48 protein-coding genes and 1 tRNA gene are annotated in these 49,365 nt (G+C 61.4%); 25 read left to right on the top strand and 24 right to left on the bottom strand.

Features of this window, described 5'->3' with window-relative positions; genetic code table 11:
- A partial coding sequence (locus CCD76_RS15220) for a 16S rRNA (uracil(1498)-N(3))-methyltransferase (protein ID WP_087720307.1) occupies positions 1-689 on the top strand: 689 nt, incomplete at its 5' end.
- 107 nt (positions 690-796) lie between these two features.
- Here the strand turns inward: CCD76_RS15220 and CCD76_RS15215 are convergent.
- Positions 797-1,567, bottom strand: a complete 771-nt coding sequence (locus tag CCD76_RS15215; RefSeq protein ID WP_087720306.1) for an exodeoxyribonuclease III — start codon at positions 1,565-1,567, stop codon at positions 797-799.
- A gap of 124 nt (positions 1,568-1,691) precedes the next feature.
- Between CCD76_RS15215 and pyrE the strand changes: the two genes are divergently transcribed.
- The 3 genes from pyrE to trmL all read left to right on the top strand — a co-directional run bounded on the left by pyrE (position 1,692) and on the right by trmL (position 3,830).
- Entirely contained in the window at positions 1,692-2,396 is a 705-nt protein-coding gene (gene pyrE, locus CCD76_RS15210; protein WP_087720305.1) for an orotate phosphoribosyltransferase, read from the top strand.
- Between the two features lie 180 nt (positions 2,397-2,576).
- A complete protein-coding gene (locus CCD76_RS15205) occupies positions 2,577-3,146 on the top strand; it encodes a YfaZ family outer membrane protein (protein WP_071232403.1) in 570 nt (189 codons plus the stop codon).
- A 213-nt stretch (positions 3,147-3,359) separates the two neighbouring features.
- Positions 3,360-3,830 (top strand): tRNA (uridine(34)/cytosine(34)/5-carboxymethylaminomethyluridine(34)-2'-O)-methyltransferase TrmL, encoded by a 471-nt coding sequence (trmL, locus tag CCD76_RS15200; protein WP_087720304.1) that lies wholly within the window; start codon positions 3,360-3,362, stop codon positions 3,828-3,830.
- Positions 3,831-3,843: 13 nt separating this feature from the next.
- On the opposite strand, the gene CCD76_RS15195 is transcribed toward trmL, so the two are convergent.
- Entirely contained in the window at positions 3,844-4,305 is a 462-nt protein-coding gene (locus tag CCD76_RS15195; protein ID WP_087720303.1) for a GNAT family N-acetyltransferase, read from the bottom strand.
- Between the two features lie 191 nt (positions 4,306-4,496).
- On the opposite strand from CCD76_RS15195, the gene rep reads away from it, so the two are divergent.
- Entirely contained in the window at positions 4,497-6,545 is a 2,049-nt protein-coding gene (rep, locus tag CCD76_RS15190) for a DNA helicase Rep (RefSeq protein WP_087720302.1), read from the top strand.
- A gap of 38 nt (positions 6,546-6,583) precedes the next feature.
- Positions 6,584-7,426, top strand: coding sequence for a serine O-acetyltransferase (gene cysE / locus CCD76_RS15185; protein ID WP_218777049.1), 843 nt, complete (start codon positions 6,584-6,586; stop codon positions 7,424-7,426).
- Positions 7,427-7,436: 10 nt separating this feature from the next.
- Here cysE and thiM read toward each other — a convergent pair whose 3' ends face one another.
- Complete coding sequence (gene thiM, locus CCD76_RS15180) at positions 7,437-8,276, bottom strand: hydroxyethylthiazole kinase (protein WP_087720300.1); 840 nt, start codon at positions 8,274-8,276, stop codon at positions 7,437-7,439.
- Positions 8,277-8,280: 4 nt separating this feature from the next.
- Positions 8,281-8,586, bottom strand: coding sequence for a c-type cytochrome (locus CCD76_RS15175; protein WP_087720299.1), 306 nt, complete (start codon positions 8,584-8,586; stop codon positions 8,281-8,283).
- A gap of 221 nt (positions 8,587-8,807) precedes the next feature.
- Between CCD76_RS15175 and CCD76_RS15170 the strand changes: the two genes are divergently transcribed.
- Together CCD76_RS15170 and CCD76_RS15165 are read left to right on the top strand one after the other, a co-directional pair.
- Positions 8,808-8,884: transfer RNA gene (locus CCD76_RS15170), tRNA-Arg, on the top strand.
- A 141-nt stretch (positions 8,885-9,025) separates the two neighbouring features.
- A complete protein-coding gene (locus CCD76_RS15165) occupies positions 9,026-10,024 on the top strand; it encodes an IS5 family transposase (RefSeq protein WP_087720298.1) in 999 nt (332 codons plus the stop codon).
- Between the two features lie 330 nt (positions 10,025-10,354).
- Here the strand turns inward: CCD76_RS15165 and CCD76_RS15160 are convergent, their stop codons facing one another.
- Both CCD76_RS15160 and CCD76_RS15155 read right to left on the bottom strand, forming a co-directional pair.
- Positions 10,355-10,792, bottom strand: coding sequence for a hypothetical protein (locus tag CCD76_RS15160; protein ID WP_143543302.1), 438 nt, complete (start codon positions 10,790-10,792; stop codon positions 10,355-10,357).
- Between the two features lie 185 nt (positions 10,793-10,977).
- On the bottom strand, positions 10,978-11,349 hold the full coding sequence (locus CCD76_RS15155) for a hypothetical protein (protein WP_087720296.1): 372 nt from the start codon (positions 11,347-11,349) through the stop codon (positions 10,978-10,980).
- 308 nt (positions 11,350-11,657) lie between these two features.
- On the opposite strand from CCD76_RS15155, the gene CCD76_RS15150 reads away from it, so the two are divergent.
- Positions 11,658-12,350 (top strand): CvfB family protein, encoded by a 693-nt coding sequence (locus CCD76_RS15150; RefSeq protein WP_256961329.1) that lies wholly within the window; start codon positions 11,658-11,660, stop codon positions 12,348-12,350.
- Positions 12,351-12,357: 7 nt separating this feature from the next.
- Here the strand turns inward: CCD76_RS15150 and otnI are convergent, their stop codons facing one another.
- From otnI to CCD76_RS15125, 5 genes are read right to left on the bottom strand one after another with little or no spacing between them, the layout of a single operon-like run.
- The gene (otnI, locus tag CCD76_RS15145; RefSeq protein ID WP_087720294.1) at positions 12,358-13,170 is read right to left on the bottom strand and encodes a 2-oxo-tetronate isomerase; all 813 of its coding nucleotides are present in this window, start codon (positions 13,168-13,170) and stop codon (positions 12,358-12,360) included.
- Positions 13,171-13,222: 52 nt separating this feature from the next.
- Positions 13,223-13,888 carry a 3-oxo-tetronate 4-phosphate decarboxylase gene (gene otnC, locus CCD76_RS15140; protein ID WP_087720293.1) on the bottom strand — a complete coding sequence of 222 codons (666 nt, stop codon included), beginning with the start codon at positions 13,886-13,888 and terminating at the stop codon, positions 13,223-13,225.
- Positions 13,885-15,210 carry a 3-oxo-tetronate kinase gene (gene otnK / locus CCD76_RS15135; RefSeq protein ID WP_087720292.1) on the bottom strand — a complete coding sequence of 442 codons (1,326 nt, stop codon included), beginning with the start codon at positions 15,208-15,210 and terminating at the stop codon, positions 13,885-13,887. The genes otnC and otnK overlap by 4 nt, the downstream gene beginning before the upstream one ends.
- A 3-nt stretch (positions 15,211-15,213) precedes the next feature.
- Positions 15,214-16,188, bottom strand: a complete 975-nt coding sequence (ltnD, locus tag CCD76_RS15130) for an L-threonate dehydrogenase (RefSeq protein WP_087720291.1) — start codon at positions 16,186-16,188, stop codon at positions 15,214-15,216.
- Positions 16,185-16,979: a FadR/GntR family transcriptional regulator gene (locus tag CCD76_RS15125; RefSeq protein WP_256961328.1), complete on the bottom strand. Its 795-nt coding sequence runs from the start codon at positions 16,977-16,979 to the stop codon at positions 16,185-16,187. The genes ltnD and CCD76_RS15125 overlap by 4 nt, the downstream gene beginning before the upstream one ends.
- Before the next feature lie 207 nt (positions 16,980-17,186).
- Between CCD76_RS15125 and denD the strand changes: the two genes are divergently transcribed.
- The 3 genes from denD to CCD76_RS15110 all read left to right on the top strand — a co-directional run bounded on the left by denD (position 17,187) and on the right by CCD76_RS15110 (position 20,910).
- Complete coding sequence (denD, locus tag CCD76_RS15120; RefSeq protein WP_087720289.1) at positions 17,187-18,173, top strand: D-erythronate dehydrogenase; 987 nt, start codon at positions 17,187-17,189, stop codon at positions 18,171-18,173.
- A gap of 110 nt (positions 18,174-18,283) precedes the next feature.
- Entirely contained in the window at positions 18,284-19,669 is a 1,386-nt protein-coding gene (locus tag CCD76_RS15115) for a GntP family permease (protein ID WP_087720288.1), read from the top strand.
- Between the two features lie 68 nt (positions 19,670-19,737).
- Positions 19,738-20,910 (top strand): L-rhamnonate dehydratase, encoded by a 1,173-nt coding sequence (locus CCD76_RS15110; RefSeq protein WP_087720287.1) that lies wholly within the window; start codon positions 19,738-19,740, stop codon positions 20,908-20,910.
- 63 nt (positions 20,911-20,973) lie between these two features.
- Here the strand turns inward: CCD76_RS15110 and CCD76_RS15105 are convergent, their stop codons facing one another.
- Both CCD76_RS15105 and CCD76_RS15100 read right to left on the bottom strand, forming a co-directional pair.
- Positions 20,974-21,513, bottom strand: coding sequence for a cytochrome b (locus CCD76_RS15105; RefSeq protein WP_087720286.1), 540 nt, complete (start codon positions 21,511-21,513; stop codon positions 20,974-20,976).
- Positions 21,514-21,705: 192 nt separating this feature from the next.
- Complete coding sequence (locus CCD76_RS15100; protein ID WP_179208945.1) at positions 21,706-22,299, bottom strand: MalM family protein; 594 nt, start codon at positions 22,297-22,299, stop codon at positions 21,706-21,708.
- A gap of 237 nt (positions 22,300-22,536) precedes the next feature.
- On the opposite strand from CCD76_RS15100, the gene CCD76_RS15095 reads away from it, so the two are divergent.
- From CCD76_RS15095 to treA, 4 genes are all read left to right on the top strand, one after another.
- On the top strand, positions 22,537-23,232 hold the full coding sequence (locus tag CCD76_RS15095; protein ID WP_087720284.1) for a VIT1/CCC1 transporter family protein: 696 nt from the start codon (positions 22,537-22,539) through the stop codon (positions 23,230-23,232).
- 365 nt (positions 23,233-23,597) lie between these two features.
- Positions 23,598-24,461: an SDR family oxidoreductase gene (locus CCD76_RS15090; RefSeq protein ID WP_087720283.1), complete on the top strand. Its 864-nt coding sequence runs from the start codon at positions 23,598-23,600 to the stop codon at positions 24,459-24,461.
- A gap of 99 nt (positions 24,462-24,560) precedes the next feature.
- The gene (locus CCD76_RS15085; protein WP_087720282.1) at positions 24,561-25,823 is read left to right on the top strand and encodes a D-mannose isomerase; all 1,263 of its coding nucleotides are present in this window, start codon (positions 24,561-24,563) and stop codon (positions 25,821-25,823) included.
- A gap of 187 nt (positions 25,824-26,010) precedes the next feature.
- Positions 26,011-27,669: an alpha,alpha-trehalase TreA gene (treA, locus tag CCD76_RS15080; RefSeq protein ID WP_179208944.1), complete on the top strand. Its 1,659-nt coding sequence runs from the start codon at positions 26,011-26,013 to the stop codon at positions 27,667-27,669.
- Between the two features lie 173 nt (positions 27,670-27,842).
- Here the strand turns inward: treA and CCD76_RS15075 are convergent, their stop codons facing one another.
- On the bottom strand, positions 27,843-29,978 hold the full coding sequence (locus CCD76_RS15075) for a TonB-dependent siderophore receptor (RefSeq protein ID WP_087720280.1): 2,136 nt from the start codon (positions 29,976-29,978) through the stop codon (positions 27,843-27,845).
- 216 nt (positions 29,979-30,194) lie between these two features.
- On the bottom strand, positions 30,195-31,178 hold the full coding sequence (locus CCD76_RS15070) for a LacI family DNA-binding transcriptional regulator (RefSeq protein ID WP_087720279.1): 984 nt from the start codon (positions 31,176-31,178) through the stop codon (positions 30,195-30,197).
- Between the two features lie 676 nt (positions 31,179-31,854).
- Between CCD76_RS15070 and CCD76_RS15065 the strand changes: the two genes are divergently transcribed.
- From CCD76_RS15065 to CCD76_RS15040, 6 genes are all read left to right on the top strand, one after another.
- Positions 31,855-32,784, top strand: a complete 930-nt coding sequence (locus tag CCD76_RS15065) for a Bug family tripartite tricarboxylate transporter substrate binding protein (protein ID WP_179208943.1) — start codon at positions 31,855-31,857, stop codon at positions 32,782-32,784.
- Between the two features lie 49 nt (positions 32,785-32,833).
- Entirely contained in the window at positions 32,834-33,271 is a 438-nt protein-coding gene (locus CCD76_RS15060; RefSeq protein WP_087720277.1) for a tripartite tricarboxylate transporter TctB family protein, read from the top strand.
- 1 nt (position 33,272) lies between these two features.
- Positions 33,273-34,799, top strand: coding sequence for a tripartite tricarboxylate transporter permease (locus tag CCD76_RS15055; RefSeq protein WP_087720276.1), 1,527 nt, complete (start codon positions 33,273-33,275; stop codon positions 34,797-34,799).
- Positions 34,800-34,862: 63 nt separating this feature from the next.
- Complete coding sequence (locus CCD76_RS15050) at positions 34,863-36,011, top strand: mandelate racemase/muconate lactonizing enzyme family protein (RefSeq protein ID WP_087720275.1); 1,149 nt, start codon at positions 34,863-34,865, stop codon at positions 36,009-36,011.
- Positions 36,012-36,033: 22 nt separating this feature from the next.
- Entirely contained in the window at positions 36,034-37,812 is a 1,779-nt protein-coding gene (locus tag CCD76_RS15045; protein WP_179208942.1) for an alkaline phosphatase family protein, read from the top strand.
- Positions 37,813-38,261: 449 nt separating this feature from the next.
- The gene (locus tag CCD76_RS15040) at positions 38,262-39,059 is read left to right on the top strand and encodes a DUF892 family protein (RefSeq protein WP_218777048.1); all 798 of its coding nucleotides are present in this window, start codon (positions 38,262-38,264) and stop codon (positions 39,057-39,059) included.
- Here CCD76_RS15040 and CCD76_RS15035 read toward each other — a convergent pair.
- From CCD76_RS15035 to CCD76_RS15005, 6 genes are all read right to left on the bottom strand, one after another.
- Positions 38,974-39,834 (bottom strand): LysR family transcriptional regulator, encoded by an 861-nt coding sequence (locus CCD76_RS15035; protein ID WP_011783503.1) that lies wholly within the window; start codon positions 39,832-39,834, stop codon positions 38,974-38,976. The two genes, CCD76_RS15040 and CCD76_RS15035, sit on opposite strands and share 86 nt — an antisense overlap.
- On the bottom strand, positions 39,828-40,838 hold the full coding sequence (locus tag CCD76_RS15030) for a phosphonate dehydrogenase (protein ID WP_011783502.1): 1,011 nt from the start codon (positions 40,836-40,838) through the stop codon (positions 39,828-39,830). Before CCD76_RS15030 ends, CCD76_RS15035 begins: the two co-directional genes overlap by 7 nt.
- Before the next feature lie 9 nt (positions 40,839-40,847).
- A complete protein-coding gene (phnE, locus tag CCD76_RS15025; protein ID WP_011783501.1) occupies positions 40,848-41,678 on the bottom strand; it encodes a phosphonate ABC transporter, permease protein PhnE in 831 nt (276 codons plus the stop codon).
- Positions 41,679-41,688: 10 nt separating this feature from the next.
- A complete protein-coding gene (gene phnD, locus CCD76_RS15020; RefSeq protein WP_011783500.1) occupies positions 41,689-42,552 on the bottom strand; it encodes a phosphate/phosphite/phosphonate ABC transporter substrate-binding protein in 864 nt (287 codons plus the stop codon).
- Between the two features lie 4 nt (positions 42,553-42,556).
- Entirely contained in the window at positions 42,557-43,369 is an 813-nt protein-coding gene (gene phnC / locus CCD76_RS15015) for a phosphonate ABC transporter ATP-binding protein (protein ID WP_049756898.1), read from the bottom strand.
- Between the two features lie 853 nt (positions 43,370-44,222).
- Positions 44,223-45,203, bottom strand: a complete 981-nt coding sequence (locus CCD76_RS15005; protein WP_143543301.1) for an integrase domain-containing protein — start codon at positions 45,201-45,203, stop codon at positions 44,223-44,225.
- Between the two features lie 222 nt (positions 45,204-45,425).
- On the opposite strand from CCD76_RS15005, the gene CCD76_RS15000 reads away from it, so the two are divergent.
- Positions 45,426-45,611: a ferritin-like domain-containing protein gene (locus tag CCD76_RS15000; protein ID WP_256961327.1), complete on the top strand. Its 186-nt coding sequence runs from the start codon at positions 45,426-45,428 to the stop codon at positions 45,609-45,611.
- An 81-nt stretch (positions 45,612-45,692) separates the two neighbouring features.
- Here CCD76_RS15000 and CCD76_RS14995 read toward each other — a convergent pair whose 3' ends face one another.
- Positions 45,693-45,992: a hypothetical protein gene (locus CCD76_RS14995; RefSeq protein ID WP_071232362.1), complete on the bottom strand. Its 300-nt coding sequence runs from the start codon at positions 45,990-45,992 to the stop codon at positions 45,693-45,695.
- Positions 45,993-46,326: 334 nt separating this feature from the next.
- Between CCD76_RS14995 and CCD76_RS14990 the strand changes: the two genes are divergently transcribed.
- Both CCD76_RS14990 and CCD76_RS14985 read left to right on the top strand, forming a co-directional pair.
- The gene (locus CCD76_RS14990; RefSeq protein ID WP_087720271.1) at positions 46,327-47,046 is read left to right on the top strand and encodes an SRPBCC family protein; all 720 of its coding nucleotides are present in this window, start codon (positions 46,327-46,329) and stop codon (positions 47,044-47,046) included.
- Positions 47,047-47,210: 164 nt separating this feature from the next.
- Positions 47,211-48,383 carry a zinc-dependent alcohol dehydrogenase gene (locus CCD76_RS14985; protein WP_087720270.1) on the top strand — a complete coding sequence of 391 codons (1,173 nt, stop codon included), beginning with the start codon at positions 47,211-47,213 and terminating at the stop codon, positions 48,381-48,383.
- A gap of 200 nt (positions 48,384-48,583) precedes the next feature.
- Here CCD76_RS14985 and CCD76_RS14980 read toward each other — a convergent pair whose 3' ends face one another.
- Both CCD76_RS14980 and CCD76_RS14975 read right to left on the bottom strand, forming a co-directional pair.
- Positions 48,584-49,096: a ferritin-like domain-containing protein gene (locus tag CCD76_RS14980; RefSeq protein ID WP_071232359.1), complete on the bottom strand. Its 513-nt coding sequence runs from the start codon at positions 49,094-49,096 to the stop codon at positions 48,584-48,586.
- Positions 49,097-49,181: 85 nt separating this feature from the next.
- Positions 49,182-49,365 (bottom strand): DUF2795 domain-containing protein (locus CCD76_RS14975; RefSeq protein WP_306298812.1); only part of this gene is annotated, 184 nt, incomplete at its 5' end.

The raw sequence follows: 49,365 nt of genomic DNA, 5'->3' as shown, positions 1-49,365 counted from the left end.
TCGCTGGCGGCGATGTCGTTCTGCCCGAGGGGCCGGCTCGCCATGTGGCGCTGGTGCTGAGGCTGCGCGAAGGCGCACCGCTGACGCTGTTCGATGGCGCTGGCCACGAGGCGCAGGCGACGCTGATCGAAGTCGGTCGCAAACGGGTCGTCGCGCGCATCGAACAGGTGGCCGCGGGTAGCGGGGAATCACCGCTGAGCGTGCATCTGGGCCAGGCGATCTCCAAGGGCGATCGCATGGACTACGCAATCCAGAAGTCCGTCGAGCTCGGCGTGGCGGCGATCACCCCGCTCTACGTCGAACATGGCGACGTGCGCCTCAAGGGCGATCGCGAAGCCAGGAAAATGGCGCATTGGCAGGGCGTGGCGATCAGCGCTTGTGAGCAGTGCGGACGCGCCAGCGTACCGCCGATTCATCCGCCGCAGACGTTGGCACAATGGCTCGAGAAACGCGACGAGGCCGTGCGTCTGGTGCTGCATCCCGCTACCGACGATAGCTGGCAACAGGCAGCTTCGGTCGATTCGGCAGCTCTGCTTATCGGTCCGGAAGGCGGGCTCAGCGACGCCGAAGTCGACGCCGCCCGGCGCAGCGGTTTCCAGCCGCTTACTCTCGGGCCACGTATTCTGCGTACCGAAACCGCGCCGGTGGTGGCGCTAACGCTGTTGCAGCATCACTTCGGGGATCTGTAGCCGAATCCTGCCCGCCTCGAAAAACACCCCGCCAGCCGTTATCCGGATGGCGGGGTGTTTTCGTTGCGAGTCGCTGATGGCTGCTGGCGTGCGGCGTCGAGCGGAGATTACAGCTCGAGATCGTACTCGACGATCAGCGGGGCAAACTCGCTGAAGGTCGCGTCGGTATCGATCCAGGCATCTTTCACGTTGCGCCGGAAGTTGGGGCCGACGATCTGATAGTCGAGGCGCCAGCCTTCCTGGCGGGAGCGCGGCACTTCCTGGTCGAGCTTGGGCCACCAGGTGTACTGGTTGGCATCCCGATTGACCTCACGGAAGGTATCGATGAAGCCGGTCGGGCCGAACACCTGATCCATCCACGCCCGTTCTTCCGGCTTGAAGCCCGGCGTCGTCTGGTTATCGGCCCAATTGGTAAGATCGAGCGTCTTGTGCGCGATGTGCCAGGTGCCGCAGATGATGTACTCGCGACGCTTGCGAGCCATCTTGTTCAAGTACTCGAGATACTGGGTCATGAACGTCTGCTTGGCGGCCGGATCGTCGTCGCCGCTCGGCATCAGGAAGGTCGCGACGCTGAAGCGGTCATAGTCCGCCTGCAGGAAGCGCCCTTCGTTGTCGCACTGCTCGAAGCCCAGACCATACATGATGGCCTTAGGGATCTTGCGACAGTAGAGCCCGACCCCGGAGAAGCCATCCTGCTCGGCATCCAGGAAATAACCTTCGTAACCTTCCGGGTAGAGAATGCTGTCATCGAGCTCGAAGCTCTTGGCCTTCAGGTTCTGCACGCAGACGACGTCAGCATCCTGTTCGGCCAGCCAGTCGAGAAAGCCCCGCTCGACGGCCTCTCGGATCCCGTTCACATTGATGCTGGCGATTTTCATACAGTGTTCCTTCTTTGTCGCGCGTGTATGATACCCGAGCTTGAAAGGTTTAGGTAAATGACCGCTGCGTCAGGCCAGGACGACAGCGGTCTTCAAGAGTCATGAAGCAACAGGGAGACCCGGGGTGAGCGTCGAGATTCAGCCGTATCAGCAAGAGTTCATCGAATTCGCGATCGCCGAAGGGGTATTGCGCTTCGGTGAATTCACGCTCAAGTCCGGTCGTGTCAGTCCCTATTTCTTCAATGCCGGTCTATTCCGTTCCGGCCGTGCACTGGCCCGTCTCGGACGTTTCTATGCCAGCGCCATTGCCGACAGTGGCATCGAGGCCGATGTACTGTTTGGTCCAGCTTACAAGGGTATACCGCTGGCGGCGAGTGCAGCCGTTGCTCTGGCCGACCACCATCAGCGCGACATGCCCTTTGCCTTCAACCGCAAGGAAGCCAAGACTCACGGTGAAGGCGGCAACATCGTGGGTGCCGAACTGCGTGGCAACATTCTTATCATCGATGATGTCATCACGGCTGGCACGGCGATCCGCGAGGTCATGCAGATCATCAACAATGCCGGAGCCCAGGCCGCGGGTGTCGTGATCGCGCTCGACCGTCAGGAGCGTGGTCAGGATGCCAACGGCCTGAAGCCGCACAGCGCGATCCAGGAAGTCGAAGCGACGTATCATATGCCGGTTGTGAGCATCGTCAACCTCGACCAGCTGCTCGCCTATCTGGAAACGCGCGAACCCCGCAGCGGCGAAGATGGCGCTTCCATTGCCCAGCATGCCGAGGCGATCCGCGCCTACCGGGATCGCTACGGCATCACCAGCGACCGCTGATCCTGCAATTCGCGACGAGGCAGGGCGTTCCGGGGCTCTCGCCTGCTACGATTAGCCGCAGCCTCGTCGTCGTGGCGTGTTACAAAATGTTTAAAAAACAGCGTTTGATAAACTCGAAAATTATGCCACGCTTACGCCGTTAGTCCAACGCGATTTGGCGCCAATTTCGGGAGACGCATCATGATCAACCGCAGCAGGATCAAACCCTGGGGCTTTGCCCTTGCCACAGCGACCTTCATGTTCGCCAGTCAGCAGGCGATGGCGCTGAGTGTTTCCGCCAACGGCGGCGATGAATCCTTCGGTGTCGAAGCCAGCCAGACCATCTTCCCTACCTTGCGGGCCGGTGTCGGCTACCTGAACACCGATGACAGCGGTCACAATGCCAAGGCCTACTCGGGTTCGCTGATGTTCACACCGTGGCTGCCGGGCATCGACCTTTCCGTGGGTGGGCGTTACCAGTATCAGGATACCCACTATGGCAACGGTGGCGGTCTGGGGCTCGGCGGTTCCGCATTCGTCGATACGCCCATCCCGCTGACCTCGATTGGCGGCTACGGCTTCTACACGCCGGAAGGGCTGGCCCACGGCGACATCGACAAGAGCTATGAGTACGGCGCCCAGGCGCGGGTCAACATTATCTCGCATACCTACGTCTATGGCGGCTATCGCTACATGCGTACCGACTTCGACAACGACAACGGCCATACGCTGGATAGCGGGCCGGTGTTGGGCGTCAGCGTTGGGTTTTAAGTATTCGAGCTACGAGCTACGAGCTACGAGCTACGGTGCGCTTGGATAGCAGCGTCGGTTGTGGGGCGCTTGAGAGACCAGCAACCGGCGCCCATTGCGAGGGTCGGCATCGGGCTCTGTAGCAAGGGCCGGCCTCGGGGCCCTGTAGCCCTGTAGAGAGTGGCGCCGATTGCGTATCATGCGGAAGTTCCCCCCACATTCGAGCTGGTCGCCATGCTTGATATCGTGCTGTTTGAGCCAGAGATACCGCCCAACACCGGCAATATCATCCGATTGTGTGCCAATACGGGCTTTCGTCTCCACATCATCGAACCGATGGCCTTCGAACTCGACGACAAGCGCCTGCGGCGTGCCGGGCTCGACTATCACGAATGGGCGCGGGTCCAGGTTCACGCCAACTGGGCCGCCTTTCTCGAGACCGTCGGGCCGGAGCGCGTGTTTGCCGTCTCGACCCGTGGCCGCCACGGCTACCACCATATCCATTTCCGCGAAGGCGATGCCCTGGTCTTCGGCCCGGAAACCCGTGGCCTGCCGCAATCGATGCTCGAAGCGCTGCCTCCCGCACAGCGCCTGCGTATCCCCATGCTGGCGGATAGCCGAAGCCTCAATCTGTCCAACGCCTGCGCCATCATCGTCTATGAAGCCTGGCGGCAGCTGGATTTTGCCGGGGCGGTGGATCTCTAGCGTTGTTGAGGCGTCAGTTATCCAGCCTCCGCATCATGAACACACTGTAGGGATCTTCGACGTAGTCGCCGAACGGTTCGCAATAGGTGAATCCGAACGTTTCATAAAGCTTTCGGGCCGGGGCGAAGTGATCCATCGGGCCGGTCTCCAGACTCAGCCGCTGCAGGCCGGCGGCACGCGCCTCCTCGATCAGGTGCGCCAGGATCGCCCGCGCCACTCCCTTGCGCAGGTGGGCCGGATCGGTGCGCATCGATTTGATCTCGGCGTGCGTATCATCGAGCCGCTTGAACGCGCCGCAGCCGAGCAGCTCGTTACTTTCCCAGGCGGTGTAAAAGTGAACCTCCGGGCGTCGCAGCCCGTCGAGATCCAGCGCATGGCGGCTTTCCGGCGGTGAGTGCGGCTCGAAGTCCTTGAGGTGGGCTTCCAGCATCGCGGCGATTTCAGGGCCGCGGAGATCGTCTCGTATAATCTGCATGAGGTGTATCATCCTCGGAAATGCTTCACTCGTGACTGCGCACGCGAAACACTTTGTTGCGCAATGCTCGAAATCCTCACATAGCCCGCTATGCTCCGGTTTCTGTGCGTTGCGCGCCTCGCGTTTCATCTTGCTCGTCAACGGGTGAAGCACTTCCTTCTCCGTTTTATTTTCTCTGCGATTCTGCCCTCATGTCCGACATTCGCCAACGTCTCGCCAAGCTCAATCCGCGCCAGCAGGAGGCGGTGCGCTTCATCGATGGCCCGTGTCTCGTTCTGGCGGGGGCCGGTTCCGGCAAGACCAGCGTGATCACCACCAAGATCGCCTATCTGGTCCAGGAGTGCGGGATGAGCGCGCGCAAGATCGCCGCGGTCACCTTCACCAACAAGGCGGCGCGCGAGATGAAGGAGCGTGTGGGACAGATGCTCAAGGGCCGGGAAGGCCATGGCCTGACCGTATCGACCTTCCACAATCTGGGGCTCAACATCATCCGCCGCGAACTCAAGACGCTCGGTTTTCGTCCCGGCTTTTCGCTGTTCGATCCGGAGGACGCCAAGGCGCTGTTGCGCGATCTGATGCAGAAGGAGGCGGACACCGATGCCGAGCAGATCAACGCGGTGCAGAGCCAGATATCCCAGTGGAAGAACGATCTGGTGCTGCCCGGGCCGGCGATCTCCCACGCCGCCGACGAAGACGAGCAGTACGCCGCACGTATCTACGAAGCTTACAACCGTCATCTCAAGGCCTACAACGCGGTCGATTTCGACGACTTGATCATGCTGCCGGTGGTTCTGCTCAAGACCGATCCCGAGGCGCTGGCGCGCTGGCGCAAGCGGATCCAGTACATGCTGGTCGACGAGTATCAGGACACCAACGTCAGCCAGTATCAGCTGGTCAAGATGCTGATGGACGAGCGCGCCACCTTCACCGTGGTGGGCGACGACGACCAGTCGATCTACGCCTGGCGCGGCGCGCGGCCGGAAAACCTGGTGACGCTGGGCGAGGACTTCCCGCGGCTCAACGTGATCAAGCTGGAGCAGAACTACCGCTCCACGGCGACGATCCTGCGCGCCGCCAACACCCTGATCGCCAACAACCCGCACGTCTACGAGAAGACGCTGTGGTCGGACATGGGTCAGGGCGATCCGATCCGCGTGGTGGTCAACCGCCACGAAGAGGCCGAGGCCGAGCGCGTTGCCGGCGAGATCCTGACCCGCCGGATCAAGGAGCGCGCCGAATGGCGCGACTTCGCCGTGCTCTATCGCGGCAACTTCCAGGCCCGGCTGCTGGAGCTCAAGCTGCAGCACCACCAGATTCCCTACAAGCTTTCCGGTGGCACCTCTTTCTTCTCGCGCAACGAGATCAAGGATTCGATGGCCTATCTGCGACTATTGATCAATCCTGACGACGACAACGCCTTCCTGCGCATCGTCAACGTACCGCGCCGCGAGATCGGCCCCGGTACGCTGGAGAAGCTCGCCAACTATGCCTCTGAGCGCGGTGCCTCGATGTTTGCCGCCTGTCACGAGCTGGGGCTCGAGCAGGTATTGCCGACCCGCGCCGTCGAAAGGCTAGGGCGCTTCGCTCACTTCATCGACGGCGTGCGCAAGCGCATGGATCAGGGCGACGCCATTGCCGCCATCCGCGAGATGATTCGGGACATGGATTACGAAGCCTGGCTCTACCAGAACGCCAGCGCGCCGACCATCGCCGAGCGCCGCATGGCCAACGTCTGGACGCTGATCGATCAGCTCGAAAAGTCGATGCACCGCGACGACGAGGACGGCGAAGCCAGCGAGGAGACCGACGACGTGCAGTCGGCCATTTCGCGGCTGGTGCTGCGCGACATTCTCGAACAGCAGGCCGAAGAGGACGACTCCGACCGGGTCCAGCTTTTGACCATGCACGCCTCCAAGGGCCTCGAGTTTCCCCACGTCTACCTGATGGGGCTGGAAGAGGAACTATTGCCGCACCGCAACTCTATCGAATCCGGCACCGTGGAGGAGGAGCGGCGACTCGCCTACGTCGGTATCACCCGCGCCCGGCGCACGCTGACCCTGACGCTCGCCCGCCAGCGCAAGGCCTACGGCGAACTGCTCGACTGCACCCCGAGTCGCTTCTTGGACGAGCTGCCGGCGGACGATCTCGAATGGGAAGGTCGCGCCGATAAGGAAAATCCCGAGAAGAAACAGGAGCGCGGCCAGAGTGCGATCGCGGGGTTGCGTTCGCTGCTAGGCTAGAATATTGCAATACCCATTCACGCCGACGAGGGATGCCGATGAACACCACCGAGCTGTGGCAACAGGCTCGCGACGAGGCGATGGCGATCTCTCGCCAAGAGCCGCTGCTGACCCCACTGATGCTGGGCGCGGTGCTCAACCGCTCGACGCTGGGTGCCGGCCTGGCCTATCGGCTGGGCCAACGTCTGGCGCATCCCGATCTGGCTGCCAACCAGCTGATCAAGATGTTCGACGAGCTGCTAGACGACGATCCTGGCATCAGCGATGGCATTGGGCAGGATCTCGCCGCCGTGATAGAACGCGATCCGGCGATTCGCCAGGTCACCGAGGCGCTGCTCTATCTCAAGGGGTTTCATGCGCTGACGGTGCATCGGTTCGCGCACGTGTTGTGGCAGACCGGGCGCCGGCAGATGGCGCGCTATCTGCAGAGCCGCAGCTCCGAAGTGTTCCAGACCGATATTCATCCCGCTGCGCGGATCGGCAATGGGGTCTTCATCGATCACGCGACCGGGGTCGTCATCGGTGAAACCACGGTCATCGAAGACGAGGTTTCGCTGCTGCAGGGCGTCACGCTCGGCGGGACGGGGAAAGAAGCGGGGGATCGCCACCCGAAGATTCGGCGAGGCGTGTTGATCGGCGCCGGAGCCAAGGTGCTCGGTAATATCGAGATCGGCGAAGGCGCCCGGATCGGCGCCGGTTCGGTGGTACTCAAGGCGGTGCCGCCTCATACCACGGCGGTGGGCGTCCCGGCCCGGATCATTGGCGACGCCGGTTGCGCGGCACCGTCGCGGGAAATGCAGCACTGCCTCGACAAGCCGCGTAATTCGCAAACGTCGGCGCAGCCCGCTCCCTCCAGCAGCAAGCTCTGTTGTGGGCGCTAGTGCGGCGATGCTAGCAATCTAGCCTCCGGCGATCCGAGAGAAAGCCCGCTAGGTCGACGCTATCCAGCGCGTCCAGCCACGCCACCGCGAAGCTCCCCGGCCCGTGAGCCGTTCGTTCGGCCTGCTCGGCGGCTGCAGCCGCGTGGGCATGAGCGGCGACCATGGCATCCAGCGGCGTGTCGGCGACCGCTAGATAAGCGGCGATCAATGCACCCAGCGCGCAGCCGGTTCCCGTCACCCGAGGCTGCCACGCACTGCCGCCGGCAAGGCTGATCGTGATCGGGTAGGTATCGGTGGTCGAGCGGCCCAGCAAGCGGTCGACCCGTCCGGAAATCGCGATGCCTTCCGCATGAGCCAGCAAATCATTGGCAGCGGCAAGCGCATCCTGCGATTCGTGCCGAGTATCGACCCCGTGGCCACGAGCGCCGGCCTCTGCCAGCGCCATAATCTCCGAGGCATTGCCGCGCATCACCGCCGGCCGGCTGGACATCAACTCGAGACTCACGTCTCGCCGCAACGGCAGCGCCGCCGCCCCGACCGGATCGAGTACCCAGGGTCTCCTGGCCTCGTTGGCGGCCTGGCTCGCTCGTCGCATCGCCTCCAGGCTCTCCGCGTTGGGCGTGCCCAGATTGATCAGCACGGCGTCTGCTGCTGCGGCCAGGCTCCCGGCCTCCTCGGGATAATCGGTCATCGCTGGCGAAGCGCCTGCCGCCAGTAACGCATTGGCGATGAAATTGACGGTGACCTGATTGGTCAGGCAATGCACGAGCGGTGCCCGCTCGCGCAGTCGTTCACGTGTTGCCAGCAGGCGCTGCTGCCACTCTCGCGCCTGTAGCGGCGTCTCCGTCATACCGTTACTCGCTTTCATCGACGATGTAGTCGACGGCTGCCTTGACCTCGTCATCGGTGAGATCCGCGTTGCCGCCCTTGGCCGGCATGCCGCCAACGCCGTTGATCGCGCTGGCATACAGTTCATCCATGCCTTCGTCGATACGTGACTGCCAAGCGTCGTTGTCGCCGATCTGCGGCGCGCCACCGCCGTCATGACAACCGGCACAGTTGTCCTCGAAGATGGCTTCACCGTCGGCGGCCTGAGCCTGGACTGCCAGCATCGAGGTCAGCAGGGCAGCCGTTAACGCCAGGGGGAGTTTCAAGTTCATGTTGGCCTCATCGTCATCGGTCGAGACATCCGTTTATCGTGTTGTCGGGTCTTCAGTATAATCATGCCCTGCAGACGCGAAAGCCGTCGCGACCGCGATGACGCCCTGGCTGGACAGCCAATGGCCGAGCGGTTAGGATGGCGCGCTGTTGGCAAGCGGCTCTGGCTCTCCTGGGGCTATCCTTGGTCACCCAGGTCATCGCCGCACCGCCACGTCATTGCGCGCCCATAGCTCAGCTGGATAGAGTACTGCCCTCCGAAGGCAGGGGTCGCAGGTTCGAATCCTGCTGGGCGCGCCATTCCAGTCAATGAATCCTGACGCTTCCTTCCTCTGAAACCCCCTCTTTTGGGAAACGCTGCACAAATCCCGGTGCAGCTGCTTGATCGCCACCGGCGGGGTAGAATCGGGTCATCCCATCAGCGTCTGACAGAGCCATCCCATGAAGCAGATCTCTTTCGCCCAGGCAGAGCACCACAACAAGAAGAAGATGACACGTCGCGAGCGGTTCCTGGCCCAGATGGAGGCGCTGGTGCCTTGGCAACGACTCATCAACGCGCTGTCGCCGTCTTACTTCCCTAACGCAGCAGGCAAACGCGGCCGTCCGCCCATCGGCCTAGAGCGCATGCTGCGGATCTACTTCCTGCAACAATGGTATGCGCTCGCCGACGAGGCGCTGGAGGATGCCATCTACGACAGCCAGGCGATGCGTGACTTCGTGGGTATCGATCTGGCCATCGAGAGCGTGCCGGACGCGACTACGCTGCTGCGCTTCCGTCATCTGCTGGAGAAGCATGCCCTGACTCAGCGGATCTTCGAGGAGATCAACGCCCACTTGGCCGAGAAAGGGCTGTTCATGCGCGAGGGCACGATCGTCGACGCCACTATCGTGGCGGCTGCCCCTTCCACGAAGAACAAGGCCAAGCAACGCGATCCGGAGATGAAGCAGACCAAGAAAGGCAACCAGTGGTACTTCGGGATGAAGGCCCATATCGGCGTCGATGCCGTCACCGGACTGACTCACAGTGTCGCCGCGTCCTCGGCCAACGTCGCCGATGTCACCATGGCCGGCGCTCTGGTCCGGGACGATGATAAGCGGGTATACGGCGACGCGGGCTACACCGGCATGGGGAAGCACCTCGACGAAGAGAAGGATGCCTCGGATTCGCGGTGCTGTGTTGCCGCCAAGCGTGGCGCCATCAAGAAGATGGACGACAGCCCGATGAAAGCGCTGCTGTTGGCGATCGAGAAGACCAAGGCCAGTATCCGCGCCAAGGTCGAGCATCCGTTTCATGTCATCAAGAACCTCTTTGGCTACCGGAAGGTGCGCTACAAGGGGCTGGCCAAGAACCAGGCGCAACTCTTGAGCCTGTTCGGGCTGGCCAACCTGGTGCTGTCGACACGATGCAAGGGCCGAGTTAACGGGGCCAGTGCGCCTTGAGTCTGGCCTAGCAGCCGGGGTAACCGGCTGCCAGGGAAAACAGACCACCTCAGGTGGTCAGAAATTGATCGCTGACGCGGTGATTATGCCCCTCTGAGCCCTTCGGCCGCTCAGAGACGAATTGATCAGTGGTTCCTTTGCTGCCAATTTGGCACGTGACTATTTCGTGCAGGCACGGGGTTATTCACAGCCTTGATCAGTGCGTTCGGATGCAGGGGGCGGGCTCGAATCCCGTTGAGTCCTAACCAGCCGCTTTCGTCCCTGCCCTAGGCAGATAATCGCCCACCAAAAAAGGGCCCGAAGGCCCGTTTTTACTCCTTGCTCAGCCACTTAGCTGTTGGTGGCGAAGCTCATTTCCACGTTGCCGCTATCGTTGTTGCCATTCTGGGTAGCGTGCTGCAGCGCTTGGGCGGCGGCGTCGCTCTGGCCTTCACCAACTAGCGGGTTATGGCTGGCCGAGATGTTGGTGGCGAGTTGCGTGGCGTCGGCGACGTTCTGCAGTGCCTGGTCCGCTGCGGCGCTATGCCCGCCAGTGACGGTATCGACGCTGTAGCGAGTCGGCAGGGCGTGGTACTGCGCGGTCTGTTCGATATTGAGCGCTTCGCTCTGCTGATCGAAATGACGCTCGGTCACGAGGCTGTTGGCCTGGGCGACGGTGGGCAGAGCAATGGCGATTGCGATGGCTGCGAGAATGCGGGTTTTCATGGTGTTGCCTCCAGTGATCATCTGTTGTGGCGTGGGGCCCTTGGCCTCAACCTGTGATGTCATTATCGGGTGATTTCCGTTAGATGGCTAATTAAATGCAGCGAAATAGGCTATCGATGGAAATGATCTTGGAGAATAAACCTGAATATGAAATAGAAAGCAGGGTAAGAAACTAGAAAGGGGCCCGAAGGCCCCTTTGATGACTAGCACTGATGACTAGCGCTGCCGCAGTGCCCGAAGGCGAAGACTTACAGGCTGGCGAAGTTCACTTCGACGTTGCCCTTGTCATTGCTGACGGTCTGGGTAGCGTTCTGCAGTGCCTGGCCGGCAGCGGCGCTCTGACCTTCACCGATCAGGCTGTTGTGGGACGGCTGGACGTCGGTGCTCAGCTGAGTGGATTCGGCCACGTTCTTCAGAGCCTGGTCGGCAGCGGTGCTGTGGCCGCCATCGACGGTATCGGCGCTGTAGCGAGTCGGCAGTGCGTGGTACTGCGCGGTCTGCTCGATGCTGAGCGCTTCGCTCTGCTGATCGAAATGACGCTCGGCAACGGCGCTGTTGGCCTGGGCGACAGCGGGCAGAGCGATGGCGATTGCGATGGCTGCGAGAATGCGAGTTTTCATGGCGTTACCTCCAAAATGTCTTTTTGCTTGATGACCTCTCGGCCTCAACCTGTGGCGACATTATGGGAGCCAACTCTTTAGTCTGCTAATCACGCGTAGTGAATTCGACTATCGATGGGATTGATATGAAGGTCTAAGCCATGTGATGACGCTGGAGTGTAAACCTTTTCCCTTCCGTTGTGTAAAGCCAGCCAGAACGGTCGCCGGGTCTGCCGTTCCGGCCGGGCTTTCGGGCGGCTTTGATCGATACCGGCGTGGCCCCCATAATGGCAGCATCTCATCCATCGCTTGCCAGCAGAGAACCCCTTATGACCCGCACGCCTCGGGATAACGCTCCCGCCGAATCGTCACGCGCTGCCGAGCCACAGGTCAACGTGGGCGATGTCGCTTATCTACGGGTGACGAAGGTCAACGATATTGGCGCCTTCCTGAACTGGGGCCGCCCCAAGGATCTGTTGCTGCCGTTCGGCGAGCAGCGTTTCCGCCCGGACGAGGGCAAGCGCGTGCTGGTGATGATCTACGTCGACGATCGCATGCGCCCGGTGGCCAGCATGAAGCTCGATCGCTTCCTGCGGGACGAGTCGGAAGGGTTGAAGGCGGGCGACCGGGTATCGCTGGTGATCGCCGATCTGACCGATCTCGGCGCCAAGGCGGTGGTCAACAGCCGCTTCTGGGGGTTGCTGTATCACGACGACATGTCGCGCCCGTTGCGTCGCGGCGATCGTGTGGAGGGTTATGTCCGTCGCGTGCGCGACGACGCCCGCCTGGATCTCTCGCTATTGCCGCCGGGGCAGGCGCGTCTGGATGTGGTCGGCGACAAGGTGCTGGCGGCGCTGGCCGACAACGGCGGGTTCCTGGCGCTCGGCGACAAGAGCCCGGCCGACGCCATCAAGGCGCGGCTGGGCGTCAGCAAGAATGCCTTCAAGCAGGCCATCGGCCGCCTCTACAAGCAGCGCCGGATCGTCATCGAAGAAGATGGCATCCGGCTGATCGAAGAATGATCGGCGGTCACATCCGATAGGCGCGATACCAGCCGAGCCCGGCTTCCGTTTCGCCGCGGGGCTTGTATTCGCAGCCCAGCCAGCCGTCGTAGCCGGCCTGGTCGAGCTGGGCGAATAGCCACGGATAATTGACCTCGCCGGCATCCGGTTCGTGCCGTTCGGGCACGCCAGCGATCTGGATGTGGCCCACGCCATCGCGGTAGCGCTCGTAGGTCTTCCAGATATCTCCATCCATAATCTGGGTATGGTAGAAGTCCATCTGCACCTTGACGTTGGGCTCATTCAGCTCGGCGAGGATCGCATGTCCTTCGGCCTGATGATTGAGAAAGTAGCCCGGCATGTCGCGAGTATTGATCGGTTCGATCAGCAGCGTCAGATCGTGCTCGGCGAGCTTTCGCGCGGCGAAGCGCAGATTCTCCAGATAAATCTGGTAGTTACTGGACAATGTTTCACGGGAAACATTGTCCGGAGCAGTCCCGGATGTCGACTCTTCTACCAGCCCGGCCATGACGTGCAGACGCGGGCAGTTCAACGCCTTGGCGTAGCGAATGGCGGTATCGACGCTGTCCCGGAACTCCGCTTCACGGCCGGGGAGGGCGGCCAGGCCGCGCTCGCCGGCAGCCCAGTCGCCGGGTGGCAGGTTGAACAGCACCTGTTCGAGCCCGTGGCGCTTCAGTTCGGCGGCGATCGCTTCGGGTTCGAAGTCATACGGGAACAGGAACTCGACCCCGGTGAAACCATTCGCGGCGGCTCTGGCAAAGCGCTCCATGAACGGGACTTCGTTGAACATCATGCTGATATTGGCGGCGAAACGCGGCATGGCCTGATTCCTCGGTGATCCGGTTGACGGGTGTGGACAGACGAATGCGCGCTTACCACTGGGCGCCGAAGGCGTCGCGCAGCTCGTCGATTTCCTTCTCGTTCAGCGTGCGCACGTCGTGGTGGCGCAGCAGCAGATAGAGCTTGGCGGTCTCCTCCAGCTCTTCGATGGCGTTGCGCGCGGCTTCCAGCGTCTTGCCCGCTACCACCGGGCCGTGATTGGCGAGCAGCACGGCGGCATGGTCGGCAGCGTAGTGGCGCACCGCCTCGCCCAGCGCCGCATCGCCGGGCCGATAGTAGGGCACCAGCGGTAGACGGCCGACCCGCATCACGAAGTAGGGCGTGATCGGCGGCAGGCAGGAGTGTTCATCGAGCCCGTTGAGACACGACACCGCCGCCGAGTGCGTCGCGTGGAGATGGATAATGCCGCCGGTATCCGGGCGCTGCTCATAGAAGGCCCGGTGCAGGAACGACTCCTTGGTCGGCGGCTTGCCGGCGAGCAGGTTGCCGTCCCAGTCGAGCTTGGAAATTTCCGCCGGGTCCAGGGCGCCGAGGCTGGCGTTGGTCGGCGTCATCAGCCAGCCATCGTCGAGCTTGGCGCTGATATTGCCGGAGGTGCCCGGCGCCATGCCCAGGTTGCGAAAGGAACGGCCGATCTCGGCGATCTCTTCGCGCAGGCGGCTTTCGGTCGAGGAGGTCGAAGTATGGATCGCGGTCATGGCATCAGTTTCCAGGCTTTGGTCATGAAATCGGTGGCGCCGAAGTTGCCGGACTTGAGCGCCAGCGCCAGCGGTGCTTCGGTCCCCAGGGTGGTCGTCCACGGCACGCCGGGATCGATGCTTTCGCCGATCCGCAGCCCCTGAACGCCGAGCGCGCTGACCACGGCGCCGGACGTCTCGCCACCGGCGACCAGCAGACGGCGCACGCCGAGGCGGCTGACCAGCTCGCTGGCGATGTCGGCCAGCGCCCGCTCGACCAGTTCGCCGGCTTCCTGCACGCCGAGCCGCTGTTGGGCCTGACGCACCTCCTCCGGCGCGGCGCTGGCATAGATCAGCACCGGGCCGCCGTCGTCGTCGGCGTGTGCCTGGAAATGGGCTTCGGCACAGGCGAGTGCCGCGTCGACGACACTTGCGTAGTCATCGTGCAGCGCCTGGGCATCGAGGTGAAAACTCGGCATGTGCTGCTTGGCATGGTCGATCTGGGCCAGCGTGGCCCGCGAGCAACTGCCGCTCAATACCGCCTCGCGACCGGCGATCGGCTCGAGGCGGGCGGCGTCCTGCCGGTGATTGAGACGATCGGCGACATTGGCCGGCAACCCCAGCGCCAGGCCGGAACCCGCCGTCACCAATGGAAGATCGCGGCAGGCGCGGGCCAGCACGAACAGATCCTCGTTATCGATGGCGTCGCAGATCGCGATACCGATACCGTCGGCTTTCAACGCCTCGATGCGCGCGGTCACCGCGGCGTCGCCCTGGCGCAGCGTGGCGTAGTCGATCAGCCCGATCTCCCGCGTCGTCTGCGCGCCGAGCACGCGGACCAGGTTGGCATCGGTCATCGGCGTCAGTGGGTGATCCTGCATGCCGCTCTCGTTGAGCAGGACGCCGTTGGCGAACAGGTAGCCGTTGAACACGCTACGGCGATTGGCCGGCAGCGCCGGGCAGGCGACGGTAAAGTCGGTACCCAGGGCGTCCATCAGCGCCTCGGTGACCGGGCCGATATTGCCGGCCGGTGTCGAATCGAAGGTGGAGCAATATTTGAAATAGAACTGCTCGCAGCCCTGTTCCCGCAGCCAGTCGAGCGCCTGGATCGACTGCTTGATGGCCTCGCTGGCAGGGATGGTGCGCGATTTCAGCGCCACCACCACGGCGTCCACGCCCGCCTCCAGCGGTGTGTCGGGAACCCCGATGGTCTGCAGCGTGCGCATGCCGGCGCTGACCAGCTGGCTGGCGAGATCGGTGGCGCCGGTGAAGTCGTCGGCGATGCAGCCGAGGATCGGTCTGGCGCGGGGCCGTTCGCCCGCTGTCGAAAGAGAATTTGCCATCGTTCAAGCACCTCCGTGATCGTTGGGGCCACCGTCGAGATCGGAACCCGCGCCGTTGCCGAAACCGGCATCGTTGGCGGCCGTGCCGGGGAGCGTGATTCCAGGGTAGACCTTGATCACTGCCGAATCGTCCTCGCGGCCCAGCCCCTGGGCGGAGGCCAGGGTGAACTGGTTGAGCGCCTGCGCGGTGAGCGGCAGCGGGAATTTGTCGCGGTGGGCGGTGTCGTGGACGATGCCGAGATCCTTGACGAAGATGTCCACCGCCGAATGCGGCGTGTAATCACCGGCCAGGATGTGGGGCACGCGGTTCTCGAACATCCACGAGTTGCCGGCGCTCTGGGTGATCACTTCATATAAGGTCTGCGGATCGCAGCCGCCGCGAATGCCGTAGGCCATCGCCTCGGCGGCGGCGGCGATATGCACGCCCGCCAGCAGCTGGTTGACGAGCTTGACCTGCGAACCCTGCCCCAGGCCGTCTCCCAGCCGAAAGACCTTGGCGGCGAGGGCGTCGAGCACGTCGCCGGCGCGCTCGAACAGCGCCGCCGGGCCGGAGGCCATGATCGTCAGCTGGCCCGCGGCCGCCTTGACCGAGCCGCCCGAGATCGGCGCATCGAGCAGATGAACGTCATGGGCGGCGAGATCGGCCCCCAGCGCCTGCACGGCATCCGGCGCGCAGGTCGCGCAGGAGATCACCACGCTGCCCGGCTTCAGTCCCGGTAGCAGGCCGTTATCGCCGAACAGCACCGCGCGGGTCTGTTCGGCGTTGACCACCACGGTCAGCACGATCTCGACCTCGGCAGCCATCTCCGCCGCCGTTGCCACGGCATGGCCGCCGGCACCGGCAAAGCTCGCTCGTGCTTCCTCGCGCAGATCGCAGCCCCAGGTCTCGAAGCCGGCGCGCACCAGCGATGTGGCCATGCCCATCCCCATCGAGCCCAGCCCGATGACCCCGACGCGGGGTCGTTGTGTCGTACTCATCGTGAGTCGTCTCCTGTCTGTTCCGTCGATGCCGAAGGCGATCCGGCCTGCGCTTCCTCCTGTTCGAGCATGCTCTTGAGCAGATCGGTGGGTGCCTGACGCAGGCGCATTTCGGCGTGTTCCAGATGAATGGCGGCGGCGCGGGCGGCGGCATCGGCATCGCCTGCGGCAATGGCATCGAGCATGGCCTGATGCTCCGCGACCACCTGCTGCATGAAGGTCTCGCGCAGCGATTCGTTGGTCCGCGTCACGCGGATCGCCTGATGCAGAAAGCGGTTGTAGAAGTCGAGCACGGCGGTGAAGTGGGTGTTGTTGGCCGCTTCGGCGATGGCGCGATGAAAGGCGAGATCCTGATCGACGCCGGACAGCCCCGCCTCGACCGCTTCATCGATATCCACCATGGCGTTGCGAATCCGCCGTAGCTGGGACGGCGTGTGCCGTTCGGCGGCGAGCCGTGCCGCTTCCACCTCCAGCGGCCGGCGCAGCTCCAGCACCTCGACCACCGACTGCAGGCCGGGATCGGGAATCGCCAGCCGTAGCGATACCGTCGGTGCTTCGGCGACGAAACTGCCGCTGCCCCGCCGCGAAGTCACCAGGCCGCCGTTGCGCAGCATCGAGATCGCCTCGCGCACCACGGAGCGGCTGATGCCGAAGCGCTCGCCCAGCTCCGCCTCGGTGGGCAGGCGTGCTCCGCGACCCCATTCGCCGGCCTGTATCGCGTCGCTCAAGCGCTGGGCGACCTGTTCGGAAAGCTGCGGGCCGCGCGACGGCTGCCTCGTGTCTTCTTTCAATGCGGTATTCCTCATGCATTCGTCGTAGTCGCGGACTCGTCGGTGCCGCCATGACGGCTTGCGGGGACGTTCTCCGACCAATGGCGATATTGCCTGTCGACTGAATTTGTCAGACAAGATGGTAAATCGCAAACGTCAGCGCAATTCGCCTTTCGTCAATTCAGTGCCATTCGATGGATGAAGGCGAGATCAGAGGAGAGAAATGCCATGCATGTGATCGTGACCGGAGGCGCCGGTTTTCTCGGCGCGAGACTGATCCAGAAGTTGTTGTCGGAAGAGACCGTGCTCGAAGGCCAGGCCGTCACGCGGGTGACGTCGATTGATCTGGCGCCGTGCCCGGTGGCCGACGACCGTGTCGAATCGCTGACCGGCGATATCGCCGATTCCGGTTTCATCAAGTCTGCGCTGATCGAGGAGGCGCTGGCCGAGGATACCGGTGCCGTCTGCCATCTGGCGGCGGTGGTGAGCTCGCAGGCCGAGGCGGATTTCGATCTCGGCATGCGGGTCAACCTGGATGCCACGCGAACGCTGCTGGAAGCGTGCCGGGCACATTCGAAGCGGCTGCGGTTCCTGTTCGCCAGCTCGCTGGCGGTGTTCGGGCCGGGGCTCTCTCAAAGTCGATCGCAGCCGGTGCCTGAGGCGATCGGGCCGCAGCCGCGTTCTTCCTACGGCGCACAGAAGGCGATGGGGGAACTGCTGATCAACGACTACAGTCGGCGCGGCTTCGTCGATGGCCGCGTCTGTCGCTTGCCGACCATCGTGGTGCGTCCGGGCAAACCCAATCAGGCGGCCTCGTCGTTCGCCAGCTCGATCATTCGCGAGCCGCTCTCCGGCATCGAAGCGGTCTGCCCGGTGGCGGGGGAGCTGCCGCTGTGGCTCTCCTCGCCACGGGCGGTCGTCGCCAACCTGGTTCATGCGCTGGCGCTGTCCGGCGAGCCGCTGGGGGACTGGCGCACGCTCAATCTGCCCGGCATCACGGTCACGGTGAACGAGATGCTCGATGCGCTGGAGCGTGTGGCCGGCCCGTCGGCCCGCCAACTGGTGCGATTCGAACCCGATGCCGCCATCGATGCCATCGTCGCCAGCTGGCCGGGCGGGCTGGATGCCGCGCGGCCGCTGGCGTTGGGATTCCAGGCCGATGCCGATTTCGACGCCATCATTCACGCCTACCGGGAGGATGAACTCACGAGCTGACGTCTACCACTGCTTTTACGACCCGAAAGGCGCGGGAAACGCGCCGGACGGTCCGATCCTTGAACAACGACAGGCAACAACATTCACAAAGCCCGCAAGGAGTTCACGCCATGACAGAATCTGTCGCTGGACCTCAGGTCATCATCGGCCTGGGTATCGCTATCTTCGTGATGATCGCGCTGGTGCTGAAAACCCGCGTTCACGCGCTGCTTGCCCTGGTCATTGCCGCGTCGATCGCCGGCCTGATCGGCGGCATGCCACCCAATGCGGTGATCGGTGCCATTACCACCGGTTTCGGCACGACGCTCTCCACCATCGGTCTGGTCATCGGCTTCGGCGTGATGATGGGGCGGATTCTGGAAGTCTCCGGCGCCGGCCAGCGCATGGCCTACTCGATCCTCAAGCTGCTGGGCAAGGAGCGTGAGGACTGGGCCATGGCGCTGACCGGATATATCGTCTCGATCCCGATCTTCTGCGATTCGGCCTACGTCATCCTCAATCCGCTGGTGCGGGCGCTGGCACGCAATAGCGGGCGCTCGATCCTGACGCTGGGCATCGCGCTCGCCTCCGGGCTGGCGGTCACCCACAGCGCGGTGCCGCCGACGCCGGGCCCGCTGGGCGTAGCGGGGATCTTCGGTGTCGATATCGGCCTGATGATCGCCTGGGGCCTGGTCTTCACCGCGCCGGCGCTGATCGTGATGGTGCTCTACGCCCGCTTCATGGGGCCGCGCATCGAGGCGATGATCGAACGCGACGTGCCGGGATCGCTGAAGCGCGACGACGACGAGGACCCGATGCGCGAGCAGTTGGCCGAGAGCGAACTGCCCTCGCTGCGGATGTCGGTCATGCCGATCGCCTTGCCGATCTTGCTGATCTTCTTCAATACGCTGGTCACCGCGGTGGTGGGCGACAGCGACTCGCCGGGGCTCTTCGTGCAGATCGTCCAGTTCGTCGGCCATCCGGTGATTGCGGTCGGCATCGGCGTGCTGGTGGCGGTCTATGGCCTGGTGCCGAAGATGCCGAAGGATCAGGTGCTGGCGCACCTGGAAAAAGGCGTCGAAAGCGCCGGTATCATTCTGCTGGTCACCGGTGCCGGGGGTGCGCTGGGTGCCGTGCTGAGGGCCAGCGGTGCGGGCGACTACATCGGCGAAAGCATTGCCGGGCTGGCGCTGCCGGCGGTGCTGATCCCGTTCCTCATCGCCACGCTGGTGCGCTTCGTGCAGGGCAGCGGCACGGTGTCGATGATCACCGGCGCCTCGATCTCAGCGCCGATCCTGGCCTCGATGCCGGACGTCAACATGGTGCTGGCGGCTCAGGCGGCGTGTCTCGGCGGGCTCTTCTTCAGCTACTTCAACGACAGCTACTTCTGGGTGGTCAACCGGCTGCTGGGGGTCAAGACCGCCAAGCATCAGCTGCTGGTGCTGTCGGTGCCGACCACGCTGGGCTGGGCCACCGGCCTGGTCGCGCTGCTGATCGCCAATGCGGTCGTGGGTTGAGAGACGACGATAGATTGAGAGTCACACGGCGAATCGAGATCAGAACGCCAACGACAAGGAGTCCAGACATGAAAATCACCCGAGTCCGCGCCCGCGTGTTCGAGTGGAAAGGCGAGACGGTGCCGCCCAAGGCGCATTTCTGTACCAACGCCATGGATGCGCTGTGGGATCGCGGCGATGCCATGCAGAGCTTCCGCTTCCACGGCTGGACGGTGATCGAGATCGAGACCGACAGCGGTCTCGTCGGTCTCGGCAACGTGGCGCTGGCACCTAGGGTCGCCAAGACCATCGTCGACCAGCACCTGGCGGCACTGGTCGTGGGCCAGGATCCGTTCGACTACGAGTACCTGTGGCAGCGCATGTATCGCGCCACGCTGGCCTGGGGGCGGCGCGGCATCGGCATGGCGGCGATCTCCGGGGTCGATATCGCGATCTGGGATCTGATGGGCAAGGCGCTTGGCAAGCCGGTGTTCAAGCTCCTCGGCGGGCGCACCAAGGAACGCATTCCCTGCTACGCCTCCAAGCTCTATCACGACGATCTCGACGTTATGCAGGCGGAGGCACAGCGCTATCTCGATCAGGGTTTCCAGGCGATGAAGATGCGCTTCGGCTATGGACCCAAGGACGGGCCGAAAGGCATGCGCGAGAATGTGAAGAGCGTGGCCGCGGTGCGCGAGGTGATCGGCGAGGACATCGACCTGATGGCCGACTGCTACATGGGCTGGAACCTCGACTACGCCCTCCGGATGCTGCCCAGGCTGGCGCCGTTCGAGCTGCGCTGGCTGGAGGAGCCGGTGATCGCCGACGATATCGACGGCTACGCCGAGCTCAATCGCATCGCGCCGATGCCGATCTCCGGTGGGGAGCACGAGTTCACCGTCCACGGCTTTCGCCAGTTGCTGGAGAAACGTGCGGTCTCGGTGATCCAGTACGACACCAACCGCGTCGGCGGCATCACTGTGGCGCGCAAGATCAACGCCATGGCCGAAGCGTTCGAGGTGCCGGTGATTCCGCACGCGGGGCAGATGCACAACTACCATCTAACGATGTCGTCACTGGCGTCGCCGATGTCGGAGTTCTTCCCGGTGCATGACGTCGAGATCGGCAACGAACTCTTCTACTACCTGTTCGAAGGCGACCCGGAACCGATCGACGGCCATCTCGATCTCGCCGACGACGTGCCGGGGCTGGGACTCTCGCTCAATGAGCGCCACCTGGATGGATTCCACATCGTCGAGTGAGCGCCTTCGGCGGCGCGAGTCTCTTCGCGCCGCCTGAATTTCATCCTATCCGCTTGGATCGCTTCACCACATGCGCTTGAGCAGGTCGTCTCGGCGGACGAACTGGTGCCACAACACCGCGGCGATATGCAGCCCGATCACGTAGTAGAACGCCGTTCCCAGCGTCTTGTGGATCGACTCCAGCGAGTGGCCGAGATGCGGCGTCACGCCGAACGGCGACGGCACCGCCAGCGACGTACCGGGAACCGGAATCGTGCCATTGCTCAGCCAGACCGTCATGATGCCCAGCAGCGGCTGCGCGAACAGAAACGCGTAGAGCGCCCAGTGGGTAATGCGTGACGCCAGCTCGAGCCGGGGATGAAGTGGCGGCGACACCGGGGGTGGCGGCTGTCGCAGGCGTTCGATCAAGCGGGGAATCGCCAGCAGCAGCACGACGATACCGGTCCAGAAATGGCTCTGCAGCAGAAAGGCCGGTATGCCGGTGCTTCGCGGAAAGATATCCGTCGACAGGATGAGCGCGTAAGCCAGGGCGATCAGTGCGGCAAGGGTCCAGTGAAAGTGGCGGGCCTTGGCCGAATAACGGTTGGGCAACGAGTGGTTCACGTTGGGTGATCCTTGAGTGAACGAGTCAGCCCCATCCTAGGCAGCATCGGCTTAGGATTGACTTAAGCCAGGCTCGCCATCGTGACGCGTTGGCCGCGTCACGATGGTAAGGGTCGCAATGGCAAGGGTCACGATGGTAAGAAAGAGGCTGTCTCGTCGCCGGGCGTCGCGAGTCCGGAAACCCAGGATGACTCAGGGCGTCTTGGCTTGCAGCCGATCGGCCAGCCAGGCCCGGGTACCGGGGTGCCCGCTGCGTTCGGCGCGTTCGGCAAGATCCAGCGCGAGTTCGACATCGCCGGCCTTGAGCGCGGCATCGATCATTCGGCGGTAATCGAAGTCCGCTGTGGTGGGCTCCGGAGCGGGTGCCGGGGTGGCGGCTTGCGGGCGAGGGCCGGCAGCCTCGGGTATCGGGACTGGCGTATCGCCAATCATTGAGGTCATGCCGGTGCTACCGGTCAGCGAGACGATTTCGAGCGTCACTTCGCCGGTGGCGGTATGCACGGCGCGCGGATCGGGGCCGGCGGGTTCGGAGAGCCCTCTTACCCGGGCATACGCTTTTTCTTCGGACTCGTAGGTGGTCGAAGCCTGACGATCCGCTTCGCTCGAGTAGATGACAAGATATTGGGCGTTCGGGCCGGGCGTCACGCTGAACTGACCGTCGAGCCGGGCAGTGGAAAAGCCACGACGGGCTGTGATAGGAGGGAACTTCCTAGTGTTGAAATCGTATTTTCGAAAGGTGACGTTGCGGCATAGTGCATCGCGCCAGTTCGGAGTGAGAAGTTTCATGCCGTATGGCGTTGAACGGTTCTTTGACGAGACATATCGACATCGGGGCGATGCATCGAGAGAGTGTATTGCGGCATGTCGCATCAGCAAAAAGACACATCATCGCCAGAGACAACCTCTCCGGTCCCCATCGGGTTAGCCTAGGATGAGAGGAGAGAAAGACGACAAGCACCAGGCTGCACTGGGTCTGCAAGCGTAGGAGGCGTCATGAAATGGGAGCCGGGGCAGGGGTCAGGGATGTCCATACCCAAGGAGCGTCACTACTCGGATCGTGTGGGCTGGCTGCGAGCGGCGGTGCTGGGCGCCAACGACGGCATCGTTTCCACCGCCAGCCTGGTCATCGGCATGGCGACGGCGGGCGCGACGCTGGCTGGCGTGCTGACCGCCGGGGCGGCCGGGGCGGTAGCCGGAGCGATGTCGATGGCCGCGGGCGAGTACGTCTCGGTCAGCTCGCAGAAGGATACCGAACGCGCCGACCTGGCGCGCGAACGTCGCGAGCTGGCTGCCAACTATGAGTTTGAAACCCGTGAACTGGCGGATATCTACGAAGCGCGGGGCCTCTCCTCTGCGCTTGCGCAGGAGGTCGCAGAAAAGCTGATGCACCACGACGCGCTGGCGGCCCATGCGCGTGATGAACTCGGTTTCAGCCATGTCAACGAAGCGCGGCCTCTACAAGCGGCGGTGGCCTCGGCGCTGACCTTTCTCGCCGGTGCCGCGCTGCCGATCGTCGCCTCGCTGCTGGCGCCTCGTCAGGGGATCGCGCTGGTCGTCGCCATCGGTTCGCTACTGGCACTCGGCCTGCTGGGGATCCTGTCGGCCAAAGTGGGCGGTTCACGCGTGCGGGTCGCTGTCGTCCGAGTGGTCGTGTGGGGTGTGCTGGCCATGGCCGCCACGGCCGGGGTCGGTTGGGTGTTCGGCGTCGTCGGCACTTGATCGGGTTCGCGTTCGGCCTGTTCCGGTCGTGTCTGGCTTGCTGCCTGTTCCGATCGCGCTCGGCTTGTCGAGAGAACAGCGCTCGACTAGGTTTTGTCTGAAAAGTCGTCGAGCGAAGGTCAGACAAGGCAAAAATCGGTGAAAACGGACCGGGCTGGCGTACCAGTTTACGCGGTGTAAATGAGTACTTTGAGCCGATTTTTAACGCCGTATGGCCGAGCGCAGGCAGTTTTCAGACAAAGCCTAAGACCGATAGCGTCGCGTAGCAAAGCTACGCTCATGGGCAATCGCTCTTGCGTTCGCTTTGCATCGCGGATGACTCGATTCAGTCAGTGTATCCAACCCGAAGCCAAGGAGCGGCCCAGATGGTCAAGAAGACCGAAATCCATGCGCAACAGCAGTCACTACCCGGAAAGGAAGGCTTGATGCAGCCGCCGGCGGAGTTCATCCGCCCGGGCTATCGCGGCAGCGGCAAGCTGGAGGGCAAGATCGCCCTGGTGACCGGCGCTGACAGCGGTATCGGCCGTTCCGCGGCGATCCACTTCGCTCGCGAGGGCGCCGACGTCGCGATCATGTATCTCAGCGAGGACGAGGACGCCAGAGAGACGCAGCGTCTGATCGAGGCGGAAAGGCGGCGCTGCCTGTCGATTGCCGGTGACATTCGCGATGCCGCGTTCTGCCGCTCGGCGCTCCAGCAGGCCGTCGACACCTTCGGCGGGCTCAACATTCTGGTCAACAACGCCGGCACCCAGCAGGTGTGCACCGATCTTACCGAGCTCGACGATGACCAGTGGGAACAGACCTTCGCCACCAACATTCACGGCATGTTCTATTTGACCAAGGCGGCATTGCCGTACCTGGGAGAAGATGATTCGATCATCAACACCGCTTCGGTCAATGCGTATATCGGGCCCGATTTCCTGGTCGACTACACCGCCACCAAGGGCGCGATCATCAGCTTCACCCGTTCGCTCTCCAATCAGGTGGTAGCGCGCGGTATCCGGGTCAATGCGGTCGCGCCCGGCCCGGTGTGGACACCGCTGCAACCCGCCACCCTGGGTGCCCATGATCCGCAGATGCTGGAAGATTTCGGTTCCGACACGCCGATGGGGCGGGCCGCGCAGCCGTCCGAGCTGGGGCCGTGCTATGTCTTTCTGGCATCGCTGGACGCGTCCTTCATCAGCGGCCAGACGCTACACCCCAACGGCGGCATGATCGTCAACGGTTGAGCGGTCACCAAAAGATCGAAAGTCATGGAGCCCTGCTCGGGAATCGCCCAGGGTCTTCGAGCACCAACAGCAATTCTCGGGCAAAAGGAGGCCCCGAACATGCCAGGTACGACTCACAATCTGCCGCCACGTCAGGACAGCTGGCTGGATCGGCCGGCACATCATCACTGGCTGGAGAGCGAAGGCCAGCGCCTGCTGGCGTTCTATCGCGCCTCGCGCCATGCCGAGTGCGGTTTTGCGGCGCTGGACGAAGACGGCCGACTGCCGGCGGATGCCAACCCCGACACCATGATCACTGCCCGCATGACGCACTGTTTCGCGCTGGCCGCTATGCGTGGCGAGCCCGGCATGGCACCGCTGGTGGCACACGGCGTCGCGGCATTGAGAGGCGAGCTTCACGACGATGAGCACGGCGGCTGGTATGGCGAACGGCCCAAGGCGGGCGAAACGCAGACCAAGCAGGCCTACATTCACGCCTTCGTCGCGCTGGCGGCGGCCAGCGCTTGGCAAGCCGGCAACGAAGACGCCAAGCCGCTGCTGGACGATATCATCGACGTGATCGAGACCCGGTTCTGGTCCGAAGACGAAGGGCGCATGCGTGAGGGGTTTTCCCGCGACTGGCGCGAAGACGAGGCGTATCGCGGCGGCAACAGCAACATGCACTCGACCGAGGCCTTCCTGCAACTCGCCGACGTTCTCGACGAGCCGAAGTGGCGGGCGCGGGCGCTCTCCATCGTCGACAGGATCATTCACGCCCACGCCAGGCCCAACGACTATCGTGTCGTCGAGCACTTCGACAGCGAGTGGAACGAATGGCGCGACTACAACCAGGAAACACCCAAGGATCAGTTCCGACCTTACGGCGCTACGCCTGGTCACGCCTTCGAATGGGCGCGGCTGATGCTGCATCTCGAAGGCGGGCTGCTGCGCCATGGCGAAGCGGCGCCGGGCTGGCTGCTGGAGGATGCGCAGGGGCTGTTCCATAGCGCGACCGAGCTGGCGTGGAACGTCGATGGCGAGCCAGGGCTCATTTACACTCACGACTGGAAAAACCAGCCGGTGGTTCACGAGCGCATGCACTGGACGCTGGCCGAAGCCGCCGCCACGGCCGCGGCGCTGCTCAAGCGTACCGGCGACGCAACCTACGAAACCTGGTATCGCCGTTTCTGGGATTACATCGATCGTTTTCTGATCGATCGCGAACGGGGCAGCTGGTGGCAGGAACTCGACCGCCACAACAACCCATCCAGCGAAATCTGGAGCGGCAAGGCGGATCTCTATCATGCCTATCAGGCAACGCTGCTGCCCAGATTGCCGCTGTCTCCCACCATGGCCAGAGCCATCGCCGACGGAGCGTTGTAACACGGAGCGTTGTAACCGCTGGGGATATTCGAATCTCCACTCTTGGAAACGCCTCGATTCATGATCGGGGCGTTTGTCATTCGGACAGACGCCATACCTCGAAAGCGGCATGGGCTTCGTCGCTGAAGTCTGGCTAGCTATGACTTCCGACACTGACTTCCGACACATGGCCGTGAAGAGAACGACAATGGAATGGCTTGGGAATTATCGGCAGATGAGGCTGGGGTGGACCACGTTACTGCTGACAGCGCTGCTGCTGGGCGGCTGCGGCACGCAGGGCATCGAGCGGGAACCGGTGCAAGAGGCGCCTGCCAAGACCGCCAGGCAGTCCCCGGAACGTACCTGGGGGCCGGTGATGAAGGCCGTCGCCATGGCGCAGCTCTATCCGGATGGGAAGTCGGTGGTCGATCTGTTGCCCAAGCGCGACCCCGCGGCTATCGTGGCCGACTTCGAACGGCTGCAGCAGCAGGAAGGGGAAATCGACAAGGCCCGGTTGCAAGCCTTCGTCGATGCCAACTTCGATCCGCGTCCGGAGAACGAAACGCGCCTTAGCGAGGCGGCCGATACCTCGATCGAGACCCACATCGTCAACCTGTGGCCCTATCTGACACGGGACCCAGCGGATACCGACGAAGGCCCCTGGAGCAGTCTGGTCTCGTTGCCCGAGCCCTACGTGGTGCCGGGCGGGCGCTTCAATGAGATGTTCTATTGGGACAGCTACTTCACCATGTTGGGCCTGGCGCGCAGCGACCGCTTCGACCTGGTGCGCGACATGGTCGACAACTTCGCCTGGCTGATCGACACCTACGGGTTCGTGCCCAACGGTACGCGGACCTATTTTCTGACGCGTAGCCAGCCGCCGTTCTTCGCTCCGATGGTAGCGCTGCTGGCGGAGCATGACGGAGAAGCCGTCTATCGCCGCTATCTGCCCGAATTGATGCGGGAACACGACTATTGGATGCGCGGCGCCGATGAAATCGGCCCCGGCGAGGTACGTGAGCACGTGGTTCAACTGGCCGACGGCACCTTGCTCAATCGCTATCACGGAAGCGAGAACTGGCCCCGGCCGGAAGCCTACGCCGCCGAACGCGAGCTGGCCGCGCGTAGCGACCGGCCGGCTCCCGAACTGTACGGCCATCTACGAGCCGCTGCCGAAAGTGGCTGGGACTTCAGCTCGCGCTGGATGGCCGATGGCCAGCACCAGACCACCATCGAGACCCGCGATATCCTGCCGGTGGATCTCAACGCGCTGCTGTACCAGCTCGAACGCACCCTGGCGCATGCATGGCGGGTCGAGGGCGATGATGCCCAGGCGGCACGCTTCGAGGCGCTGGCCGAACAACGTCGAAGCGCGATCAACCGGGTCTTCTGGCAACCTGACGGGGGCTACTACACCGATTACGACTGGCGGCAGGGGCATCTGACCGATGCCATTTCAGCGGCCATGGTCTATCCGCTGGCGTTTGGCGTCGCCGATCCGGCCAAGGCCGATGCCACGGCCGAGACGGTGCGGCGCGAGCTGCTGCGCGCCGGGGGCATGGTCACCACCACGCATAACACCGGCGAACAGTGGGATGCGCCCAATGGCTGGGCGCCGCTGCAGTGGCTGGCGGTTTCCGGTCTCGACCGCTACGGACACGACGACCTGGCCGAAACCATCGCCCGGCGCTGGATCGAAACCAATCGCGCGGTCTACCAACAGACCGGCAAGCTGGTCGAAAAATACGACGTGGTCGACCCCGCCGTGGGCGGCGGCGGTGAATATGATGTCGTCGACGGGTTCGGCTGGACCAACGGCGTCCTGCTGGATCTGATGCACCGCTATCCGTCGCAAGCCAGCCAGTAGCCAAGTCTCGCCATTGAAGACGGCCGGGCCACAAGGTCCGGCCGTTTTGTGTGTCAGCACGCTCGGCAGCGTCGCTGTAACTGGAAATCCGAAGGCGACGTATACGGCAAAGCTACAAGCACTCCCCCGAGCGATCTCGACCGCTCGAGGACGTTAAAACGCTATCGTTGGCGTTACCAGTGGTAGCTGACTTTCGCCCGAATCTCGCGGCCCGGGTTGTAGTAGTTGGCCGTGCCGGAGCCGACGACGTGCTGCTCGTCGAAGATATTGCTGACGTTGATCGTGAAGTCGGTGTTCTGGACGATCCGATAGTCGAAGGCGGCGTCGAACAGCGTTGCCGAATCGCTCTTCGAGGTATTGGCGGCGTCGAAGTAGTAGCCATCGGTATAGCGGGCGCCCAGACCGACGCTCATCTTCTCGCCCGGCAGCGTGTAGTAACCCCAGAGCATGGCGGTGTGTTTCGGAGCGATGGCGAAATCGTTGCCCTTGATCGAGGTGCCATCACGCAGCGTGCCCTCTTCGACCTCCGTATCCAGATAGGAGTAACCGCCGACGATGCTCAGATTATCGGTCAGCTCGGCTTTGGCCTCGAGATCGAGACCGCGCGCCCGGGACGTTCCGATGGTTTGCTGGTCGATGGCGCCATTGTCCTGCACTACGGCGATGGTCACGTCGTCTCTTTCCAGGTTGTAGATCGCCGCAGAAAACTGGGCGTTCATCCCGTCGGGCGAGTATTTCAGGCCGATCTCCTGCTGTTTGCCGCGCTCCGGTGTGACGCCAATGGTGGGCGGTGCGACCGACTCTACGTAGCTGACGTAAGTGGAGAGTTCGTCGTTGACGATATAGGTCAGTGCGCCACGCACGGTGGTCTCCGAGAAATCGTCGCTGTCGTCGAAAGCGGCGCCGTAGGATTCCCCCTCGCTCGAGAGATCCATCGAGTCGTTGCGTACGCCGGCGCTGACCACGAAGCGATCATAGAAAGAGAGATTCTGCGTCAGGAAGACCGAACGAGTCTGGTAATCCTGGTTTTCGTACCGGTAGGGCGTCAGGTCTTCGGGACCGCCACTATAAACCGGGTTGGTGATATCGATGGGTTCCGCATTCCCGTAGATCGACTGGCTATCAGTCGAGGCGTCGCGGTACTCAATACCACCGAGGGTGCTGCTGTCGATCTCGCCGAAGCTGGCATCGTACTGCAGGATGGTATTGCCGATGAACTCGTGAGCTTCGGTATCGGTACCGAAATAGTCTCGGTTCACCACCGTGCTGGTGCGCGCAGCGACATCGTTAATATAGACGTACTGAAAGTCATCCTTGAGATCGCTATAACGCAGGTTCGTGCTCAGCGTCAGGCCGTTTTCGAAGTCGTGGCGCAGCTGGCCGGTGATGCTAGTGCGATCGACGTCTTGATCGTTGAAGCCGGGCTCGCCGAAGAAGTCGTCGCGGTCATACTCTCGGTCGAGCGGATAGCCGCCGCTATTGGGCGTGTCGTCTCGGTTGAGATAGTCGACGATCAGCGTTGCCGTGGTTTGATCCGTCGGTTCCCACGTCAGGCCGCCCATCAAAAGACCACTGTTATCCTTCGAGTGATCGTACTCTCGGTCGCTGTCCTGAATCTTTCCGGTGAAGCGATAGGCCAGTGTCTGGCCTGAGTCCAGGACATCGCCGACATCGATGCCGGCTTCCTTGTGATCGAACGATCCGTAGGAGAGAAAGCCGTTGCCGAAGCGCTCGAATCGTGGTCGCTTGCTGACGAAGTTGACCGATCCGCCCGGGTCGGCGGGGCCGAACAGCGTCGAGTTCGAGCCGCGCAGCACCTCGATGCGCTCGTAGGCGTATGGATCTTCACGCACGCCACGCATGGAGCCCAGCGTCATCCCGTCGCGATAGGTCGTGGCCTGAAAGCCGCGAATCTGGAAATAGTCGTTGCGGTCATCGGTACCGTAATAGTCAGTGATGACCCCGGGGGTGTATTGCAGAACCTCCTCGGTAGTCTGGGCGTCGCGCTGCTCGATCTCTTTCTGGGTAATCACCGAGACGGAAGCGGGCGTGTCCTGAATGCTGGTAGCGACCTTCCCGCCTACCCAAAGCTCCCGCGCTACGACGGTATCGGCGTCGTCGTCAGGCGCTGCCTGAGCGTTGACGATAACGGGAGATAGGCGGTACGCCCCATCGTCGCTCCCTGTCTGCTGCGCGTTTCCGAGCGCGGGAATGGTGAATAGTGCTGAACCGCAGAGAATCGCCGTGGTGGTGTGATGACACCATGACGGTTTCTCGCGGCTCACGATCGTGCGATTGCGACCGCTCATCGTGGTGTCCCCGAAAGTGAATGATCTCTTCTTATATACCCGCGGTTTTTTTATGGCGGGCTCGAGGATTATCCGGAGGACACACCTATCAGTCAATAATGATAATTCTTCTCAATTTCATTCGCGTTCATGATTGGCTATGCGATGCTGTAGAATCTTGCGCAGCCACTGCCGCGTAAGGCGTCGATCCACTATGTTGCCTCACACCCCGGATCGTCATGCGCTCTCCCGCTCCACCAGCCTCACCCCCAGGTCCAGCCGTTTATCGCTTTCCGGCAGTTCCCCCCTGAGGCGTGACAGCAGCAGTCGGGCGGTGTGCTGGCCGATTTCCCGGCGCGGTGGCTCGACGGTGGTCAGCGGCGGGACGGTGCTGGTGGTGAAGTCCAGGTTGCCGAAGCCGGCGAGGGCGAGCCGGCCGGGGATCTCCCAGCCCTGGCGCTGGCATTCGCACAGTACGCCAAGCGCCACCATGTCGTTGGAGCAGCCGATGGCTTCTATCTCGGGGTGGGCCTGCATCAGTGCCTGGGTCAGATGGCCGGTCTCCTCGGCATGGCTGCGTCCGCTCAGCTCGCGCAGCTCGACGGTGCCGCCGGCAGCTTCGACCGCGTCTCGAAAGCCGTGATAGCGGTCGCGGGCGCGCACGTCACGCTGGAAGTTGGTGCTGACGAAGGCCATTCGGCGCCGGCCCTGGCGCAACATGTGTTCGGCCACCAGGCGGCCACAGGTGTGATGCGAAAAGCCCACGATCATATCCAGCCCCGGCTGGCCGTAATCCCACATTTCGACGATGGGCGTGTCGTTGCTGGCGAGCACCGACAGCGACTTGCGGTTGTGCAGAAAGCCGGTCAGCACCAGGCCGGCGGGGTTCCAGCTCAGAATCGACCGGATCAGTTCCTCTTCCCGGGAGTCGTCGAACTCGGTATTGCCGATCAACAGCTGATAACCGGCGCTACGCAGATGGCGCTCCAGCGTCTCGAGCGTTTCCGAGAAGAACGAGTTGGTGATGGTCGGCACCAGCACGCCGATCACGTTGGAGCGCGACGAGGCCAGCCCGCCAGCCATGGTATTCGGCAGATAGCCCAGCCGGTCGATGGCCGACTGGATCTTCTCGGCACGCCGGGAGGAGACCTCATCGGGACGACGCAGGTAGAGCGATACCGTGCTCGGCGAAACGTTGGCCAACTGGGCGACTTCGCCCATGGTCACTCGCTGTGAACTGCGTCTGCTTCTTGCCACGGTTTCTGGCCCCTTCCTTCGCGATCACCGGGTTGTGTCGGTCCTCGCACCCGGCGTCTCGCTGATAAGCGTATGAATGTCTTGTGCTTTCGTGTCGATGCCGTTCGCTACGCTTTGTCTGAAAAATGTCTGCGCTCACCCATACGGCGTTAAAAATCGACTCAAAATGCTCATTTACTCCGCGTAAACTGGGACGCCAGCCCGGTCCTTTTTCGCCGATTTTGATTCGCTACGCTCACCCTTCGGGTCAGCCTTCGGCTGTTACTCCCTAAAGTCGTTGCGCCTTGTCTGGCTATCGCTCGCCGACTTTTCAGACAGAGCTAGTGTATCCAGTCCACGCTGAGGTTTCGTCTTTCTCGCCGGCTGCGGTCCGGGTTGAAGCGACGCTCTGCCGTGTCGGCGCGGCTACTTGTCCTTTGGTCTAAGGCTACGACGAATGGACGATTGGCAAAGATTGTCCGGTCAAAATCGTAGCGCTACGATTCTAGTCCATCTCGGCGGGCATCCGTTATTCGCCCAAAGGCTTAGGCGAGAGCAAGAGTTCGAATCAGCTCGGGAAGAGCGCACACAAGTCTGACGACGTCAGCCATGCGTTCTGTTTTCCGCCGTTTTCGCAGCGCTACGAAAAATGGAGCTAACCATGACAACATTGCGTTATTCGCTGGCCGCCCTTGCGCTGATTGGCGCAACCCATTCGGCGATGGCCGCCGATCATCTGGACATCATCGTGCCGTTCTCGGCGGGTGGCGCCACCGACATCGTCGCGCGCAGCTTCGAGCCGATCTTCTCGCAGCGGTTGGGTGTCACCTCGGTGGTACGTAACGTGGCCGGCGCCAGCGCAACAGTCGGTACGGCGGAGGTCGCCAATAGCGAAGGCAATCCCAACATCATCGGCTATGAACCCGCCGGTGCGCTGTCGATCCAGCCCTCGCTGAAGAAGCTGCCCTACGGCCCGGACAGCTTCACCTATATCTGCCGCACCGTTTCCAACCCGATGTTCCTGATGGTCTCGAAGTCTTCCGATATCGAGTCGTTCAAGCAACTGGTCGAGGAGTCGCAGGAATACCCCTTCCTGTATGGCTCTTCCGGCCCCGGCACGTTGCCGCATCTGGCCATGGCGGCATTGACGGTCAACAGCGATCTCAAGGCGGAGCACGTGCCCTACAGCGGTTCCGGCCCGGCGATGAATGCACTGGCCGGCAACGAGATCCAGATCATGGCCGATACCGAGACCATCCTCGAAAACTACGACCTGCGCCCGTTGGCGGTCTTTGCAGAGAACCGAGTAGAGGGTTATCCCGACGTGCCGACGATGCAGGAACTCGGCCTGGCGGAGATGGACTTCGCCGTCTGGCAGGGCGTCGTCGCGCCCAAGGGAATTTCCGAGGAGCGCACTCAGCAGTATGCCGAGGCGTGCAAGGCGACGGTGGAATCGGACAAGTTCAAGTCATTCGCCGACAAGGCCAAGGCGGATATCGCCTATCTCGGACCGGACGATTTCAAGGCGTTCGTGCAAAAGCGCTTCGCGGCCAACAAGCAGGTGCTCAAGGACGCTGGCCTGACGCCGTAACCCGTTCTTTCGAACCCTTGTTCTCTCGATCTCTCAGGAGCCGCGATCCATGTTCGCATCCTTGATCCATCCTCGAGTATTGACCGCGCTGGCCCTGTTGCTGGCTGGCGCCGGTCTTTCGATCACCGCGTGGCAGGGGCCGGCAAGCGCCATGCTGGTCCCCCGCATCGTGCTGACGATCTGGTGCGTAGTGGCGCTGGCGATCCTGATCGGCGAGTTGATCCGCCGCGTCCCGGTGAAACGCGTGACGCTGACGCCTCTGCCGCTGTTGATGGCGGCGATATTGATCGCGGCGATTGCCACGGCGAGTCTCGGCTTTCTGATCCCGGCGTTGCCGTTGGTGGCGTTGACGCTATGGCTGTTTCGTATCCGGCGGCCATTGCCGCTGCTGCTGGGCACGATCGTGATCGGTGGCGGTTTGTGGTTCCTGTTTCACCACGTGCTGATGATCCGGTTGCCGGCGCTGCTCACGAATGGAGTGATCTGAGATGGACATGATTCTGGCAGCGATGGGTGACGCTTTCACCTGGCAGGCGCTGCTCGCCATCGTGATCGGCACCTGGGCAGGCATCATCATTGGCGGCCTACCCGGGCTGGGGTCGGTGGTTGGCTTGACGATCTTTCTGCCGTTTACCTTCGGCATGGATGTCATTACCAGCATGGCGCTGCTGATCGGCGTCTACTGCGGCTCGGTCTATGGCGGTTCGATCACCGCGATTCTGATCAATACCCCCGGCACGCCGCAGTCGGCGGCGACCACCTTCGATGGCTATCCGATGACCCAGCAGGGCCGCGTCGACGAAGCGCTGGGCTGGGCCACCTTTGCTTCCTTCTTCGGCGGCGTGCTCTCTTGCGTGCTGCTGATCTTCTGCGCCCCTCAGCTGGCCAAGTTCGCCGTCAATTTCGGCTCGATCGAGGTGTTCGCGCTGGTCTGTCTGGCGATGCTGTGCATCGTCGGGATTTCCCGCGGCAGCCTGCTCAAGGGGCTGGTCTGCGGGATGATGGGCTTCTTCTTCTCGACGGTGGGCAGTGACCCGATCACTGGCGCCGACCGCTTCACCTTCGGCACCTACGCGCTCAGCTCCGGGCTGGATCTGATCCCGGTGGTGGTGGGGGCCTTCGCGCTGTCGGAAGTTTTCGTGCGTTTCTCGGCGCGAGACGAAGAGGCGACGACCATTCCCGAGGCGCGGCTGCGCTTCCCGAACCTGCGCGAGATCGGCCGCCGTCTGATCGAACTGGTGCGGGGTTCGTTCATCGGCAGCTTCGTCGGCGCGCTGCCGGGCACCGGGGCGGCAGCAGCGGCCTTCATCAGCTATGCCGCGGCCCAGAAGCTGTCGCCGCGGCGGGCCAATCTGGGCAAGGGCGAGCCCGACGGCATCATCGCCTCGGAATCTTCAAACAATGCGGTGACCGGCAGCGCCTTCATTCCCACCCTGGCCCTGGGCATTCCCGGCGACGTGGTCACGGCCATGATGATGGGCGCGATGGTGATTCACGGCATTACGCCGGGCGTTCGTCTGATGGTCGACCAGGCGCAGACGGTCTATGCGCTGTTCGTGGTGCTGATCATCGTCAACGTGGCCATGCTGGTTCTCAGCAAACCCTCCATCGGCCTGTTCCGCTACCTGTTCAAGCTGCCATTGGGCTTCGTGATGGGCGGCATCGTGATGTTCAGCTTCATCGGCGCGGTGTCGGTGCGCGGCAATCCGCTGGATCTGGTGGTCGCGGCGCTGACCGGCATTCTCGCCTACGTGCTGCGTCGCGGCGGTTATCCGCTGGCGCCGCTGGTCATCGGCATGGTGCTGGGACCGGCGCTGGAAAGCTCGCTACGCCGCGGGCTTCTGATCTCGCGCGGCGATTTCCTCTCCTTCTTCACTCACAGCGGCATCGCCGCGACGCTGTTCGTGTTGATCGGGCTGTTCCTGGTCTGGACGACGATGGCGGGCGTGCTCGACTGGCGAGCAAAAATCGCCGCCCGACGCGAGCCCGTATCGCCTTCGAGCAGCCGCGCATGAGCATCGACATCTTCGATTTTTCTTCCTTCGCCGACACTACCCTTCGCAGAGCGATTTCTTGCCATGATCATCACTGACCTCAAGACCCACGTGCTGGCCGCGCCGCTGGAGCAGCCTTTCTCCTTCTCTCAGGGCTGGGTGCATCAGCGCACGGCAATGCTGGTGGAAATCCATACCGATGACGGCCTGGTGGGCTGGGGCGAATGCATCAATCACGGGTTGCAGCCGCCGCAGGTCGCCCAGGCGATGGTCGAGCACGCGCTCAAGCCGCTGGTGATCGGCCGCTCGATCTTCGACCGCGAGGTGCTGTGGGAGACGATGTACAACCACACCCGGCCCTACGGTCAGAAAGGGGCGGCGCTGTTCGGCATCGCCGCGATCGATATCGCGCTGTGGGATCTCGCCGGCAAGGCGCTGGGGCAGCCGATCCACCGCTTGATGGGCGGGGCGTTTCGTACCGCAATCCGGCCTTACGCCACCGGCTTCTATCGTCGCGAAGGCGGAAAGTATCCCGAAGAGGTGGTCGAGGAGGCGCTGCGTCATCAGGCCAATGGCTACCGGGCGATGAAGCTCAAGACCGGTTTCGGCATCGAGGCGGACATCCGCGACATGCGCGCGGTGCGCGAAGCGGTGGGTGACGACATTGCGCTGATGATGGATGCCAACTGCGCCTACAGCGTGCCGGCGGCGCGACGCATTCTGATGGAGCTCGAAGAGACGCGTGTGCATCTGTTCGAGGAGCCGCTGAGCCCGGAGAACCGTCACGGCTATCGCGAGCTCAAGGGGATCTCTCGCACCTGGATCGCCGCCGGCGAGAACGAGTACACCAAGATCGGCTATCGCGACCTGATCAGTGAAGGCGTGCTCGATGTCATCCAGCCGGATCTCGGCGCCGCCGGTGGTCTCACCGAGTGCCAGAAGATCGCCGCCATGGCCCAGGCCTGGCACGTACCGTTGATTCCCCACGTCTGGGGGACCGGCATCGGGCTGGCGGCGGCGGTGCAGTTCATCGCCACGCTGCCGCCGCAACCGCTGTCGCTGACGCCCGACGAACCCATGCTCGAGTACGACCAGTCCGCCCACCCGTTCCGTCAGGAGTTGATCGGCGGCGAGTTCCAGCTCAATGCCAACGGCTGTGTCGAGGTGCTCGACAAGCCCGGCCTGGGTATCGAGATCGACCGCTCGATCATCGATCACTACACCATCCGCTAAGCCGTGCCCACAGGAGAGCCACATGAGTCAGAACCGTAAAATCCTGCTGTTGGGCGTCGACGGCTTGATCCCCGAGCTCGTCGAGCGCTTCTGCGCCGAGGGCGTGCTGCCCAACATCCAGCGCCTGCGCGATGAAGGCGGCTCGACGCGGCTGCTGCCCTACATCTCGACCTGGGGTGACACCAACTTCGTGACGTTTCTGACCGGTCAGGCGCCGGGCACCAGTTGGGTCGGCCAGCGACTGCCGCCCAGTGGCACGCAACACCTGCTGGAGCTGATGAGCGCCGCGGGGCAACGAGCGGCGCTGGTGCATTTTCCCGAGAGTCTCAAGCCGACCGGCCCTGAGGATCTCTGCTTCGCCCCGTTCTGGAGCGGGAGCGGGCCGGCACCGATGGAGCTCGCTCCGGCGTGCCTGCACAGCACTCGGCTCGATCGCTGGGAGGCTACACCCCAGACCGAAGCCCTGGGGTGGCCGCCCACCGGCACGCTGGCGCACCATCAGAAGCACAATCGCTTTGCCATCGAGCGCAGCGGCGATGATTTCAGGGCGATGATCCCAGCACATCGTGGCGAGCCCGTACCGGTAACGCTGAGCCCGAACGGCGAGCGTCTCCGGCTCATCCTGGCGGGCGGCGAGGCCAGCCTGAGTGTCGGCGAGTGGAGCGAATGGCTGCCGCTCGAACTCGAAGGAAAGCGGACGGCGATACGCTTCAAGCTGCTCGATTTCGACGCCGCCAGCGGCAGGATCGATCTGTTGCAATCCCAGGTGACCGCGCCCGCGTCCACCAGCGGGCAACCCGAAGTTGCCCAGCGGTTGATCGAGCGCCACGGCCCGTTCATCTCCAAATGGGCGGTCTCTGCCGACCCGGATACACGCTACTTCGAGACCAGCTTCGAGGAAGGGCGCTACCAGCTCGAGTGGCTGGTCGACAGCGCTCTGACGCTGCTCAACGAAGAAGGTTTCCAGCTCTTTGCCACGGTCTTCCGGCTCAACGACGAGACCCATCACACCTGTCTGGCGCAATGCGATCCCGAATCGAAGTTCTACGCCGCCGATGATGCCGTGCGTTATCTCGAGGTGATCCGGCGTTCCTACCGGATTCTCGATGACGCCTTGGGTCGGGCGCTGGCCGGTTGCGACGACGATACGGTGGTGGTGCTCGCCTCCGATCACGGCGACGTGCCCAATAGTCATCTTTGTGATATCCACAGGCGGTTGGCCGAATTCGACCTGTGCACGATCGATGGCAATGGGCGACCGGATCCGGCGCGAAGCCAGGCGTTTCTCAAGGACGAGCGCGGCGGACTGGAAATCTTCGTCAACCGGGACCGGGTCGCCGTCGAGGATATCGAGCGTGTGCAGACACGCATTCTCAAGGCGCTGACCACCTGGTATGTCGATACCGAATCGGGCGAGCGCAACGTGGTCGCGCTGGCACTCAAGAAACAGGACGCCAGCCCGCTTGGCTACTGGGGCGAGCTGATGGGCGACGTGCTGTTCGCCTACGCTCCCGGTTTCGTCTGGGGCACCAACGAACGCGGTGACACGGTGGCCGAACTCGTTACCCCCGGCGCCAACCACGGTCCGCAAGTGCCTACCGCCAGCACCGCGTTCGCTTCCAACCACGGCGTGGCGTTTTTCCATGGCGCGGGGATTCGTGGCGGTGTCGAGTTGCCATTCGATACGGCTCGCGGCATTCAACGCATGGACAGCGCCGGGGCCACCTTCGCCAGGCTGCTCGGCCTGCCCACCGACTCGCTGGACGGCAAGCCGTTGACTGCGCTGCTGGACCCGGCTTGATTCATCACTGAACGTAACGGCTGCTCATGGAGGAAGAGGCGTCTCGAGTTGAGCGATGGAAAGACGCCTCGCATTGCGTCCAGTCTGTTTTTACGCGGCGCCAAGGTTAATGGATATCAATAATACTCGCTCATCCTGAACAACCCGGCCGCGTGTGCGCTGCTTTTCGTTAGTCGAGTTTATCGACATTAACTCATGGGAGTTTTTGTCGATAAACACTTCTCTTTTATGACTATACATTGACCTATTGGCTAGCCGGTGACGCCAACGGCTCGCCTCTACATTGGTTACATAGAAAACCTGATACGAGGCTTTGTCGTTTGGCAGGAGCTGCTACCTTTAGGTCGTGCTTGGCGATTGCCAATTGCACAACGAGAAGCATGGAATGCATCAACTAAGCGAGTGAGCCTTTGGCTATCAGTTTCGCAAGCATTGTCGCGAAACCGATCATGGCTATCGCTTGGTCAATCCAATGGAGTTTCGATATGGTCATTAAAAGCGCTAACGATCTTTTTATTCACTTGCTTTCTGACGTCAATAGTGCAGAAAAGCAAATTACTCGCGCACTTCCCAAGCTGGCACGTGCCGCCGATAACGATCAGCTGGTGGAAGCCTTCAAAAAACACCTTGAAGAAACCCGCGGGCAGGTGGAACGGCTCGAGAAAGTGGCGGATACGATTCCTGATATTCGAATCAAGCGCACCAAGTGCTATGTCATGGAGAGTCTGATCGAAGAGTCTCAAGAACTCATCGATAATGCGGAGAAAGGCCCCGTTCTGGACGCAGGCTTGATAGGTGCGGCTCAAAAGGTGGAGCACTATGAAATTGATCATATTGATCATGAGCTATTGCTCAAGGCTCTTGACCACCATTGCTCTGAATCCTGGGTGCTGCTGTATGTGAGGCGCTGGCTAACGGCACCGATGCAGACGAAAGATGGTAAGCAGGAACGACGGAACGTTGGCACACCACAAGGTGGCCCGTTATCGCCAGTTCTGGCAAACCTGTTTCTGCATTATGCATTGGATCGTTGGCTGACCGTTCGTCATCCGGATATCCCATTCTGCCGATATGCAGATGACGGAATACTGCGTTGTCGAAGTGAGCGTGAGGCTCAGTATCTGCATTCCCAGCTAGATATGCGTGAGGTGGACCCAATAGCTATTCACAGAGATGCCCAACAAACGAGTATACTGGCCTGTGTTTGTCCAGGCTGCTCGGATAAATCACCATCAGCTCCTTGCTAAGGCCAGGCTCACTCACGGGAATAGCCACCAGACTTCCATTTTGGACCTCCTCCCGTACAGAACTTTCAAGCACCAACGATGCGCCAAGTCCGACCTTAACCGCTTGCTTGACGGCTTCGGTGCTACCCAGCTGCATAGATACCGTCGGAAATGGCCCATGCTCACCGAAGTAGGTCGCCAAAAGCCGGCCAGTGCCGGTGCCGGGTTCGCCGCCGATCAGAGCCATGTTAGACAGCGTATCGCGGTCGATATCGGTTCGACGGGCTAACGGGTGACCAGGCGGAACGATTAGAACAACGGGCTCGTTACGCCACGCCTGAGCATGGAATCCGGGTAGATCATGCCACCACTCCATAATCGCCACGTCCAGCTCACCGTCCGATAAATGCCGTGCAATAGTCGGATTGGAATCTATTACCACATCCACCTCGGGCCCTACGCCCAGCTCCTTGTAACGACGGATGTAGGGCTGGAGCATATAAATCCCAATATTGGAGCTCGCCCCAACGCGAAGTCGAGCCTCCATAATGGAAGATCTCGCCTGCTCCTCCAGCCGGAGCAGACTTCGGGCAAAAGGCAACAAGGTTAAGGCAGCCCGGGTTGGCTCACAGCCAGAGCGCCCCCTGTGGACCAATAAAACGCCAAGTTGGTTTTCGAGTTTTTGAAGGTGCTGGGACAGTGTGGGTTGTGCGATGTCCAACTGGCGGGCTGCGGCCTGAAACCCGTTGTGGTCCAGCACCGCCACGAAACTCTTCAGCCAGACAAGATTCAGCATGGGCCGCTCTCGCGGCCACTGGGATCATTGATCGCATCACCCGGCCGCTCACCCCGAAGCACTTGCAGAATGTTCCGAGCAGCGCGTTGCTCGATAGCCAGACGCACCTGGCTGACTGCCGATCCGATGTGAGCAGTAAACAGCGTGTTGGGGTGGGCCCTGAGCCCCTGGGCGATCTCCCTCGGACGATCTTCTCTCGCCCAATCTTCCATCTCAAACACATCAGCGGCGTACCCCCCCAACTGACCGGATTGAAGCGCTTGCAGAACACTACCCTCATCCACCACAGATCCACGGCAGGGATTGATAAGGAATGCGCCCGGTTTCATTCCTGTTAGCGTTTCGCGATTAATGGTGTGGAGGGTTTGCTCATTGAGCGCCAGTGCCAGGATCACAATATCTGACTGGGCCAGCAGCATCTTGAGGGGAGTATGGGACAAACCCAGTGCCTGCTCATGCTGCACGGGTAAACGTTCCGGCTGGGAATAGATTAAATCCGCTCCCCATCCGTTCAGGCGCTGCGCCACCGCTTGGCCGATGGCCCCCATACCCACAATACCAATCCGTGAGCCTTCGATCCCCTGCCCATAGAAGCGTGGTGTCCAGCCAGTAAATTCACCGGATCGAACGAAGTGGTCCGCCGCCTTGACTTGTCGGGTGAGACTGATCGTCAGCCCGACCGTTAGCTCTGCAGTAGGCACGGTTAGCAAATCCGGTACAAATGTCAGCCAAACCCCATGACGCGTGCAGGCATCCACATCAAAGTTGTCATAGCCTTTCAGGGCTGCACCAATCACCTTCAAGCGCGGACACCCCTGTAGGAACTCCACTCCAACTCGGTCTGGCATGAACGCCATCATCGCATCAGCGTCTGCAACGCGCGCAGCCACTTCCTCCTGGGGCAACGTGGCGCCGGATTGGTTGGTGACCAGCTCGCAATCTTGGGCAAGTTCATCCAGAACACTGTCATGGATCTTATGGGTTATCACAACCTTGGGTTTCATCGACGTTCCTTATTTGAATTTCTTACGAAGGCGGCCACTGAGACTGTCCACGACGGTGACCATCAACAAGATGACAATGAGAATGGCGCTGACTTCCTGATACTGCATGATTCTCAGCGAGCCCATCAATTCGAAGCCAATACCACCGGCACCCACCATGCCCATTACGGTCGAGGCACGGAAATTGTATTCCCAGCGATAAATGGACACGTCCGCGAATTGAGGAAGTACTTGTGGCAGCACGGCGTGATAGAGCACCTGCAAGCGAGTAGCGCCGGCAGCATCGGCCGCTTCCACTGGCGCCTCATCTACATGCTCAATCGCTTCGGCAAAAAACTTTCCAACCATGCCAATGGAGTGAAGACCGAGCGCCAGTACGCCAGGCAACGCCCCAAAACCAACAGCAGCCACGAAGATGATGCCCATGATCAGTTCCGGGACTGAACGCAAACCGTTTAAAAGGGTTCGAGTTACTTGGAACACCACCGGATGTGGAGAGGTGTTGCGCGCAGCCAGGAATGCCAGTGGCACAGACAAGGTTACTGCAATGGCAGTACCGGCAATGCTCATCGCAAGCGTGTCGATTAACGGCGACACCCAGCTGGCCACATTGGTGAAGTCAGGTGGAAGAGATTCGCCAATGAGTGTGCCTATGGCTGGCACGCCATTGGCAAGTGTATTGAAATTGAGCAGCCCTACGTACCAACTTGCGACAAAAATGATGAGCAGCACTAACAGCGACTGTCCGAGTTTTTTCCGCCAGCCTTTCGCGTGCTCATCCAGCACGGAGGCCGACGGGGCCGGCGACAGAGTCGCCGGTTCCGTCGTTGTATAGTTCATGGGGCACTCCTCACATTTTTGCGAAATCAAGATTGAGCAGGACACCCATAGCGCGGATGACATCGTAATCTTCGTCGGTAATTGCCGCGAATCCCTCAGCCTTCAGGTTGTCGAGAATCTCCGGGTCATCGATCTGCAGAAAGGCTTTCTGAATGTTGCTCTTCAGCTCAGGGGCCAGGTTCGAACGCATGGCCCAGGGGTATTGAGGAAAGTCACCGCTGTAGCCCAGCACTTTGACCTTGCTCCGATCAATCAAACCGCGGTCCATCACATGCTCGAAGATAACTTCGGACAACCCTCCGGCGTCGGCATTGCCATTGGCGACGTTAACCGCAACAGCGTCATGGCTACCGACGAAATGAGCCTCATAGTCCTTTCCGGCTTCGAGCTCTGCCTTCTCAAGGAGTACGGTCTTGGGGATCAGGTGGCTGGAAGTGGATGCGCGGTCACCGTAGGCCATTTTCTTGCCTTTGATATCCGCGAAGGAGCCAACGCCAGAGTCTGCATTGGCAATAATGATGGAGCGATAAGTCGGCTTCCCGTCTACCACCATGGCGGCAAAGGGTTCAATGTCACTCTTACTCTTGGCCATCACATAGGACAACGGACCAAAGTAAGCCAGGTCAATTCGGCCAAAACGCATGGCTTCGATCATGGAGGAGTAATCGGTGGTAACAATCAGTTCTACTTCCTTACCAAGAGTGGTTTCCAGGTAATCCTTCAAAGGTTGGTTTCGCTTGATCAGTTCTGACGCGTTCTCATCCGGCAGCAAGGCAACTTTCAAAAGATCAGGGTCTGTATCTGCGGCATGGGCTGACCAATGGATGCCGAGCATCATTATCAGAGCCAGCAAAGAGTGAATCATTGTCTTCATTGTGCTATCTCTCCAGTACGTCTGTCGTTATCGGGGTGGTCTTAGGTTTATGGATGGCTGGTTTGCCTTCCGCAGCTACCACGCTGGGTGAACGGTGGTAAATCTCGTCCAGGTGTTTCGATTTCAGGTTTTCAGGAGCATCGTCAAAAACGATATGAGCGTTCGAAAGGCCGATGATCCGGTCTGCAAAACGCTGGGCGTATTCCAATTGGTGCAAGGAAATAACCGCGGTGATTCCATCTTCCTGACAAATATCGCGCAGTAGGCCGAGTACCTTTTCAGAAGTGGCCGGATCCAGGCTGGCAACGGGCTCATCGGCAAGAATCATGGATGGTTGCTGCACCAATGCTCTGGCGATTCCAACCCGCTGCTGCTGGCCGCCGGACAACTGATCTACTCGGGAAAGCGCTTTGTCAGCCAGACCTACGCGGTCGAGGCATTGCAGAGCCAACTCCAGGTCCTGCCGGGGCAGGGGAAGCAGGCTTCGCCAAGTACCGTGATACGCAAGTCTGCCTGTCAGCACATTCTGTAACGCGGTGTATCGTTCGATCAGCTGGTGATGCTGGAACACCATGGCGGTGCGGCTGCGGTGCTGTCGCAGGATTCTACGGTTGGTCAGTTCACCAAACTCGCCAGACACAACCTTCCCGGTTGTGGGCTTAACCAGGTGATTCAGTGAACGAAGCAGAGTGGATTTACCCGCGCCTGAAAGTCCCAGTAGCACGGTGAATTCGCCCTTGTGAAAGTGAACGTTGGTGGGTTTGAGCGCGAGGACGTTTCCCGGGTAGGTTACGCCCATACTCTCGACTCGAAGCATCACATTGGTTGATTGAGTTGGCGCCACAGGATCACCTTTTGCAATAAATAAGCTCGCCGTATTGCGAGTTACAATTGAACGGTAAAGCTGAGGGATGACACCGTCGTGTCACTGACGTGACAGGTTGATGAAGTGCTTTTGGTTCGCAAGGATTTTCCGAAGGGCTCTGTGAAATACATGGAGCTCAGCCAAAGTGGAACGAGCCACCCAGGAGCTTAAGCAACAAAAATTGCGTTCCACCGTCAGTCGGCGAATCTCACGGTACAGTTCGTCCGTGCTGAGTTCATCGAATTGCTTACCGACTATACTCTTGCCTTCGAGGAGGTCGGACGCGCTCTCCAATAGGTCGCGCTTCCAGGTGCTGACTATGGTGGGGTGGATCTGGAAACGGGCAGCAATTCAAGGTGTGGCCTTAAGGGTGGGCAAGGAAAAAGAGCATCGACAGTAAAAACCATGGGCGATGTGCAAACCATCAACTCTGATCCTGGCCTGGTGGTCTGGGTGGTTCGCCAGCCCTGCCCATTGTTCTCCACAGTAGCCTGATCGCACTGTCATAATCCCGCGCAGTGGTCGGTGCAAAATCATGTGCCCGATAAAACTCGTGCACCTGCCGCCGGCCAATTTGGTCGGGGGCGCGTCCACACCATCGTAAAAATGTTTCGATGCGCCTGAGTTGCCGCCGACGAGCGGTTTTCCCACCTTTTCGGGCATGTTGGTGCAGTCTGTAGAATAATTCCTGCCTCATGGCCTGGCTCCTATGTACGATGCCACGACATCGATTCTTCCGTGTCCGAGTTCGACAGCGATGATCTCCCGAGCCGATTTGTCGTCCTCTCTGGTTGCCTGGCCGCCATCAATCGGAATCCGGTGGCCTGTTAGCGCCTGTTAGCGCCTGGTATCGCTCACTGGCGTAACCTGCTCGGAGGTCATGCAGGCCAGTCATTCCCCATCTTTGCAGAGTCTCTCGAATTCCCCGCAATCCCTTATCACGGAACTGTGCCCAGGTCTGATCCTCCGGAATCAGCGAACGGGCCTCACCCTGGACCAGAGCTGCGCGTTCCAGCGACGCTATCTGTCGGCCCTGTGTGATAGGCACCTCTCGCCGTTTTCCGCCTTTCGTGCCGTCCGTGATGGTCACTCTGCCAGTTGACCTCGCCTCGTTTAATGCCCCCTTGGCGTTGATCAGGCTCGCTTCTTTTGACCGAAGGCCCAGGTCCCGAGCCAGGTCTGTGATGGCTTGGCCACGGGCTGTCATACGTTCCCTGGCAGCCTCAACTTTGTCTCGCTCGATAGATGCAGCGGGCGTTTTCCGTATATTCGATCTTTTTGCAATACCGCAGGTCCTGGTAGGACTCACACTGTTCCACTCTCCTCGCGTGGCGGCTTTCATAACCGAATTTATCGCCGAGACCAGATTCTGGGCGTATGACGCCGACATCGTGCCGTCTGCAACCTGGTCGGCCAGGGACTGGCCATATTGTGTCACCAGCTCTGCAGTGATCTCCTCCAGTCGTCTGAGGCCCTCGCTCTGAGCGAATGCCGCAAAAAGAGTGAAACGATCTCCTACACTGGCTGCGGTGGAGAAGCTAGCATCGCCATTGGCTGCCTCTTGTTTCATGGCAAAGCGCCCGGCCTGTGCCATATCTCGTGTTCGTAATCCGTAATTGTTGCCTCTCAAACCCGTTTCTCCGTTGGTAAGTGATACGCAGTGTGATGAAGGCACACGCAAGCCTGCGAGAGTGACGCGATTCTGCTGCCGGTGCGTCAGTCCGGCTTCCTGGTGAATGTGTCTTTCCGATGCGGTTTCGAGTGCTGTGGCGAGGGTCAATCGCACGCGGTACCGGCCTCGTCCTGATAGGGCATTGGCGACACCGCCCCGGCGTAGGCATAAGCCCCATGCTCCAGTTGGCACGGCTCGGGCAGCGGAAAGGATGACGAACGAAGTTTCTGGAAATCGCACCTGCAAGGCACGATTTCGTCGTGTTTCGTCCGCCGCTCTTGAAGGCTAATCCCGCGCTACGCGCGGCCTAGCATTAGGGCGGTCTCCGCCGTCTCTGTGTGCGTTAACACTTTCACAGAGACGGCGGATTTTGCCGCCTATGGCACCTTGTGCGCAATGGCTGAGCAGCTCGGTTATACCGAAGCCAAAGATATCCTTGCCGAGACGCTCAAGGAAGAGAAGGCCACCGATGACAAGCTCTCCAAGCTGGCCAAGCAGAACGTGAATCAGAAAGCGGGATAAGTCTCGAGTTCCGGATCGATTAGGCCCTCATGGCGAGGGCCTTTTTTGAGGTTTCAGTAAGCGGTTTCCATCCGAAAGAAATCATCTTTCGATATCCGGCTTGCCGGGCGTAAAGCTGGGTGGATCGCTCGCCGGGAAACTGTCCGCGCTCATGTCGTCCACACGGGCCTGCATTTCCTGCTCGGAAGGAACGGCAGGAAAGTGATCCACCGGATCGTTCAAGACCCAGTGCGTGTCATGGCGAGTCAGCTTTTCCATCGGAATACGGTAAGTGGTGCCTTCCTCGGTTTCCATCAATACGTTTTGCGTACCGTTTTCCTTGATGACATTACCTACCAACCGACTTTCGCCGTCATAGACAGCGCTACGTTCATTTTCCATGTTGGTAACCTATACCGAATCCGTTCGTGGATGAGTTCTCCTCAGACAACTGCTTTCTCAACATAGCCCTTTTTTCGGGTGTCGAGAAGCACTCCTTCGGTACGATGAACCGCGGTTGTTTATCTGCGCTAATCGATACCTGTCAAAGCGTTGACGCTGCCTTGACGTTGCCTCGCGATCGGGATTCTGCGATCGGATTTGATGTGCTTTAACGCCGCCGGGCATCGGTGCGCTCGCGGGATTGGCGATCGGCTAACGTTAAACATTGCCAACAGGCACTATCGTCGACCGTGACCGCGACCTACCGCGATCCGGCTGAAAAGGGAGAAATTCGATGTCTTCCGAAGCGCGACATACGCTTTCGCATACCCGCAAGCAGGATATGGCTCCGGTCACTGGCGTGGAACGCTGGGCTTCGCTGGGCGGTGGTTTGTGGGGGATAGCAGGCGGTTTGAGAAAAGGCGGCCTCATGGGTTGGGGGCAGGCCATCCTGTCAGGAATGCTGGTCTATCGGGCCATCAAGGGAGAGTGTCGGCTCAAGGGCGCACTCTCGGCCTCTCCTTACGAGAAGCACGTGGCCGAAGCGCATCATTGGCAGGCGGCCAGGGTGGTCTCGCACAGCGTGACCGTCAACAAGCCTCGCGATGAGCTCTACCGTTTCTGGCGCGCGCCCGACAAGCTGGCCGAAGTCCTGACGCCCGCCATGCATATCGAGCAGGTCGACGATCGGACGACACGCTGGATCCTGGATAGCGACCCCGCGAAACAGCTTCTCGTGCGTCTCGTCGACGATCGGGAGGGGGAGTTCCTCGAGTGGGTCTCCGACTCGGAAGCTCTGCCGCCGTTTTCCGGCTGGGTGCGTTTTCAGGACGCGCCAGGCAGAGGCGGGACGGAAGTCCAGTGCTACGTGACCTACGAACCCGCCAAAGGCCACTTGGGCTATCTGGCCGACAAGGGATCGGGCGGCACTTCCCATTGGCTGCACCGCAACCTCCGGCGCTTCAAGCAGAAGATGGAAACCGGCGAGATCACGGCATCGCGGCCGTTTACCTGAGATTTGGGAGATTGGAAAATCGGGCTTGTCCAGGAATTCGTGGACCACCAGACGTTGTCAAGGCACGCCCCGCTTTCAGACGAAGCCTGTCGTCGGCTGGCCTTGTCGATCATGAATGTTCCGCGGGACGTGGCACAGGCCGAACAGGAACAAGGAGAGTCTTCATGCGAGCATTGACATGGCAAGGCACCAATCGGCTGAGCGTCGAGACGTTGCCCGATCCGGAATTGATCAACCCCCGTGACGTCATCGTTCGGGTCAAGCTGTCGTCCGTCTGCGGCTCCGACCTGCATCTTCTGGATGGTTACGTACCCACGATGCACGCCGGCGACGTGCTCGGGCACGAGTTTCTGGGAGAAGTGGTCGAGGCAGGAAGCGGGGTGACCCAGTTCAGCCGTGGGGATCGGGTCATCGCGATCTCGATCCTTGGCTGTGGCGACTGTCAGCCTTGCCAGCGTCAGGAATTTTCCTGCTGCGACAACTCCAACCCCAATCCCACGTTCACCCAGGAACTCTACGGACACGCCTGTACGGGCATCTTCGGCTACAGCCATGCATTCGGCGGATACGCCGGCAGCCATGCCACCTACGTCAGGGTGCCGTTCGCCGACGTCAATCTGTTCAAGGTGCCGGAAGGCATCAGCGACGAGAAGGCGCTGTTCGTCTCGGATGCCGTTCCCACGGGCTATTACGGCGCCGACATCGCCGATATCGAACCGGGCGACACGGTCGCCGTCTGGGGCTGCGGGGGTGTCGGGCAGATGGCCATTCGGAGCGCCTATCTGATGGGCGCCGAGCAGGTCATCGCCATCGACCGCTTCGAGGATCGGCTGCACCTCGCTCGCAAGCAGGGCGGGGCGATCGGGCTGAACTACACCCAGCATGACATTCATGATGCGCTGTTGAGCCTGACCGGCGGGCGCGGCCCCGACCGATGCATCGACTGCGTGGGCATGGAAGCGCATTCCGAACACAAGCTCGAAGATGTCTACGACCGTACGAAGCAGATGATGCGGCTGCAGACGGAACGCGGTGCGGCGCTGCGCCAGGCGATCCACTCCTGTCGCAAGGGAGGGACCGTGTCCGTGCTTGGCGTCTACGCGGGCTTCATGGACAAGTTCCCGATCGGCGCGGTCGTCAACAAGGCGCTGACGATGAAATCGGGCCAGCAGCCGGGGCAGCGCTATGTCGAACGGATCTTCGAACACATTCAGGCCGGCGAACTCGACCCTTCCTACCTCATGACCCATACCGCTTCGCTGGAAGAGGGCCCCCAAGGCTACGCCATGTTCAAGCACAAGAGCGACGACTGCCTGCGTGTCGTCTTTGAGCCTTGAGGCCAAGCCTCGAGGTCATAGAGCTCGAGGTCATAAAGCTCGAGGTCATAAAGCTCGAGGTCATAAAGCTCGAGGTCAGAGGCCATAGAGTAAGCCCGGCAAATCAGGAACTCTGGGAAAGGCACCAACGAAAGAGGCTCAACGATGATGTTGAGCCTCGGTTCGACAAGCCAGCAATATCTGTCTTTTCCGTTTACCGTTTACCGTTTACCGCTCAGTTCGTCACTTTCCGACCGGGCGAGGAAGGCACGGGTAACGTCGTCGAGGTTGTCTTCCAGCCACTTCGCCATGGCCAGCTCCTCCTGGAGGATGCTTTCGCAGACTTCCTTGATACGAATCTCACCCAACTGATCGGCGGCAGCGATCAACGCACGGTAGTTGGCGATCTCGAAGTGCTCGAAGGCGTAACTGGCGACGCTACCCTTGACCACTTCGTCGGGCGCCATGGAACCGCCGATCGCCTGGCCCATCGCGGCGAACTTCCCGCCCAGGTCTTTCATCGTCGAGGTGCTGGTATTCATCGACTCCAGACACTCCTCGAGCCGAGCGGCCTGGGACTTGGTTTCATCGATATGCTGGGTAATGCGCGCCTGCAATTTCGGATAATGCTCCAGACGCTTGGCCTGGGCGGTCAGCATCTGCTCGGCCTGCTCTTCCATGGCATGAGCGTCCTTGAGCCATGAATGAAGCTGTTGCATGGGATCGCTACTCATCGTTCATCTCCTTGAAAACTACCGGCCTCGTAGTCGAACGAAGGCCATCGTTGGGTTACGCATCCCTGAATCGAAGCCGTCCGGCTTATTCGGCCTCCCCCACGCCTTTCATGACATCGGCCATGTTTTCGTACTGGCCTTCGGGCAAGGCTTCGACGACTTTCATGACGTCGGATTCCGCACCATTTTTCTTGGCGTGCTCAACGATATCGTTCTTGCCTGCCGGAAAATCGATACCGTGTAGTGGCACAGTGAATCTGGCCACCTGA

The sequence above is a fragment of the Salinicola salarius genome, assembly GCF_002179555.1.
Taxonomy (GTDB): domain Bacteria; phylum Pseudomonadota; class Gammaproteobacteria; order Pseudomonadales; family Halomonadaceae; genus Salinicola; species Salinicola salarius_A.
The sequence above is the reverse complement of the archived record's forward strand: the minus strand, read 5'-3'. Positions and strand labels throughout refer to the sequence as shown.

What these genes read in the sequence shown, in the direction of transcription:
- CCD76_RS15215 (WP_087720306.1), bottom strand. Translation starts at nt 1,567, where the DNA reads ATGAAAATCGCCAGCATCAATGTGAACGGGATCCGAGAGGCCGTCGAG.
- CCD76_RS15070 (WP_087720279.1), bottom strand. Translation starts at nt 31,178, where the DNA reads ATGGGCGAAGTCGCCCAGTTGGCCAACGTTTCGCCGAGCACGGTATCG.
- CCD76_RS15160 (WP_143543302.1), bottom strand. Translation starts at nt 10,792, where the DNA reads ATGACATCACAGGTTGAGGCCAAGGGCCCCACGCCACAACAGATGATC.
- thiM (WP_087720300.1), bottom strand. Translation starts at nt 8,276, where the DNA reads ATGACGGAGACGCCGCTACAGGCGCGAGAGTGGCAGCAGCGCCTGCTG.
- CCD76_RS15055 (WP_087720276.1), top strand. Translation starts at nt 33,273, where the DNA reads ATGGACATGATTCTGGCAGCGATGGGTGACGCTTTCACCTGGCAGGCG.
- CCD76_RS15195 (WP_087720303.1), bottom strand. Translation starts at nt 4,305, where the DNA reads ATGCAGATTATACGAGACGATCTCCGCGGCCCTGAAATCGCCGCGATG.
- CCD76_RS14985 (WP_087720270.1), top strand. Translation starts at nt 47,211, where the DNA reads ATGCGAGCATTGACATGGCAAGGCACCAATCGGCTGAGCGTCGAGACG.
- CCD76_RS14980 (WP_071232359.1), bottom strand. Translation starts at nt 49,096, where the DNA reads ATGAGTAGCGATCCCATGCAACAGCTTCATTCATGGCTCAAGGACGCT.
- denD (WP_087720289.1), top strand. Translation starts at nt 17,187, where the DNA reads ATGCATGTGATCGTGACCGGAGGCGCCGGTTTTCTCGGCGCGAGACTG.
- CCD76_RS15045 (WP_179208942.1), top strand. Translation starts at nt 36,034, where the DNA reads ATGAGTCAGAACCGTAAAATCCTGCTGTTGGGCGTCGACGGCTTGATC.
- CCD76_RS15050 (WP_087720275.1), top strand. Translation starts at nt 34,863, where the DNA reads ATGATCATCACTGACCTCAAGACCCACGTGCTGGCCGCGCCGCTGGAG.
- CCD76_RS15060 (WP_087720277.1), top strand. Translation starts at nt 32,834, where the DNA reads ATGTTCGCATCCTTGATCCATCCTCGAGTATTGACCGCGCTGGCCCTG.
- rep (WP_087720302.1), top strand. Translation starts at nt 4,497, where the DNA reads ATGTCCGACATTCGCCAACGTCTCGCCAAGCTCAATCCGCGCCAGCAG.
- CCD76_RS15040 (WP_218777048.1), top strand. Translation starts at nt 38,262, where the DNA reads ATGGCTATCGCTTGGTCAATCCAATGGAGTTTCGATATGGTCATTAAA.
- phnD (WP_011783500.1), bottom strand. Translation starts at nt 42,552, where the DNA reads ATGAAGACAATGATTCACTCTTTGCTGGCTCTGATAATGATGCTCGGC.
- treA (WP_179208944.1), top strand. Translation starts at nt 26,011, where the DNA reads ATGGAATGGCTTGGGAATTATCGGCAGATGAGGCTGGGGTGGACCACG.
- CCD76_RS15030 (WP_011783502.1), bottom strand. Translation starts at nt 40,838, where the DNA reads ATGAAACCCAAGGTTGTGATAACCCATAAGATCCATGACAGTGTTCTG.
- CCD76_RS15090 (WP_087720283.1), top strand. Translation starts at nt 23,598, where the DNA reads ATGGTCAAGAAGACCGAAATCCATGCGCAACAGCAGTCACTACCCGGA.
- CCD76_RS15155 (WP_087720296.1), bottom strand. Translation starts at nt 11,349, where the DNA reads ATGAAAACTCGCATTCTCGCAGCCATCGCAATCGCCATCGCTCTGCCC.
- CCD76_RS15115 (WP_087720288.1), top strand. Translation starts at nt 18,284, where the DNA reads ATGACAGAATCTGTCGCTGGACCTCAGGTCATCATCGGCCTGGGTATC.
- CCD76_RS15100 (WP_179208945.1), bottom strand. Translation starts at nt 22,299, where the DNA reads ATGAAACTTCTCACTCCGAACTGGCGCGATGCACTATGCCGCAACGTC.
- CCD76_RS15035 (WP_011783503.1), bottom strand. Translation starts at nt 39,834, where the DNA reads ATGCTGAATCTTGTCTGGCTGAAGAGTTTCGTGGCGGTGCTGGACCAC.
- CCD76_RS15175 (WP_087720299.1), bottom strand. Translation starts at nt 8,586, where the DNA reads ATGAACTTGAAACTCCCCCTGGCGTTAACGGCTGCCCTGCTGACCTCG.
- CCD76_RS15205 (WP_071232403.1), top strand. Translation starts at nt 2,577, where the DNA reads ATGATCAACCGCAGCAGGATCAAACCCTGGGGCTTTGCCCTTGCCACA.
- CCD76_RS15065 (WP_179208943.1), top strand. Translation starts at nt 31,855, where the DNA reads ATGACAACATTGCGTTATTCGCTGGCCGCCCTTGCGCTGATTGGCGCA.
- otnC (WP_087720293.1), bottom strand. Translation starts at nt 13,888, where the DNA reads ATGACCGCGATCCATACTTCGACCTCCTCGACCGAAAGCCGCCTGCGC.
- CCD76_RS14995 (WP_071232362.1), bottom strand. Translation starts at nt 45,992, where the DNA reads ATGGAAAATGAACGTAGCGCTGTCTATGACGGCGAAAGTCGGTTGGTA.
- phnE (WP_011783501.1), bottom strand. Translation starts at nt 41,678, where the DNA reads ATGAACTATACAACGACGGAACCGGCGACTCTGTCGCCGGCCCCGTCG.
- CCD76_RS15085 (WP_087720282.1), top strand. Translation starts at nt 24,561, where the DNA reads ATGCCAGGTACGACTCACAATCTGCCGCCACGTCAGGACAGCTGGCTG.
- CCD76_RS15165 (WP_087720298.1), top strand. Translation starts at nt 9,026, where the DNA reads ATGAAGCAGATCTCTTTCGCCCAGGCAGAGCACCACAACAAGAAGAAG.
- trmL (WP_087720304.1), top strand. Translation starts at nt 3,360, where the DNA reads ATGCTTGATATCGTGCTGTTTGAGCCAGAGATACCGCCCAACACCGGC.
- CCD76_RS15075 (WP_087720280.1), bottom strand. Translation starts at nt 29,978, where the DNA reads ATGAGCGGTCGCAATCGCACGATCGTGAGCCGCGAGAAACCGTCATGG.
- ltnD (WP_087720291.1), bottom strand. Translation starts at nt 16,188, where the DNA reads ATGAGTACGACACAACGACCCCGCGTCGGGGTCATCGGGCTGGGCTCG.
- otnI (WP_087720294.1), bottom strand. Translation starts at nt 13,170, where the DNA reads ATGCCGCGTTTCGCCGCCAATATCAGCATGATGTTCAACGAAGTCCCG.
- CCD76_RS15150 (WP_256961329.1), top strand. Translation starts at nt 11,658, where the DNA reads ATGACCCGCACGCCTCGGGATAACGCTCCCGCCGAATCGTCACGCGCT.
- CCD76_RS15095 (WP_087720284.1), top strand. Translation starts at nt 22,537, where the DNA reads ATGTCCATACCCAAGGAGCGTCACTACTCGGATCGTGTGGGCTGGCTG.
- CCD76_RS15110 (WP_087720287.1), top strand. Translation starts at nt 19,738, where the DNA reads ATGAAAATCACCCGAGTCCGCGCCCGCGTGTTCGAGTGGAAAGGCGAG.
- otnK (WP_087720292.1), bottom strand. Translation starts at nt 15,210, where the DNA reads ATGGCAAATTCTCTTTCGACAGCGGGCGAACGGCCCCGCGCCAGACCG.
- cysE (WP_218777049.1), top strand. Translation starts at nt 6,584, where the DNA reads ATGAACACCACCGAGCTGTGGCAACAGGCTCGCGACGAGGCGATGGCG.
- CCD76_RS14990 (WP_087720271.1), top strand. Translation starts at nt 46,327, where the DNA reads ATGTCTTCCGAAGCGCGACATACGCTTTCGCATACCCGCAAGCAGGAT.
- phnC (WP_049756898.1), bottom strand. Translation starts at nt 43,369, where the DNA reads ATGCTTCGAGTCGAGAGTATGGGCGTAACCTACCCGGGAAACGTCCTC.